This is a genomic window from Mycobacterium szulgai (assembly GCF_002116635.1).
GTDB classification, from domain to species: Bacteria; Actinomycetota; Actinomycetes; order Mycobacteriales; family Mycobacteriaceae; genus Mycobacterium; species Mycobacterium szulgai.
Map to the genome: position 1 here is coordinate 1 of NZ_LQPW01000039.1, position 56,352 is coordinate 56,352.

The following is a 56,352-nucleotide window of genomic DNA, read 5'->3' on the forward strand; positions in this document are numbered from 1 at the left end:
GCCGGTGCCTGCGCCACCTGCGCCGCCGCTACCACCCGCCTCGCCAGGTGCGATGCCGGCGGCGCCATTCCCCCCGCCACCCCCCTGGGCGGTGTCGCCGCCAGGAGCCAGCGTCGCAGCCCCGCCGGCGCCGCCCGCGCCGCCGTTGGCTCCGCCGTCACCGCCGGTGCCGCCGACGGCCCGGGTGAAGCCCGAACCACTCGTGGCGGTACCCCCGGCGCCGCCGGTACCGCCGATCGCGCCGGCTCCGCCATCCGCGCCTGTACCGCCATCACCTGCAATGACAGTGCCACTCGCCGCGGACGCCGGGGCACCGGCGGTGCCGGTGGCGGCGGCGCCCATCGGTGTGATGTTGACACCATTTGCCCCGACAAGGCCGCTGCCGCCTTGCCCGCCCGCACCGCCGTCACCGAACAGCACCGCGTTGCCGCCATTACCCCCGGGGCCGGGAGCGCCGCCGTTCACACCCCCCATCGCGGAACCACCCGTCCCACCGGCACCACCGTTGCCGAACAGCATCCCGCCGGCGCCGCCGTTACCGCCAGGCTGACCAGGCCCGCCTAGCCCGCCTAGTCCGCCGTTGCCGAACAGTCCCGCGGCCCCGCCGCTACCACCGGGCTGGCCGGCCCCGCCGGACCCGCCGGACCCGCCGTTGCCCCACAACAACCCCCCCGGACCGCCGGATGCGCCGGTGCCCGGTGCCCCGTTGGTGCCGTTGCCGATCAGCGGGCGACCAAACAGCGCCAGGGTGGGTGCATTCACCAGGCCGGACACATCCTGCTGCAAGGTCTGTAAAAGTGCTAGCGGCAAAGCATTGGCGGCATCGGCAGCCGCATACGCGCCCCCGCTCGCGTTCAATGCGTTGGCGAACTGGTCGTGAAACGTTGCCAGTTGAGCGCTCATCGCCTGGTAGCTCTGCCCGTGCCCGGCGAACAGGGCCGCGATCTGCGTCGACACATCGTCGGCAGCCGCAGGCAGCACTCCGGTCGTCTGGGCGAGCGCGGTCAGATTAGCCGCGTTGATCGCCGAACCAATACCCGCTAAGTCCGTTGCGGCTGCTGCAAATGCCTGCGGTACAGCTATCACAAACGACATGGCAGGCTCCTACCGGTCGTTATCAACTAACCAGGAAGACGAGCGTAGAGCAGCGCTGTCGGACACCTCCGGGCCTTGGCGCTAACTGACAGCAAACTGTCAGCAACGGCAGCGGGGCAGCGCTACCTCGATGATGGCGTGACTCCGGTTGGAGGCGAGTGTGATCGACGACGCCGTGATCGAGCCGGGTTTTACGGGCCAACCGTCTGCTCTGCAGGGGCGCCGGCCGTCCGTGCGCTGGTGGCACTCGCCACCTCTTCGGGGTCAGCCAGATTCAGCGGGCGGGCCAGCTGGGTGGGGGCGGCCCGGCCACGCAGTTCGACGACCTCGCCGACATCCCAGCACAGCGCTTCGGCGTCCAGTGCTCCGCTGACCGCGATAGCCGAGGCCAAAACGTGGCCTTCTTCCAGCTTGGCCAGCTCGGTGAGCCGGGCGGCTTCGTTGACCGGGTCGCCGATCACGGTGTACTCGAAACGGGCCTGGGCGCCGATGTGCCCGGCGATAGCCCGTCCGGCCGAGACTCCGATGCCGAACTCCGCGGAACCCAGCACCGGCAGGAGTTCGTCGTGCAGCTCACGCGCGGCAGACAGCGCCGCACCGGCGCCGTCCGGGTGTTCGATCGGGGCGCCGAAGATGGCCAGCGCGGCGTCGCCCTGAAACTTGTTGACGAACCCGCCGTGCCTGCCGACGGTATCCACGACCACCCGGAAGAACTCGTTGAGCAGGCTGACCACCTCAGCCGGCGGTCGGGTAGCGGCCAGTTGAGTGGAGCCGATCAGATCCACGAACAGCACCGCGACGTCGCGTTCTTGGCCGCCCAGCTCGGTGCCGCGCTCGATGGCGCGCCGCGCCACGTCTTCACCCACGTAGCGGCCGAACAGGTCGCGCAGTCGCTGCCGCTCGGACAGATCGCGCACCATGTCGTTGAAGCCGGCCTGCAGCATGCCCAGTTCGCTGGCGTCATAGATCTGCATGTGGGCGTTGTAGTTACCACGCTGCACCTCTGACAGCGCCCAGCGCAGCTGGCGCAGCGGGTCGGCGATAGACATGGCCACCAGCAGGGTGCTGGCCGAACCGATGCCCAACGCGGCCAGCGCCAGCAACAGGATTGGGTTGAACAGCTTTTCCGCCGACGCGTGCAGCAGCGATATCTTGTCCGACACCACTGCCAGCACGATCGCCAGCAGCGGCACCGCGGTGGACAGTACCCAGGCCAGCATCAGCCGCAGGATCACGCCGGGCGCCTTGACGTTTTCCGGCACACCGCTGCGCAGCGCGGCCACCGCCACAGGGCGCAGCACCCGTTCTGACTGCAGATAGCCGATGATCGCGGTCGCGGTGGCGCCCAGTGCGGTGGCCACCGCCACGACGGGCGCAGCGTAGCGAGCCACCGACCAGCTGGCGATGATGAACACGACGCTGCCGACGGCCCAGGACACCAGGCTGGTCACCGTTCGGTAGAACGGCATTCGCAAGGCGCGGCTGCGGGCCAGCTCGGTGGCGGCCGGATCGGTTTCACCCAGCAGATTGTCACGACGCTGCCAGCGGAAGACCGGCACCAGCAGCTTGAGGTTCCACACGAAGCCGGCCAAGAACAGCAGCATTACCGAGCTGATGAAGATCACCAAGTTCAGCTGCGGCAGATCCTGCAGCTGAATGCGGTCGTGAGGTGGCAGGCCGTAGCGCAGGAAGCCCAGCACGAAGAGGCCCCCGATGATGTCTGCCTGCAGCATGCTCAGCGAGAACACCGGCCACGGGGTGCGCACCACCCATCGGACGAATGCGCTGATTCGTCCGGGTAGTGCCGTCGCCGTGGCCATTAGCCCACCGTATCGGGCAGCGGTGACTCGTCGGAAACTTCGAACTACCTCGGCAAGTCGGCCGAAGTGGACGAAAGACGGCGAAAGATTACGGAATTGTCGCGAAACGGTGGCTGATAGGTATCTGTCGGCGGGGGTCGCTAGTGTGCCCGAATATGTCCGGGGTGTTTACGCGGCTGGTAGGCCAGGAAGCGGTGACGGCCGAGCTGCTCACGGCCGCCAAAGCCGCCCGCGGTGACTCAGATCACAGCGCGCTGGGCGACGGGACTATGACACATGCCTGGCTCATCACCGGACCGCCGGGCTCGGGGCGCTCGGTTGCCGCGTTGTGCTTCGCGGCCGCCCTGCAGTGCACCGGGGAGGGCGAGCCTGGCTGCGGGAGCTGTCGGGCCTGTACAACGACCATGGCGGGCACCCATGCCGACGTGCGGCGCGTTATTCCCGAGGGCCTGTCGATCGGTGTCGGCGAGATGCGCGCGATCGTGCAGATCGCGTCTCGTCGCCCGACCACGGGCCGGCGCCAGATCGTGGTCATCGAGGACGCCGACCGGCTGACCGAGGGCGCAGCCAACGCCTTGCTGAAGGTGGTCGAGGAGCCGCCGCCATCGACGGTGTTCCTGCTGTGCGCCCCGTCGGTGGATCCCGAGGACATCGCGATAACGCTGCGCTCCAGGTGCCGCCATGTGGCGCTGGTGACTCCGTCGACCGGAGCGATCGCGCAGGTGCTGGTCGACAGCGACGGGCTGAGCGCCGAGACGGCTAACTGGGCAGCGTCCGTCAGCGGTGGCCATGTGGGCAGGGCGCGCCGGCTGGCCACCGATTCCGAGGCCCGGCAGCGACGTGAGCAGGCGCTGGGCCTGGTGCGCGACGCCGCGACGCCGGCGCGGGCGTTTGCCGCCGCAGAGGAGTTGGTGGCGGCCGCCGAAGCCGAAGCGGTGGTGCTGACCGCCGACCGGGCCGAGGCCGAGACCGAAGAGCTGCGCACGGCGCTGGGGGCCGGCGGCACCGGTAAAGGCACGGCCGGCGCGATGCGCGGAGCCGCGGGTGCCATCAAAGACCTTGAGCGCCGCCAGAAGTCCCGTCAGACCCGCGCCTCGCGCGACGCGCTGGACCGGGCGCTGATCGACTTGGCCACCTACTTCCGCGACGCGCTGTTGGTCTCGGCAAACGCGAGTGAAGTGCAGGGCAACCACCCTGATATGTCCGACCGGGTCGCTGCCCTGGCCGCGCATGCGACGCCCGAGCGGCTGCTGCGCTGCATCGAGGCCGTGCTGGAGTGCCGCGAAGCGCTGGCCGTCAACGTCAAACCCAAGTTCGCCGTGGACGCCATGGTCGCGACTATCGGGCAGGAACTGCGCTAGCGATCCGCGGGTGGTCACACCAGTCACATCGGTACCGCCGGCTTGGGCGGGTGCACCGACCTGCCGTAGACTCGTGCCGCCCAGCGAGGGCACCGCCGCCTTAGCTCAGTCGGTAGAGCGATTCACTCGTAATGAATAGGTCAGGAGTTCGATTCTCCTAGGCGGCTCCAACGAGTTTTCTCAGTCGTCGATATGTACCGGCGGGTCGGCGAAGTTGAAATCCAACGGGTGCTGGTCAGGTCCCATCAAATCGCAGTGCTTGTCGGGCACTAGGTAGGAACTGGCGCCGTGGGCCACCCAGTTGGCAAATGTGACGCAACGTTGCCAGGTTCCGTCAGGCTGAATGGGTCCATCGCACTTGTTGATAACGCCGACTCCGCCGTACTGGCAGCCGGCGTTGGCCGGCGGTGCTGCGGCGATCAGCCCTGTGGCCAATACAGCGGCCCCCACGCCGGCGATGAAGGCGGCCATCGGCCGCGACGACGTGATCATGAATGCAGTCATTGCGAATCCCCTTTGGACAACCGCACCTCGATCATTGCACCGCGTCGAGCGTGACGACAGCGTCACGTTGGGACGCCAGCGTGACGACAGCGTCACGCTGGGCGGCGGTTCCCGGCAATCACAGTGGAGCCAGAAAGCCAACCGGTCCCGACGCGATGCACAACGCCAGCGCGGTGGTGTTGGCACGCACCGCGATCGCGTCTCCGGCACCCGGTAGCCGGACAAAGACGCGGTTGAGGCCGGGGTGCACCGGAACTTTCACCTCGGGGCCCTCGGGCAGCGACAGCGTCATCGAGCCGTCGGTGTTGGCCAGATAGTTGAGTTCGGCGGTCCAGTCCGACGGCAGTAGCGGCCCGTCCAGAATCAGCCGGGTGGGTTGGTCGGGCTGGGCAAAGTAGCCGCAGTGCGGCATGGGGCCGGGCACAATCGTGCGTACCCACGTCACCCGCGCATCCACCAGTCGGCCGGTGCTGGTGAACATGCGTAATTGCGTTGTCGTCGAGCCAAATTCGGGCCTATCGCGCAGTAGGGCGAACATGTGACTGGCCAGGTTCTCCGGCCAGGCCACCCGCTGCAGCACCAGCGGATCGACTTCCTGATCCAATAGCGGAGCGGCCGAATCCGTATGTGCGGCAGCCAAACTGGCGCGCGCGTTCTTCAGATAGGGCTCGGCGGGATTGTCGCGCCAGGAGGTCAGAAACGTCGATGTCGAATACAGGCTGCTGGCCAAAAACAACAGTGCCACACCAACTGTCGCCGCAGTACGAACCCGGGATGCATCGAGCCACGCCGCCGACGGCCGGTTTGGGGCGCTGAACGCCACCGCGGCCAACAGCGCCAGTACGACCGCCAAGTCGGGAAAATACCGCAGGGTCTGGGCCAGCTCGAGTGCGGTGAACCGCGATGAGCGCATCAGATAGATCGGCACCTGGCAGGCCACCGCATAACCCGCCGCCGTGACCCAGACCGGCCCGATGCGTTGCTTGCGGACCAGGGACAGCGCAACCAACGCGACCAGCACGGCCCAGCCGAGCGCCATCACCAGCACAGGGGGAGTGGCCCATGGCGACGACGGCGCCCAGCGTTCCCACTCCCACGGGCCGCCGGCCAGACCGGGCACGATGCCGTGGGTGATCGACCGGCGCAGTAGCGCCCATGTCATCGACAAATCCGAACTCCACCGCCGCTGGTTCACCACGGCCAGATACAGCCCCACCCAGCCCGCGGTCAGCGCCAGTGAAGGAACCCACAACCGAATGCCGCTTCGCCATACGCGACGCCAGGGCTCGGCGTTCACGTGGCCTACCAAAGCGGCCACGGCGAACGCCACGAACGGAATCACCGCAGCCTTCTCAAAGAACAGCAGGCCGACGAAGTACACCAACACCCCTGACAGGGCGTAGCGCTGACGGCCGGTGCGCACCAACAGGACAGCATCGCCGCACACCCAGGCCAGCGCCGCCAGCATCGGTAGCGAATTCAGCGCCGCCGCCCACCACGCGAAACCCGGCACACCCAGCGGCGTGAAAAGCGCGAACGTCAGCGGAACGAGCAGCACGGGCCGCCAGCCGAGGATCACCTGCAGTGCACGCAGCAGCGCCAAAGACGCCAGCAGCTGCAGCACCACCAGGCTGATCGCCGGGCCGGTCCACGCCAGCGGCGCCAGCCGGATGATCGCCCCGGCCATCAGGAACGCACCCGGCATCACGTGCCCGTCGTGGTCGTCGAACAGGTACGACGGCGATAGCAGACCTTGCGTTCCGGCGCGCCCGATCAAGATCAGATCGTCCCAGTAGAAGTAGCCATCGAAAGCCAGCACCGCACGAACCGCCAGCTGAACGGTGATCAAAGCGGCTGCCACGAGCACCACTCGGTATGGTGGGCCGGTGCGCGCACTGGTCACCGGGGCAGCCGGATTCATCGGGTCGACGCTAGTCGACCGACTCTTGGCCGACGGCCACACGGTCGTGGGGCTGGACAACTTCGCGACCGGTCGCGCGACTAACCTAGAGCATCTGGCCGACACCTCCGCCCATGTCTTCGTCGAGGCCGACATCGTCACCGCGGACCTGGAAACCATCTTCAAAGAGCACCGACCCGAGGTGGTGTTTCACCTGGCGGCCCAGATCGACGTGCGGAATTCGGTGGCTGACCCGAAATTCGACGCCGAGGTCAATGTCGTGGGCACCATCCGGCTGGCCGAGGCGGCGCGACGCGCAGAGGTCCGCAAGGTGGTGCACACCTCCTCAGGCGGATCCATCTACGGCATCCCGCCGGTCTATCCGACGTCCGAGACGGTGCCCACCAACCCCGCTTCGCCCTACGCCGCGGGCAAGGTTGCCGGCGAGATCTACCTGAACACCTTCCGCAACCTCTACGGCCTGGACTGCTCACACATCGCACCGGCCAACGTGTATGGCCCGCGCCAGGATCCGCACGGCGAGGCCGGCGTGGTCGCGATCTTCGCCCAGGCGCTGCTTTCGGGTAAGCCCACCAAGGTATTCGGTGACGGCAGCAACACTCGCGACTATGTGTTCGTCGACGACGTGGTGGACGCCTTCATCAAAGCGTCCGGCAAGGAGGGTGGCGGCCAGCGCTTCAACATCGGCACCGGCCTGGAAACCTCAGATCGCCAGCTGCATTCGGCGGTGGCAGCAGCCGTCGGCGGCCCCGACGACCCCGAGTTTCATCCACCGCGGCTTGGCGATCTGAAGCGCTCCTGCCTCGACATCGGCCTTGCCGAGGAAGTTTTGGGCTGGCGCCCGCAGGTCGAACTGGCCGATGGCGTGCGTCGCACCGTCGACTACTTCCGGCACCAGCACGCCGGCTGATCAGACCGGGACGGGAACCAGCCGGTCGGCAACGGCCTCCAGGAACGGGTGTTCGTCCCCGGTGTCGAGATAGTCCGCCGCCGGCCGCCAGTCGATGCGGCCCATCTTGCCGGCGAACAACCCGTAGCCGATCAGCTCCTGCAGCCGAGGCTCGAAGCGGCGCACCAACTCTCGCGGAATGCTGAGCTGCTGGTTGACCTGCTGGCGCACGAATCCCACGCAGAAGTTCACGGTCAACGCCGGGCGCGGCGCATCGGTGCGATTGGCCGCGGCCGTGTGCCACAGGCTGCCGTTCCAGACCAAAGCATCACCCGCTTTGATCTCGATCGGCTTGCCCTCCGGGTACGGCGGCGACGGCTGCTCTGCCCAGCGGTGCGAGCGGGGCACCACCTGGGTGGCCCCGTTGTCGGCGGTGAAGTCACACAACGCGATCAGCGCGTTGCACAGCAGCGGCTGATGCGGCCGCGGCAGCGGATACATCTCGTCGTCGCAGTGCAGGCGCTGGGCGACCGCCCCCGGCAGCTGGTTGCTGGTCATGCACCACGACAGCAGGCAATCGTGGCCCAATACGCCCTCGATCACCGGAAGCAGCTTCGGGTGCACCGGCAATGCCTCGTAGCGAGTGCCGTGCAGCAGCAAATTGTCGATGCGCACCCAGTCGTGGTCGGCCTTGGTGACCGGGCGGTGCCCCGGCCACGCCAGGCCCTTCACGACGGTGTTGGAGTTGGCGACGACAGTCGGCAATTCCCGTTCCAGTCGCTGAGTATCTGCAAGATACTCAGCGACCGAATCAGCGTCGAGGACGTCCTCGACGACGGTGTAGCCGAACTCGTCGATCTCGCCGACGTGGCGCTCGACCGATGAGTCCTGAGTCATCAGGCTGGCAGCAGGTCCTTTTCCGGCTCACCCTCGTCGCGGTCGTCGTCGGAAATGGTGACTTCGTCAGGGTCGAACATGGCGCCTCCTGCGGTCGGTTAAGGGATGCATAACTGTAAGCCGCATCACACTTGAGGCGCTAGTGCGACTCGGCCGGCTGTGCGTCCTCGGGTGCCCGCGCGCCCTCCAGCGCCACAGCGCGCGCCAGTCGCGCATACCGCAATTCCAGGTCCTTGAACCGCATGTAGGTGCTCAGGGTCGTGAAACTGAACGCCATGATCAGCGCGTAGAGCATCAGGTCGGTGCCGCGGCGTACGCCGAACCAGTGCGCGACCACCGTCGTGTCGTCGGGCCGCAGCACCGCATACACACCGCCGAACACGAACAGCACGTAGCCCACCTTCACCCACGCTTTGGACCGCGCACTGCGGCGCGAGCCCAGCAGGTAGGCCAGCAGCACCATGATCGACCCGATCAACAGCACCTGGATCCAGTTCATCTACGCATCCTCCCTCGCAGGAACCCGTCGAAGATGATGTTGACGCCGTTGAGCAGCGGCTGCCCCTTCGACTTGGAGTACTCGGTGTAGAGCACCTTGACGGGATATTCGGCTACGCGCCAATGGTTTTCGGTAATCAGCACAATGAATTCGCTGGCGTGGCTCATGCCGCTCATGGTGATGTTCAGCGCGTCGGCCACTTTTTTGTTGAACACCCGCAGGCCGTTGTTGGTGTCGGTGAGGCCAAGCCGGCGTCCGCGCCGGCTCAACCGCGCGGCGGTCTGCAGCACGATCCGCTTGAGCAGCGGCGGCCGGTTGGCAGCAGCGTCATCCAAGGAGTGCGCGAACCGCGTTCCGATAACGACGTCGACGTCATCGGTGCGCAGCCGCTCGATCATCGCGGCTACGTCTTTGACGCGATGCTGGCCGTCGGCGTCGAACGTGGCGAAGATCTGGGCGCCGGGCTGCTTGCGCGCGTACTCGACGCCGGTCTGGATGGCCGCGCCCTGGCCCAGGTTGATCGGATGGCGTACCAGGTGAGCTCCGGCTGCCAAGGCGATCTCGCCGGTGCCGTCGCTGCCGCCGTCGTCCACGCAGACGACGTTGTCGAAGACCGACCGCACGTCGGCGATGACCTCACCGATGACGGCGGCTTCGTTGTAGGCGGGGATGACGATCCAGACTTCCGGATAAGGCATTTCAAGCCCACAAGTTACACGCTGGTGGGCGACCGATCAGCCGCCAGCTGCGGTGGCGCGCGATAAAGCGGCCAGATGAACTCCGATTCCCACCAGCGGACCGCAGAGCAGGGCGATCACCGTGCGCGTCTCCAGCGCCAGCGGCAGCAACAGCAACAATCCCGCGGCCACGGTCGCGCCGACCCAGCCCAGTGAGTACGCCCGGTGCAGCGCGGCGGCCACCGCGCCGGCGCCGGTGAGGGTCAGCATCGCGATCGCGACCGCCGCCGCGGTCAGCCAGGCCAGCAGGGAGCTGCTGGCCTGGTATTGCGCCCCGAACCCGACGCGTAGCACCCAGGGGCCCAACGCGGCGGCCAGCACCACACCGATTGCGCCGATGAGCGCAATGATCAGTGCCGGCGTGATCAGCGCCCGAACCCGATGGGTGCGTTCGTCGACGAAGTGTGCGATCAGGTTGCCCTGCATGGCGGTCAGCGGTACCAGCAGCGGTGCGCGGGTCAATGTCACCGCCAGGATGACCACACCACCTTGGGCGCCCAGCTGAGTAGACGTCAGCTTCAGCAGCACCGGAAAACCCATCACCAGAATCGCGCTGGCACCTGCCGCGGTGATCGAATGGGCAGCGCCCCGCAGAAATGTCGTGGTGCTGGCGGGCGTCAGCAGCCGGGCCGCCGCACGGGCGGCCGGCGAGGTCAGCAGCATGATCAGCCAGGCCATCGACCCGGCGACGGTTGCCCACAGGAAGCCGACCAGCCCCCAGCCGAGGACGAACGTCGCCGTCGCGACCGCCACCCGGATAACGGCATCGGTCACCATCAGTGCGCCGTACTGCGTCCACCGGCTGGTGCCGGCCAACATCCCCAGCAGGGTGGCGTGCAGACAGAAACCCGCCAGCCCGATGCTGAGCAGGGCGACCGAGAGCCAGCGGCCCTCGACGAACACCCGCCCGCTCCACACCGGCGAACTGGCCGCGATCACGGCAGCCGACGCGAGCCCGACCAGCCCGGCGATGCGCAGCGGATGCGATCGGGGGGCTTGAGACCCATGGGACAACGCGTCGATATAGCCCATCGAGCGGACCTCGCGGGTGGTTTCTTGCAGCAGGCCATTGGCCGCGCCTGTCACCAGCCCGAACGCACCCCAGAACACACCGAAGACGGAGAAGCCGGCCGGCGCCAGGTTGCGAGCTGCCAGGTAGATCACCGCGTAGCCGCACAGGGCGGTCACCGCCGTTGCGCTGCCGACCCGGGCGACGCTACTGCGTGCGACCGGTCCAGCTGGAGCTGCCGCCGAGCCGCCGACTTCCGTCACCGTCGAAATACTAAGCGGGCAATGCCCGCCGCTAACGCCTGGACGAGGTTAAGCCCAGCTGGAACCCACGGCCGAGTCGGTCTGTGCCATGTTGCTGCCCGCAGCCTGGACCTTCTGACCGTGGCTGTTGGCCTGCTCGTAGATCACCTGGAAGTTGCGGCCCAACTGCGTGATGAAGTCCTGGCAGGCCACCGAACCGGCGCCACCCCAGAAGTCACCGGCCACCAGTACGTCGCGCACGATCGCCTGGTGCTCTGCCTCCAGCGAAGCCGCCTGAGCGCGAATCGTGGCGCCGTGGGCATCCACGTCACCGAATTGGTAATTAATCGTCATGATCGAATTCCTTTCAAAAGTCTTTGGCTATTTCTAGCTGCTGAGGGTCTGCTGCGCGGCTTGCTCTTGCTGCTCGTAGTTATTGGCGTCGCGTACAAGTCCGTCGCGCACCCCGTGCAGCATGTTCACGATGTTGCGGAATGCGGTGTTCATCTGGCCCATGGTGTCAAGTGAGGTCGCCTCGGCAAGCCCGCTCCAGCCAGCGCCGGAGATGTTCTGCGAGGACGCCCACATGCGACGGGCCTCGTCCTCGACGGTCTGGGCGTGCACCTCGAAGCGGCCCGCCATGTCCCGCATCGCATGCGGGTCGGTCATAAAGCGTGTAGTCATTCCATTGCTCCTTTCCAGAACAAAAAACAATCAAATTGCGTGTAGCCGAAAAACGAAGAAAACTAACCCATCACCCCCGCCCTATCCGACCCCGGTCCGCGGTATCACGCTGGGCCGAGACTGCACCACATTCGAACCGGCGCCGCCGCGGCCCATCATCGGGCCGGGCATACCCGCGCCGGCGCCCGCGCCCATCGGCATAGGCATCATCGGCATGCCGCTACCGGTCGGTGCCGCGGCCGCCAACTCCGGAGCCGAGGGAATCACGCTGCCCAGCCCGCGCACCGCCGAACTGGCCATACCGGCCGGCGTCGAGCCCGCCCAGGTCGGCGGTACGGACATGGCACCGACCATGCGGCCCTGTCCCAGGGCGGCCGACATTCCCGCACCCAGTCCACCGCCCCCGAGACCCTTCGCAGCGGGAGCGATGTCCCCGACGAACTTCGGTACGTCGGCCAGCCCTGCGGCCGCCGAACCGGCCAACCCGGCCGTGCTCGAATTCGCCGACGTCGCGAGCTGCATCATCGGCGACATCATCATGCTGGCCGGATACATCGCGATCTGCGCCACCGACATCAACGACTGCACGGGCAGCGCGGAGGCCGCCGACTGCACGGCCGTCACTGCGCCCGACACCGCAGCCGTCGCCGTCGAGGCCAACCCGGACAAATTCAGCCCCGCCAAATCAAGCGGGATGGTGAACGGCGTCAGCGCGGAAGCCACCGATGCCGCTCCGGCGTTGTAGCCCAGCATCGCGGCAACGTCTTGAGCCCACATCTCCGCGTAGTCGAATTCGGTACCGGCAATGGCCGGCGTGTTCTGCCCCAGGAAGTTCGTCGCGATCAGCGACAGCAAGGACACACGATTGGCCGCCACCGCCGCCGGATGCACCGTCGCCGTCAGCGCCGCCTCGAAGGCCGATGCCGCCGCACGGGCCTGGCCGGCCGCCTGCTCGGCCTGCGCCGACGCCGCGCTCAGCCAGCCCACATACGGCGTGGCCGCTGCGGCCATGGTCAACGAGGTGGGACCAGACCATGGTCCGCTGACCAAGCCGCTGATCACCGACTGGAACGACGACATCGCCGCCTGCAATTCCGCGGCCAGCGCCTCCCAGCCTGCGGCCGCGACGAACAGCGGCCCTGATCCGGCACCGGCGAAGATCCGCGCCGAATTGATTTCCGGCGGCAGCCAGGAAAACTCTGGTATCAGCACGCGGTCGCTCCTAGGGGCTGTGTTTGAGTCTCAGGTGAAGACGAGGTTCGCAGGCGTTCGTTGAGTAGGTATTGGGAAAAGATTGAACTAGCTGGCCAGCCACCCGATTCCGCTGGTAGAAGGACTTCGTGAGAGTTCATTGACAACGTTGCGCGTTTTCGCCTTCTCGCTGGCAGTGACCGTCGTGGCGCTGGTGCTCGGCTACCTGCACGGCGGGCCGAGCGCCCTATTTCTGCTGGCGGTGCTGGGTGTCCTCGAGGTATCGCTATCGTTCGACAACGCCATCATCAACGCCACGGTGCTCAAGCAGATGAGCCAGTTCTGGCAGCGGATGTTTCTGACGATCGGGATTCTCATCGCGGTATTCGGAATGCGCTTGGTGTTCCCGCTGGCCATCGTGTGGCTCAGCGCCGGCCTGGATCCCGTGCGCGCCATGAGGCTGGCGCTGCGTCCACCGCCGGGCGGGGCGCTGGAATATCCCGACGGCTCACCGAGCTACGAAAAACTCATTCATGCCGCACACCCGCAGATCGCGGCCTTCGGCGGCATGTTCCTACTGATGTTGTTCTTGGACTTCGTCTTCCACGATCGGGATATCAAGTGGCTCAAGTGGATTGAGGGCCCGTTCGCGCGTATCGGCCGGCTCGGTCAGGTGCCGACGGTGGTGGCCGGCGTGACCCTGATCCTGGTGGGCATGGGGTTGACGCATACCGGGGACGGTCGCTCGACGGTAATGACCGCCGGTGTGCTGGGTCTGGTGACCTATCTCATCGTCAACGGTTTGAGCACAGCGTTTCGGCCCTCCGACGCACAGGAGGGCGCTCCGGGGGCGGTGGGCAGAGCCGGCTTCACGCTGTTCCTCTATCTCGAAGTGCTCGACGCGACCTTCTCTTTCGACGGCGTCACGGGCGCCTTCGCGATCACCACCGACCCGATCATCATCGCGCTGGGCCTTGGCCTGGTGGGCGCGATGTTCGTCCGTTCGATCACCATCTATCTGGTCCGCCAGGACACCTTGGACCGATACATCTACCTCGAACACGGCGCGCACTGGGCGATCGGCGCACTGGCTGTGATCATGCTGGTATCGGTTGACCACCGATTTCAGGTACCGGAGTGGATCACCGCTTCAGTGGGCGTGGTCTTCATCGCGGCGGCCTTCAGCGAAAGCGTATGGCGCAACCGGCGCGTGTCGCGCGAGCGCGCGGTCAGTGCCCCTCGGTCTTGAACCGCTCGATGGAACGGTTCACCTCGGCTTCGGCCTCGTCGCGGCCGACCCAGTCGGCGGCCTTGACGAATTTGCCCGGCTCTAGGTCCTTGTAGTGCACGAAGAAGTGCTTGATCGCGTCCAGCTCGTATTCCGGTACGTCACCGATGTCCTGAATGTGGTCCCAGCGGTGGTCGCCGGCCGGAACGCACAGCACCTTGTCGTCGCCGCCCTTTTCGTCGACCATTCGGAACATTCCCACCGGCCGCGCCTCCACCAGCACACCCGGGAACAGCGGCTGCGGCAGCAGCACCAGCGCGTCCAGCGGGTCGCCGTCCTCGCCGAGTGTGTCCTCGATGAAGCCGTAGTCGGTCGGGTAGCCCATCGGGGTATAGAGGTAGCGATCCAGACGCACCCGTCCGGTCTCGTGGTCGATCTCGTACTTGTTGCGCTCACCCTTCGGAATTTCGATGGTCACGTCGAATTGCACGGGTCGGCTCCTTAACTCGAAATGCGTCGAAGACACCCTAGTCGAGGCGGTGCCTGCACACTGCGTCGCGGCTGGTTCGGCAGAATGGGCCGAGAAAGGCAGGAGTGTCATGGGACCCAAACGTTGGCGAAGGACCACCCAGGTGTTCATCGGGGTGGCTGTGCTGGCGTTTGTCGCCGCCCTGGTGGCGGCCGCGGCATTCTTCACCACGGGCGGCCACGGCACCGGGGGTGCGCGGTCACCCGTTCCGCCGCCGCGGCCGCCCACGGTGAAGCCGGGCGTGACCCCGGTAGCCGACACGGCGACGGCGCCTAGTCCGACGGGTGTGCTGGCCGCGCTGGCGCCTGCTGTGGCCGATCCCAACCTGGGCCGGCTAGGCGGCCGGATCACCGATGCTCTGACCGGCAAGGAACTCTGGCGCCAGCTCGATGACGTGCCGCTGGTGCCGGCGTCGACGAACAAGGTGCTGACCGCCGCGGCGGCACTGCTGACGCTGGATCGGCAGACCCGGATCAGCACCCGTGTGGTGGCCGGCGGAACGGCTGCGCAGGCCCCGGTCGTGCTCGTGGGCGCCGGGGATCCGACGCTCTCGGCCGCGCCGCCGGGGCAGGACACCTGGTACCGGGGCGCGGCGCGCATTGCTGACCTGGTCGAACAGATCCACCGCAGCGGCGTGACGCCGACCGGGGTGCAGGTCGACATCTCGGCGTTCAGCGGTCCCACCATGGCGCCAGGCTGGGACCCGGCCGACGTCGACAACGGCGATATCGCGCCCATCGAGGCCGCGATGATCGATGCCGGGCGGATCCAGCCGACGACCGTCAACTCGAGACGGTCGCGCACCCCGGCGCTGGATGCGGGGCGCGAGCTGGCCAAGGCCCTGGGCCTCGATCCCACGACGGTGACCATCGCATCGGCGCCGGGTGGGGCGCGGCAGCTGGCGGTGGTGCAGTCGGCGCCGTTGATCCAGCGGCTGTCCCAGATGATGAACGCCTCCGACAACGTGATGGCCGAGTGCATCGCCCGCGAAGTTGCCGCGGCGATCAACCGGCCGCAGAGCTTCACCGGCGCGGTCGACGCGGTGACCAACCGGCTGAACACCGCGCACGTGGACACCACCGGCGCTGCGCTGGTGGATTCCAGTGGACTGTCGATATTGGACCGGCTGACCGCCAAAACACTGGACGGGGCCATGCAGGCCGCGGCCGGACCCGATCAGCTGGTGTTGCGCCCGCTGCTGGATTTGCTGCCCATTGCCGGCGGCAGCGGCACGCTGGGCGAACGTTTCCTGGACCGATCCACCGAACAGGGCCCGGCAGGCTGGTTGCGGGCCAAGACCGGCTCCCTGACCGCCATCAACTCGCTCGTCGGGGTGCTCACCGACAGCAGCGGACGCGTGCTCACCTTCGCGTTCATCTCCAACGAGGCGGGCCCCAACGGCCGCAACGCGATAGATGCCCTGGCGACCAAGCTGTGGTTCTGCGGGTGCGCGACGTGACCCCTACCGACCTAACTCTGGGCAATACGGTCGATTGGCGATTTGCCGCAACGGTCGGGTCCAAGCTGGCCCGCCCCGGTCCGCCGACCACGGAATACACCCGTCGGCGGGCGATCGAAGAGTTGCTCAACGCGGCGGCTCAGGCCGAACCGCCGGTGCGCGAAGTGACCGGTCTGGTCACCGGCGATGTGGTCCCGCCGGCCCGCGTCGTGGACCGGCCGGCGTGGATCGCGGCCGCCGCCGAATCGATGCGAGCCATGACCAAAGGCAGCGAACAGCCGCGCGGTTTCCTCACCGGGCGGCTTACCGGCGCGCAGACGGGTGCGGTGCTGGCGTTCGTCGCGTCGGGCATTCTCGGCCAGTACGACCCGTTCGGTGTGGCTGAAGGGGGGGAATTGCTGCTGGTGTATCCCAACGTCATCGCCGTGGAACGGCAACTGAAGGTCGACCCGTCCGATTTCCGGCTGTGGGTGTGTCTGCATGAGGTCACCCACCGGGTGCAGTTCACCGCCAACCCCTGGATCGCCGGCTACATGTCGGAGTCGCTGGGGCTGTTGACCCAGGAACCCGCCGACGACATCGGGCAGGTGGTGGGCCGGCTCGCGGACTTCGTCCGCAATCGCGGCTCCGATCCCGATGGTGCCCATCCAGGCGGGATCCTGGGCCTGGTGCGCGCCGTACAGTCCGAACCGCAACGCGAAGCCCTCGACCGGCTGCTGGTGCTCGGCACCCTGCTGGAAGGCCACGCGGAGCACGTGATGGATGCGGTGGGGCCGGTGGTGGTGCCGTCGGTGGCCACCATCCGGCGCCGGTTCGACGAACGCCGGCAACGCAGGCAGCCGCCGCTGCAGCGGCTGCTGCGCGCCTTGCTGGGGCTGGATGCCAAGCTCAGCCAGTACACCCGTGGCAAGGCATTCGTCGACGACGTGGTGAACCGGGTCGGGATGAAGCGGTTCAACACGATCTGGACCGGCCCGGAAACCCTGCCCCTGCCTGCCGAGATCGAACACCCGCAACTATGGATCGACCGGGTGCTGTAGGGCAGCTGCGTACGGCTGTCGAGAAGTTTGCGACGGCCTATCTCGGCCGCCCCGACCGGTGGTGCGTAGGGCTGTCCGGTGGTCCCGATTCGCTGGCACTCACCGCGGTGGCGGCCGGTTTGTTGCCCACCCGGGCGCTCATCGTGGACCACGGCCTGCAGCCCGATTCAGCCGCGGTCGCCGAAACCGCGCGGGTGCAGGCTTTGTCCCTGGGATGTGTTGAGGCTCAAGTGTTTTGCGTGACTGTCGGTACCGACGGCGGCCCGGAGGCCGCAGCGCGCACCGCCCGCTACGCCGCGCTGGACTCGGGTCGTGACGGGCCGGTGTTGCTGGCCCACACGTTGGATGACCAAGCCGAGACGGTCTTGCTGGGGCTGGGCCGCGGCTCGGGAGCGCGGTCGATCGCCGGCATGCGAGCGCACGACCCGCCGTGGTGCCGGCCATTACTGGGGGTGCGCCGCCACGTGACTCATGCGGCGTGCGCCGAGCTGGGCCTGGTGCCTTGGCAGGATCCGCACAACACCGATCGCCGCTTCACCCGGACCCGGCTGCGCACCGAAGTGCTGCCGCTGCTGGAAGACGTGCTGGGCGGTGGCGTCGCCGAAGCGCTGGCCCGCACCGCGACAGCGTTGCGCGAGGACACCGAGTTCATTGACGCGATCGCCGCGCAGGCGCTGTCGGACGTTTCGGCCGGCGCGGGTCTGAGCACCGGTGCGCTGGCGGACCTGGCGGGTCCGGTGCGGCGCAGGGTGATTCGCGGCTGGCTGCTGGCCGGCGGAGCTATTGGCGTCACCGACAAGCAGATCCGCGGCGTGGACACCTTGGTGACCGCTTGGCGGGGCCAGGGCGGGGTGGCGGTGGGGTCGACGTTGCGTGGTCAGCGGTTGATCGCCGGGCGCCACGACGGCTTCCTGACGCTGCGCACCGAACCGATTTGACGCCTGCGTTGGTTGTTGGGCGGGCGACGTGGCTACGCTGTGGTCGTGACGGCTGAGCTGTACCCGGGCGACATCAAGTCGGTGTTGCTCACCCAGGAGCAGATTCAGGCGCGCATCGCCGAACTCGGCGAGCAGATCGGTGGCGACTACCGCGACTTATCCGCTGACAGCGGCCAGGACCTGCTGTTGATCACTGTGCTGAAGGGTGCGGTGCTGTTCGTCACCGACCTGGCCCGGGCCATTCCGCTGCCCACTCAGTTCGAGTTCATGGCCGTCAGCTCCTACGGGTCCTCGACCTCCTCGTCGGGGGTGGTGCGCATCCTCAAGGATCTCGACCGCGACATCCACGATCGCGATGTGCTGATCGTCGAGGACGTCGTCGACTCCGGGCTCACGCTGTCCTGGCTGTTGCGCAACCTGACCAGCCGCCATCCGCGTTCGTTGCGGGTGTGCACGCTGCTGCGCAAGCCCGAAGCGGTGGGCGCGAACGTCGAAATCGCCTACGTGGGCTTCGACATTCCCAATGACTTCGTCGTGGGCTACGGCCTGGACTATGACGAGCGCTACCGCGACCTGTCCTACATCGGAACCCTGGACCCCAGGGTCTACCAGTAGCGAGCTACGTCAGCTCCCAGATCGCCGTCACCGAGAAACTCACCGTCTGCTGGCCGGGTTCCAGCGGCACCATCGAAGCGCGCGGCGCCGGTGCCGGCTGGGTGCCCGTCGCCGGCGTGGAGCCGGCGGCTTCGGAAATGGAAAGCACCTTGCCCAGGTGCAGGCCCGAGAGCTGCGCGTACTGCTGGGCGCGGTTCTTGGCGTCCTCGAACGCGCGAGCCCGCGCGTCCTTCACCAGCTGCGAGTCGTCGGCGATCGAATAGCTGACCGAACTTATCCGGGTGGCGTCACCGCCGGTGTCGACGATGAGGGACAGCAGACGCGATGCGGCGTCCGGTGGGTGGATCTTGACCTCGATGGCATTGTCGGCGCGGTAGGCGGTAATGGAGGCGGTACCGGTGGCCTCCGGAGTGCTGTACTGCGGTTGCAGGGTGACCTCGGTGGTGCGGATGTCCTTGCGGTCCACTCCGGCACCGGCCAATGCGTTGACGACGGCTTGCTGGCGATCGTTCGTCTGATTCATCGCGGTGGTCACGTCGGCGGCGGTGAACGAGATACCGACGTCGGCGGTCAAGGTGTCCGGGACGCCCTGCACCTGCCCCGACCCGAACACCGTCACCTGCCGCGGATTCGCCCCCGGCGGCGGCGGATTATGCGAATCGCAACTCGACAGCGCCGCCGCTGCGATTCCCATGAACAGGGCCAAAGCCATTGGTTTACAAACAGATCCCCGGCGACTCCATCGAATCGGCATGACTGGAACCTTAGCGTCTCAGGGCGACATCGTTTGTTCACCTGGCGTTCAACCGGCGTGTGCATTCGCGCGGATCCTTGTCGGCACCAGGGCCTTAGCAAAGGGTCGACGGTCACTTGCGCTCAATATTTTTCACCGGTTGCGCAGGTCTATCTCACCAATTCAGCATCTGTTCAGCATTGTTGCTTTTGTGGATTGCAAGCGTACCGGTCCGCGCCATTAGCGCCGTCCGATTCACCGGCCTCGCGGCACGCCACACTTTAGCGCGCCCGACTGAATCCGTTTATGCCACAGCGTGATTAGAAGGGTGCTGTGTTATTCCCTGTCGCGCAACGGGTTTCCGCAGGTCAGCTGCTCCCGCGCTTACCACGCACACTAGCGTCCCCCGCTGCGATTACCCACTACTTCATATCGAACTCTAATCATATTTGATTCCAATATGTTTCATAAAAATATTCACAGCGTCCTGGACTTATGCGGCAGCAAATGAATAGTTACTGACTCGGCAGTGAACAGCATGTATGGGACCTGGGGTGTTGCTTGTTGGCTGCTCTAGCCTGGCGTTTGATCGGCTTTGGCCGCGTTATTTCGCGCTGAAAGCTATTGACGCAAACTCAATTTGAGGGAGGAAACCAAATGTCGCTTGTGATCGCAGAGCCAGACGTGTTGGCGGGTTCCGCCGCGGAGCTGCTGTCCATCAACGCAGCGATGCGGGCCGGAAATGCCGCCGCCGCCGGGCCGACGACCGCGGTAGTGCCCGCCGCCTCTGACTTGGTATCGCTGCTGACGGCCGCGCAATTCGCCCAGCACGCAAGGCTTTACCAGGAAGTCAGCGCCCAGGCCGCCGCGGTCCAAGAGCAGTTGGCGACCACACTCGGTATCAGTGCCGGTTCATACGCCGCCACGGAGGCCGTTAACCAGGCCACGTTCGGTTAGCGGGACGAATCATGTTCGATTTTGGAGGTCTACCGCCGGAGATCAACTCCGGATTGATGTATGCCGGACCCGGCTCGGGGCCGATGCTGGCCGCCGCAACGGCGTGGGAAGGGCTAGCCGCCGAGCTGCAGACCATTGCGTCTGCATACGGAACGGTGGTCACCAGCCTGATCGACGGACCATGGCAGGGGCCTTCGTCGGTATCGATGGCGGCCGCGGCCGCACCTCAAATCGCGTGGCTCAGCAACACAGCCGAGCAGGCTCAGGATTCTGCGGCGCAGGCGGTGGCGGCCGCGAGCGCCTACGAGGCGGCATTTATCTCGACCGTTCCACCGGCTGAGGTCGCGGCCAACCGAGCACTGCTGATGACGCTCTTGGCGACGAACTTCCTTGGCCAGAACACCGCGGCCATCGCGGCAACCGAGGCGCAGTACGCGGAGATGTGGGCCCAGGATGCGGCAGCGATGTACGGCTACTCGGGTGCATCGGCGGCGGCGACGACGTTGCCGCCGTTCGACCTGAACTCGGTTAGTAGCGGCTTGAACGGGGTGAGCGGTCAGCTGAGCGCGGTGTTCAACGCGGCCAACGGAGCCGCCAGCGGCCAAGGGCTGTACGAGGTCCCCAAAATGCTGTCGAAACTAGCCGGCATGACCAATGAACCGCCGTGGGCGTCCAACCCGCTGAATGTGCTCGGTTTGACCGGGCACACCTGGAACTCGAACGGCGACGGGATCATCTTCAACGGATTGGTTGGCGATGTGGTCGAGGGCTTGACCGGGTCGTCAACCGTGGACGGTAGCTTGGCCGCGGACGTGTTCAACAGATGGGTTTCTCCTGCTCGTCTCGTAATTACCCAGATGAAGGATTACTTCGGACTTGCGCACGACCTGCCGAAGTGGGCCAGTGAGGGCGCCGAGGCTGCCGCGAAGGCTGCCAAGGACTTGCCGGCCGTTCTGCCGGCTGCTATTCCGAATGCAGGTTTGGGTGGGATTGCTGCAGCCGTTGGAAACGCGGCAAAGGTCGGGGCTTTCTCCGCGCCGGCATCCTGGGCAAGCACCCCTGCGGCCACGCCCATCAACGTGGCTCTCAACGGCCTTGCGTCCGGCGCGGCCGCTGAACCCGCCGCCAGCGCATTCGGCGGGCTCCCGCTTATGCCGGGGGCAGGGGCCGGCCGCAGCGTAGCCAACTTCGCCGCTCCCCGATACGGATTCAAGCCAACCGTCATGGCGCAACCACCGCTCGGCGGATAACGCCCAAACGGCCTGTCCCTATCGCAGCTGCGGGCAATAGGCGGTGATCGCCGCGTTGATGCCGGCGGTGGCCTGCTCGGGGGAGATGCCCTGGTTGCCGTTCACCGTCGCGGCGGCGGCATCGTTGGGGCTTGCGCCGTTTTGAATTCCTACGCACACGGCACGGCCGGTTGCGGCGGCAGTTGCGGGGTCGGTGATGGTGACACCGGGAATCTCCGACACGAGATTGAGGAAAGTCTGGTCGGGTGTCAGTTGCTGGGGAGCCGGTTGCACGGGAGCCGGCGTGGCCTGAGCGCGCCTCGGTGTGGAGGGCACTGGAGGTGGAGCGTTCTGCGCCGCCGGCTCCACTTTTGGCGCGGGCGGTGTTGACGCTGGTGGCGGGGCCGCTGGTGGCGGTTCTGGGAGTGCTGGCGCCGGCTGGGCCAACGTTGGGGGAGCGGCGGGTTGTTCAGCAGGGGCGGCGTCGTTATCGATCGGGTAGCCACTGGCGCCGGCAGCCGCGAGCGCAATCACCGTCGATGCCGCCGCGAAGATTCGCCAGGGTTTGTGTTGTCGTTGTTTGTCGTTGTCCGTCAACACCGTTGGTGCAACTGTCGGCTTGTCGGGTCTGATCGCCAGCGGTCTCGGCATTGTCGAAGCCGAAGCTGTCGGGTGTCTGCCGGAGCGGGCTGCCCGTGCGAACTCGTCGGCGAAATCTATGCACCGGGGGAATCGATCGGCGGGATCCTTGGCCAGGGCTACCGCAAGCACCGGGTCGAAAACCCTGAGCTTGGGTCGGGTTTCGGCCAATGGGGGAGGCGGGGTGGTCAGGTGGCGGCCGATGACGACGGCCGGGTTGCTGTGCGGGAAGAGTGTTGACCCGGTCAGCAGATGGTAGGCGGTGGCCGCTAGCGCGTACTGGTCGGCGCGGCCGTCCATTGGTTCGTCGGTCAGTTGTTCTGGCGCCGCGTAGGGAAACGTGCCGATGGTCATATTGGTCGCGGTCAGACCGCTGGCGTCAAAGATATTGCGCGCTATGCCGAAGTCGCCCAACAGGATTCGTTGGTCGCCTTCCTCCGGTTGGCTGAGCAGGATGTTCGCGGGGCCGACGTCGCGATGCAGAAGATCATGGTGCTGATGCGCATAGTCGAGTGCGCTGGCGATCGCCGCGATTATCGTGGCCACCGCGCCTGCCGGCATACCGACCGGATAGTGGTTGCGCAACAAACTCGCCGCATCGGTTCCGTCGACGAAGTCCATCGAGATCCATAGCTGTCCGTTGAATTCGCCACGGTCGTTGACGCGCACGATGTTCGGATGCCACAGCGCGGCAGCCAGGTCCGCCTCTCTGATGAATCTGCGGCGATAGTCGTCGTCGGCAGACACGGCATTGCCCAACACCTTGAGCGCTTCGCGGCGGGGCAACCGTGGGTGCTCGGCGAGATAGACCTCGCCCATACCGCCGGATCCCAGGAACCGAACGATGGTGTACCCGGCAAACACGTCGCCGACGTTCAATCCGACGTCGTGGCCTCGATCAACTATCCCAGTCATTGCAAAGTCCGTCATCGCGATGCCTAGCACTGCCTCAACGCATGCTGCAATTACTGTATACCAGCAGTTAATTAACAGGCCATTTTTCGTTCACCTGAAATTCACCTGAATTCGCCGCTGGCGACCCCTATCAGAAGGGTGGTTCGTCGGGTAGGGGAGCTGGCATGGGTTCGTTGGGTGTCCAGTCCGGTGGGAGTTCTTCGGGCTCGCGTGGATCGTTGACCCAGCGGCAGAATGGGCTGGTGCTCGGTGTGTGCTTGAACACAAAGAGCATGTCGCGCATGTGGTTTCGGAAGCGCCGGTCGGCGATTTCGCGGTCGCGGGCGCGGGCCAGCCACCGCTCGTACTCGTTGACCGGGCGCTGCTCGCGGTTGTGCTTGCGCGCGCGAGTGATTCGGCTGGCGCGCTGGGCCGAGCGGCTGCGCCGGTTAGGTATCGGTGGCGCGCACGGCGGTTGTCGCATCGGCCCGAACAAATCCACTCCAGCCGGAGCGGTGCGATAGGTATGCCCGCTCGGCGAGGTCCACACCACGGTGCCATCGGCAAGTTGTTCGTCACGCCAGCCACCAAAGGTTTTCAGCCGATGATGCTGACGGCACAGGCATTTGAGGTTTTCAAACACCGTCAAGCCACCGGCGGCGGGATCGGTGTGGTTGAACGCGATGCTGTGGTCGAGGTCGCAGATTGCCGCGGGCCGGGCACAGCCGGGGAAGCGACACGTCAAATCCCGACACCGCACCGCGCGTTCCAGCGCCGCCGACGGTTGATAACGCAACGCCTCCAGCGGGCTGGTGGCCGGATTGATCACCTGCAGCGCCGCGCTGGCCACCAGATCCCGCACCTGTTCGGCATCGATGACCCCGTAGCCCTGTAGGTAGCCGGGCTGGCTGCTGGTGCCGTACACGGTGTCGGCGCTGGCGACCACATTGATCACCACCCGGTGCCCAGCGCCCTCGGTGTCGCTACGGCGCGGGCACTGCGGCTGCCCACAGGCACAGCCCAGCACTCGGCTGTCGGTGAGACAGCCCAGCGCATCGGCGCGACGCTGATCCATCGTCCGCCCATCACCGCGGCACACCTGCTTCGCCAACTGCGCCAACCGCCGATCAAACGCGGTGGCCACACCGGCCTCCACCGTGCCGTACACCTCGGCCATCCCGTTCTCCAGCGCACGGATCCCGAGATGGCGGTCGGCGTGGGCGGCGCCCTGGCGCTCGCGGGCGGCATCGGGATCCAGCATGCGCACCGCGGCATCCACGGCGTTGATGATGCGCTGCCGCGACCACCCCTGCCAGGCGCCGATGCTTTCGGCCAGCGACGCGTCCAGGCGCGCGATCAACTCCGCAGTGACCACGGTGCGCCCGATGATCAATCGCACCGTGCGCCAATCGGTACGCCCCTGCGCCAACAACGCCGCCATCGCGGGCAACCGCACGTCCAACGCCTCAGCGTGTGACACCAGATAGCTGGCCGCCAGCGGCGACAGATTCATCGCCGCAGCCACCTCGGCCTTGGCTTGGTCAAACCCATCGATCTCGGCATGCTCCACCCGGCCCGCAACCCGCTCGGCCGCGGCCACCCGACCCCGCAGCAACGCCGCCACCGCCGCCATCCGCCGCGCCACCAACATCGACTCCTGCCGATACGTTGCCTCGACCTCGGCCACCAACGCGGCGGGGCTCAGCCCCCCCAAGGATTCGAACATACATTCGACTATAAATCAGAGGTCTGACAACACTGCTCTACGGCGTCACCAGAATCTTGCAATGCCGCTCAGGGTCGGCGAGGTCATCGAACGCGGCGCCTACCTCCTCGAGGCCAATCTCGCCGGTAATCATTGGGGTGACGTCGATCTCGCCCTCGGCCAGCGCACGCAACGACGCGGCGAACTCATCGGGCTCATAGGCGTTGACGAACTGCAGGCTGATCTCTTTGCCTATCGCGAAGAACGGATGCAGGGTGTCGGCCTGCATGCATACCCCGGCCACGACCAACCGGGTACCGCGCCGGGCCCGCCTGATTACGTCGCCGATGATGCCCGGCACGCCGACCGCCTCGAACACCACGCGGGCCTTGACCGAATCGAACGGGGAACCCTGCGCCGGGTCAATCGTCTGGTGCGCACCCATCAACGCTGCAAGCTCGCGTCGCTTCGGTGAAAAGTCCGATGCCACAATGGTTTCCACGCCACGAACTCGCAGCGCGGCTACCACCGCGATGCCGATCGGTCCGCAGCCGATCACCAGCGCCGTCTCACCGGGGTCAATGCCGGATTTGTTCACTGCGTGCAACCCCACCGCCATAGGCTCGGCCAGCGCGGCATGCTTGAGGTCCAGTCCGTCGGGAATCGGTAACAGTAGCGGCGCGGACAGCAGCATCCGTTCCGCGTAGGCCCCCAGCGTGCTGTTGCTGAAAACAATTGGCTCGACGCCTTTTTCGGAAAGTAATACCGGAATCGACGTCACCAGAGTTCCGGGTGGGTAAGTGTCGGTGTCAGGTCCGGCTTCGAGCACCTCGGCGCTGAACTCGTGGCCCATGAACACGTCGCGTCCCACGTCGAGATCCATGCCACGGCCGCCGGCCAGCTCGCCGCTCAGCTCCACCACTTCGGCACCGTGTGCGGCGAAATGCAGGTCGGAACCGCAGATTCCGCACGCGCGTACCTGGACCAGCACCTGCCCTGGCCCCGGCACCGGGTCGGGCACGTCATCTCGGTAGACCATGCGGCCGCCGCGCAAAACCGACGCGCGCATCAGCTGCTCTCCCGTTCGTGTTCGGAGACGTGCTCGGTGATTGCCTGCACGACGGCCTGACCGGCGCGCCCGATCAGTTCGTCGCGTTTGGCCCTCGCCCAGCCGTGCGACGCTCGTGAGGCTTCGAGCTGTCCCTTGAAGTACGGAATCACCTTACGGGCGAACAGATCATAGGAATGAAAAGTGTTTTGGGGCGACGCCCAGTCATGGCCGAGCAGCAGCAGAGTCCCGAAGCCACCCGAGCGCTCCAATAGGTCTTCGATGTGAGCGATCGCGTCGTCGGGAGTACCGATACAACAATTGCCTGCGGCCGCATACGCTTCGACGAACTCGTAGGGAGACTGCCCGCCTTCAACGCTGTTTGCCAACGGCACAAAGCCGGCCGCGCCAAAGTATTCCGAGAATTCGGGCAAGCCGTAAGTGCAGTCGGCAATCGCCTGCTCGCGACTGTCGGCTAAATGCATGATCGAAAGAACCCGCCAGTCAGCCCGATTCGGCTCATCCCGGCCTACCTTGGCGGCTTGCTCACGCACCACGTCCCAGGTGGTCTCCAGCGCCGCGTAGCCGCCCGGAACCGACATGGACAGCGACAACAGCGACGTGCCCAGCGTACCGGCCAGTCGCGGCCCGGATGGGGAAATCATTGCCGCTGTAAATATTTCGGGATACGGCCAGGTGTACGGCCGAATGTGCAATTGCGCCTCGCGCAGCGTGAACCAGTCGGAGTGGCGGTCGATGCGCTCGTCGGGTGCGGCCCGGAACAGCGCCAGGATCGCCTCCAGGGATTCCTGCATCATCCGCCGCTGATCGATCGGGTCGATCCCCATCATGTAGGCGTCCGACGGCAGTGCACCGGGCCCAGTGCCGAACATGACGCGTCCGCGAGTCAGATGGTCCAACAGCACCCAGCGGTCGGCGACCATCAGCGGATGGTGGTAAGGCAGCGAGACCACTCCGGTGCCGAGCCGGATGTGCTTGGTGCGCTCCGCCGCCGCCGCGATGAAGACTTCCGGGCAGGCGATCAGCTCGTAGCCACCGGAGTGGTGCTCGCCGAACCAGGCCTCGTCGTATCCGAGACGATCCAGTGCGACGACACGATCCATGTCATATTCCAGTGCCACCGTGGGGGATTGGCCCGTCGGGTGAAATGGTGTGATGAAAACGCCGAAACGCATCGGTGCGCCCGTCACCAGTTCATCTCCTTGAGGAACTCGAGGAGTCTCGCGTTGACTTCGTCGGGCCGCTCCTGCTGCAACCAATGTCCGGCGCCGTCGAGCATCACTTCGCGGTACGGGCCGGTGATCACTTGCGAAGCGCGATCGCGTCGGGTGAATGTCAGCACTGGGTCCGCCGTCCCCCCGATGAACAGACACGGCACACCGATTGTGGCGCCGTCGATTTCGGCCGTCGTCTCCCAGTTGCGGTCGAAGTTGCGATACCAATTCAGGCCGCCGGTGAAACCGGTGCGAGTGAACTCGCTGATGTAATGGTCGAGTTCGTCCTGACTGAGCCAGGTCGGCAGCGCCTCGGGTTCGGGCAGCCGATCGATGAAACCTTCGGGCCCCGGCGCGACCATCCGCAGAGCCGACCTCTCGTCCCCGGGCAGCTGCAAACCGCCCAGCATCCTGCGCATCGTGCGGGCCGGGTCGCCGTTGAGTTCGGCGTCAGCGACACCGGGCTCCTGGAAATAGAGAATGTAGAAGAAGTTCTCGCCGAACCGGTCGCGAAGCGCTTTCGTCGGGGCCGTCCGTGGCCGCGGCACCACGGGCACGCTCAGTGCGGCCACCCCGGCGACCCGGTCCGGGTGTAGCAGCGGGGCATTCCACACCACTATTGCGCCCCAGTCGTGACCAACCCATACCGCGCGTTCGGCGCCGACGTCGTCGAGCAGACCGACCATGTCGGCGGTCAATTCGTGAATGTTGTAGGCCTCGATGGCATCCGGGCGCGACGAGCCGCCGTAACCGCGCTGATCCGGCGCCAGCACGTGGTAGCCGGCCTCGGCAAGGGCGGGAATCTGGTGTCGCCATGAGTAGGCGAGTTCGGGAAAGCCGTGGGCCAGTAGGACCACGGGCGCGCCCCGGTCGCCGGCCTCAATGACGCGCAGCTGCACACCGTTGGTCTCCACTAACCGTTCGGTTGATAAACGCATCGTCTCACCAAATCACAACGGCGTTGGGCAGAGAAGGCCTCGGCGGGCATCATATTGATCCATGCGGCTGGACCACGTTGTGCTGTGGACGAAGGACGTGCGGGCCTCGATGGAGTTCTACACGAAAGTGGTCGGGCTGACGCCGGTGCGGTTCGACGAGTTCGAAGCCGGCGAAGCCCCGTTTCCCAGCGTGCGGGTGAGCGAGGACTCCATCATCGACCTGATGTCATCCGAAGGTGCGGCCGTCACCGAGTCGATGACGAAGGTCGACGGGAGTGCCGGCCACCGGGTCAACCATGTCTGCCTGGCGATGTCGAAGGCCGAATACGACGCGCTGGATCAACGTCTTCAGGCAGAGGGAATCGACACCAGCGCCCGGTTGAACCACTCCTTCGGGGCGCAAGGGTGGGCGCCGCAGGGGTACTACTTCGCTGATCCGGACGGCAATGTGGTCGAGGCGCGCTACTACCGGTGACTACCGCGGTTAGGCGATTCTGGTCTCGACGATTGGATTCGGCCTCGACGGCTTTGATCTCCTGATCATCAGCTTTGTGCTGTCTCGCGGGGCCGTTCTGACCTGACCTGCCGTGTTGTTTGCCGTCTCGGGAACGGCAGTGGGAACCACCGGTCGTTGGACGCTCGTTGGAGGGGCGGGATGCTGGCGGCCCGCTGCGCCCGGGATTCCCCGGGCTGGCGATCGCCAGGAGCGGTAGCCTTGATTTTTCCAGCTGCGTATATACGGAAGGACCTGGCCGGCACGGCCGATGATTAATGAACCGGAAAAACGTGATCCGCACCATCACGGCGATTGCTGTCGTAGTGCTGCTCGGCTGGTCGTTCTTCTACTTCAGCGACGACACCCGCGGTTATAAGCCCGTCGACACCTCGGTGGCGATGTCCCAGATCAACAGCGACAACGTCAAGAGCGCGCAGATCGACGACCGGGAACAGCAGCTGCGATTGACCCTGAAAAAGGGCAATAACGACACCGACAATTCCGACAAGATCATCACCAAGTACCCCAGCGGGTACGCCGTCGACCTGTTCAACGCCCTGAACGCCAAGAACGCCAAGGTCAGCACCGTCGTCAACGAGGGCAGCATCCTGGGCGAGCTGCTCGTCTACGTACTGCCGCTGCTGTTGCTGGTGGGACTTTTCGTGATGTTCTCCCGCATGCAGGGCGGCGCCCGAATGGGCTTCGGCTTCGGCAAATCGCGTGCCAAACAGCTCTCCAAAGACATGCCGAAAACCACCTTCGCCGATGTCGCCGGCGTCGACGAGGCGGTCGAGGAGCTCTACGAAATCAAGGACTTCCTACAGAACCCCAGCAGGTACCAGGCCCTTGGCGCCAAGATTCCCAAGGGCGTGCTGCTCTATGGGCCGCCGGGAACCGGCAAGACGCTGCTGGCCCGCGCCGTCGCCGGCGAAGCTGGAGTGCCGTTCTTCACCATCTCCGGCTCCGACTTCGTCGAGATGTTCGTCGGCGTCGGCGCCTCCCGGGTGCGAGACCTGTTCGAGCAGGCCAAGCAGAACAGCCCGTGCATCATCTTCGTCGACGAGATCGACGCGGTCGGCCGCCAACGAGGCGCCGGCCTGGGCGGTGGCCATGACGAACGCGAGCAGACGCTGAACCAGCTGCTGGTCGAGATGGATGGTTTCGGCGATCGCGCCGGTGTCATCCTTATCGCCGCGACCAACCGGCCCGACATCCTCGACCCCGCACTGCTGCGGCCCGGCCGCTTCGACCGGCAGATCCCGGTGTCCAACCCCGACCTGGCCGGGCGCCGGGCGGTCCTGAGAGTGCACTCCAAGGGCAAGCCGATCGCCGACGACGCCGACCTCGACGGGCTGGCCAAGCGGACCGTCGGCATGACCGGCGCCGACCTAGCCAACGTCATCAACGAAGCGGCGCTGCTGACCGCCCGGGAGAACGGCACCGTCATCACCGGCCCCGCGTTGGAAGAAGCCGTCGACCGGGTCATCGGCGGCCCCCGCCGCAAGGGCCGCATCATCAGCGAGCACGAAAAGAAGATCACCGCCTATCACGAGGGTGGCCACACCCTGGCGGCCTGGGCGATGCCCGACATCGACCCGGTCTACAAGGTCACGATCCTGGCCAGGGGCCGAACCGGCGGGCACGCCGTCGCGGTGCCCGAAGAAGACAAGGGCCTGAGAACTCGTTCGGAGATGATCGCCCAGCTGGTGTTCGCGATGGGTGGTCGCGCCGCGGAGGAGTTGGTGTTCCGCGAGCCGACGACGGGCGCGGTGTCCGACATCGAGCAGGCCACCAAGGTTGCCCGGGCGATGGTCACCGAGTACGGCATGAGCGCCAGGCTCGGCGCCGTCAAGTACGGCACCGATCACGGTGACCCGTTCCTCGGCCGTACCATGGGCACCCAGCCGGACTACTCGCACGAAGTGGCCCGCGAGATCGACGAAGAGGTGCGCAAGCTCATCGAGGCCGCGCACACCGAAGCGTGGGAAATCCTCACCGAATACCGCGACGTGCTCGACACCCTGGCCGGCGAGCTGCTGGAAAAAGAAACGCTGCACCGGCCTGAGTTGGAGGGCATCTTCGCCGACGTCGAAAAGCGGCCCCGGCTCACCATGTTCGACGACTTCGGTGGCCGGATCCCGTCGGACAAGCCCCCGATCAAGACGCCCGGGGAGCTGGCGATCGAGCGCGGCGAGCCCTGGCCCCAGCCGCTTCCGGAGCCGGCGTTCAAGGCGGCTATCGCACGGGCCACCAAGGCTGCGGAGGCCGCGGAGAGCGAAGCGGGCCAAACCAACCACGGCGCCAACGGTTCGCACGGTTCCGGTCAGACGCCGACCCAGCCCGATTACGGTGCCCCGGCCGGCTGGCATGCGCCGGGATGGCCGCCGCAATCGCCCAATCGCACGCAACCGGCCTCCTACCCGGCTTATCCTCCTGACCATGATCGGTCAGTTCCGGCGCCGGACGACGATGAATCCGCCGACCAGTCAGGCAAGGATGTAAGTCGGTCCAACCCGCCGGCGCACGGCTAAGGAATGGAGCTTCAATGACGCAGCTAGATTCCCGAGACGCAGCTCACCAGGTCCGCGTGTTCGACCAGCCGCGTGCCGAAGCCGCCATCCGCGAGTTGCTGGTTGCGGTCGGCGAGGATCCGGACCGCAGCGGACTGCGTGACACTCCAGCGCGCGTCGCGCGGGCGTATCGGGAGATCTTCGCCGGGCTCTACACCGATCCGGCCACAGTGCTGAGCACCATGTTCGACGAAGACCACAACGAACTGGTGATCGTCAAAGAAATACCGATGTACTCCACCTGCGAGCACCACCTGGTGTCCTTTCACGGTGTGGCCCATGTCGGCTACATCCCGAACGAAGACGGCCGGGTGACCGGACTGTCCAAAATCGCACGGCTGGTAGACCTTTACGCCAAGCGGCCGCAGGTACAGGAGCGGCTCACCAGCCAGATCGCCGACGCGCTGGTGGAACGGCTGGACCCGCGCGGCGTAATCGTCGTGGTCGAAGCCGAGCACTTGTGCATGGCGATGCGCGGTGTCCGCAAGCCCGGTGCGATCACGACGACGTCGGCGGTGCGCGGCCAGTTCAAGCACGACGCCGCCTCTCGAGCCGAAGCGCTTGATCTCATCTTGCGAAAATGAACCCGGCGCCCATGCAGGTTATGGGGGTGCTGAATATCACCGACGACTCGTTCTCGGATGGCGGACGATTTCTCAGTCCTGAAGGTGCGGTCGAACATGGTCGGACGATGGCCGCCGAGGGCGCGGCCATCATCGACGTCGGGGGCGAGTCGACCCGGCCCGGTGCCGCTCGGGTGGATCCGCGCGTCGAGGCCGCACGGGTGGTTCCCGTCGTCAAAGAGCTTGCCGCGCAAGGCCTTACCGTCAGCATCGACACCATGCGCGCCGATGTCGCGCGGGCTGCCCTGGAAAACGGTGCCCAGATAGTCAACGACGTGTCCGGCGGCCAGGCCGATGCGGCTATGGCGCCGTTAGTGGCTGAAGCCGGCGTGCCGTGGGTGTTGATGCACTGGCGGCGGGTCTCGGCACAGCGCCCGCACGAGGTTCCGGCCTACCGCGATGTGGTCGCCGAAGTGCGCGCCGACCTGCTCGCCGGGATCGACGCCGCGGTGTCGGCCGGTGTCGATCCGGAAAAGCTGATGATCGATCCCGGGCTCGGATTCGCCAAGACGGGACAACACAATTGGGCTCTGCTGCACGGGTTGCCTGAGCTGGTTGCCACGGGTGTCCCGGTGTTGTTGGGCGCCTCGCGCAAACGCTTCCTGGGTAGCTTGTTGGCCACGCCCGACGGTGTGGTGCGCCCGCCGCACGGCCGGGAGACCGCGACGGCGGTGATTACCGCACTGGCCGCCCTGCACGGCGCGTGGGGCGTGCGCGTCCACGAAGTGCGGGCCTCGGTCGACGCGCTTAAGGTCGTGCAAGCTTGGGAAAGCCCCGAAAGGACTGCGATTAATGGCTGATCGAATCGAGCTGCGCGGCTTGACCGTTCACGGCTATCACGGCGTTTACGACCACGAGCGGGTGAGCGGTCAGCGATTCATCGTCGACATCACGATATGGATCGACCTGGCCGGGGCCGCTACCAGCGACGATCTGACCGACACCTATGACTATGTCGAGCTGGCCGCCCACGCGGCCGAGATCGTCGCCGGACCGCCGCGGAACCTGATCGAAACGGTAGGGGCTGAGATCGCCGAGCACGTGATGGACGACCAGCGGGTGCACGCCGTCGAAGTGGTGGTGCACAAGCCGCAGGCGCCGATCCGCCAGACGTTCACCGATGTGTCGGTGACGACCCGGCGCTCGCGGCGCGGCGGGCGCGGTTCGGTGATCCCCGCGAGCGAGGTGTGATGGTCCCGGAGCGGCGCGGATGACCCGCGCCGGCGACGATGCAGAGCTCAGCGATGAGGAGGAGCGGCGCAGATGACTCGCGTTGTACTGTCCATCGGCTCCAACCTGGGTGACCGCCTGGGCTGGCTACAGTCAGCTGTCGACAGACTCGGCGAGGTCATTGCCGTTTCCCCGGTGTACGAGACGGATCCCTGGGGTGGCGTCGAGCAGGGCCCGTTCCTCAACGCGGTGCTGATCGCCGAGGATCCGGCTTGCGACGAGCACGACTGGTTGCGTCGTGCCCAAGCGGCCGAAGAGGCCGCGGGCCGGGTGCGCGGCGAACGCTGGGGTCCGCGCACTCTCGACGTTGATCTGATCACCTGCCACCGGACGGAACCGGGCGGGGCCGCGGAAATCATCGCCAGCGACAGCGACCTGACCCTGCCGCATCCCAGGGCCGAGCAGCGAGCGTTCGTCATGCTTCCGTGGCTGGCCGTCGAGCCCGACGCCGAACTGACGCTCGCAGGCGGGCCGCGGCCGGTGGCCGAGCTCCTCGCCGAGCTGGACCCGGCCGAACGGGAGGGCGTCCGGTTGTACCCGCAGGTGCTGGCTAGCTGATGGGACCGACTCGAAGACGTGACCTGACGGCCGCGATGATCGGCGCTGCGGTGATCGGCTACCTGCTGGTCGGGCAGCTGTACCGGTGGTTTCCCCCGATCACGGTGTGGACGGGGATATCACTGCTGGCGGTCGCCATCGCCGAGGCGCTGTGGGGTCGCTACATACGGACCAAGATCAACGAGGGCGAGATCGGAGACGCGCCGGATTGGCTGCACCCCCTGGCAGTGGCGCGCAGCCTGATCATTGCCAAGGCGTCGGCGTGGGTGGGCGCGCTGGTGCTGGGCTGGTGGGTCGGGGTGCTCGTGTACTTCTTGCCGCGGCGGTCGTGGCAGCGCGCGGTGGCCGAGGACACGGCCGGCGCGGTGGTAGCGGCCGTCAGCGCGCTGGCATTGGTGGTTGCCGCGCTTTGGCTGCAACATTGCTGCAAGTCCCCGCCGGATCCCACCGAGCGCGGCGAGGGCGCCGAAACCTAGCGAACTCAGCGGGTCTCCAAACTGGGCAGCAGAATCGCCGGACTAGCGCGACACGCGGAGTGACCTCGCCCGGTACAGTCAGGCCATGACCGTTCTGTCCCGCGGCGCCCGGGTCCGGCGCGGCGGCCGCAGGCCGGGTTGGGTGCTCTTGACGACGTTGCTGGTCCTCGCAATCGGGGCCAGTTCCGCGCTGGTTTTCACCAACCGCGTGGAACTGCTCAAGCTCGCTGTGATCCTGGCCCTGTGGGCCGCGGTAGCCGGCGCGTTCGTGTCGGTGCTCTACCGCCGGCAAGCTGAAGCCGACCAGGCCAAGGTGCGCGATCTGAAGCTGGTCTACGACCTTCAGCTGGACCGGGAGATCTCGGCGCGGCGCGAGTACGAACTGACCGTGGAATCTCAGCTGCGCCGCGAGTTGGCCACCGAGCTGCGCGGTGCGGCCGCCGACGAGGTTGCGGCGCTGCGGGCTGAGCTGTCGTCGCTGCGCACCAGCCTGGAGATCTTGTTCGATGCCGATCTGCAACACCGCCCGGCCCTCGAGACGGTGGAGAGAGACGGCGCACGTGTCCTGACGGACCGCGGCGCAACCCACACCCAAAACGGGGCCCAGCCTCCGAGTCGGGAGAACCCGCCGGCGGACTGGGTGTCCAGCGACCGGGTCAACGCGGTCCGACCGGACGACACCGCCGGCCGCCCCGACGAAACCACGATCATCGATGTGCCGGAGGAGCCCCTGTTGCCGCCCCGGCAGCCCGCACCGCCGCCCGAGCCGGTCCGGATGGCATATGCGCCGCCACCCCAGCAAGATCCGTTCTACGAGCCGCGCCACCGGCCCCCAGCGCCACCGCCGCCGCCCCCTCCGGTGGCGGCATCCCAGCCGTCGGGTTGGCAGCCAGTAGCCGCTGAAGGGCAGTGGTTGCCGCCTGGTACGCCAGGCAGCCACTGGATATCGGCCGACGCCGGGTCGCCCCCACCGCCCCAACCGACCGCCCCGCCGTCGGGCCGGCGGCGGCGCTACCGGGATGCCGATCCCGACGACGAGGTGGAACCGCAGTTGGGCGACGTCGACCTAAGACCGGAAGGCGCGCCGCAATACGGCGGCCGTCGGTCCCGGTCTCGCCATTCGTCGGACTACCGCGACTACGGGGTGGCCGGTCTGGGCGGTGTCAGCCCGGCAGCGCCGCGACTGGCGCCACCGCCGCCTCCCGAACCCGCGCCCCGGCATCGCAGCCCCGAGGAGGCTCCTCAGGTCCCAGACGAGCCAGAGGGACGAACATCACAAACCGGTGGACAATCGGTCGCCGACCTGATGGCGCGGCTGCAGGTGCAGCCTTCCGGGGGTGGGCGGCGTCGTCGCCGCGATGGGTGAGGCTGGGTCCAGCCGCCCAAATCGACTACAGTCTTAGTGACCGTCCGGTACCCGCGACACGGGACTGGAACGAACGAATAAACATGTGAGGTCGTCTGCGATGGTGCAGTTCGACGGTTTGCGCCCGGCCAGGCTCAAGGTGGGCATCGTCTCCGCCGGCCGGGTGGGCACCGCGCTGGGAGTTCTACTGGAGCGCGCCGACCACGTCGTGGTGGCGTGCAGCGCCATTTCGCACGCGTCCGTGCAGCGGGCGCAGCGCCGCCTGCCCGACACGCCGGTACTACCGCCGCAGGACGTCGCCAGCGGCGCCGAGCTGCTGCTGCTGGCGGTTCCCGACAGCGAGCTGGCCGGCTTGGTGTCGGGATTGGCGGCGACCTCGGCGGTACGGCCCGGCACGATCGTGGCGCACACGTCCGGCGCCAACGGAATCGGCATACTCGCGCCGCTGACGCAGCAGGGCTGCATACCGCTGGCCATCCACCCGGCGATGACGTTCACCGGCTCCGACGAGGACATCAGCCGGTTGCCCGACACCTGCTTCGGCATCACCGCGGCCGACGAGGTCGGGTATGCGATCGCGCAGTCACTGGTACTGGAGATGGGCGGGGAGCCGTTCAGTGTGCGTGAACAGACCCGCATGCTCTACCACGCAGCCCTGGCCCATGCGAGTAACCACCTGGTGACGGTGCTGGCCGACGCTGTCGAGGCATTACGCGCCGCACTGCGCGGTACCGAACTGCTCGGCCAACAACTCATCGACGACCAGCCCGGCGGCATCGCCGAACGCATTGTGGGACCGCTGGCCCGGGCGGCCCTGGAAAACACGCTGCAGCGCGGCCAGGCTGCGCTCACCGGGCCGATCGCCCGGGGCGATGCGGCCGCGGTAGCCGGGCACCTGGCCGCACTGGCGAAGGTGGATCCGCAACTGGCACAGGCATACCGGATGAACGCGTTGCGGACGGCGCAGCGCGCGCACGCTCCCCAGGACGTCGTCGAGGTATTGGCGCCATGAACGCGGGGAAGAAGCCGGTATTCAAGCCCGGCGAGCTCAATGTGTATTCGGCGCCGCGTGACGTCAGTCACGTCACCCGTGCACTGCGCCACACCGGCCGACGGGTGATGTTGGTGCCCACGATGGGCGCTCTGCACGAGGGTCACATCTCCCTGGTGCGGGCGGCCAAGCGGATCCCCGGCTCGGTGGTCGTGGTTTCGATCTTCGTGAATCCGTTGCAGTTCGGCGCCGGGGAAGATCTCGACGCCTACCCGCGCACCCTGGACGACGACGTGGCGATGCTGCGAGCCGAAGGGGTCGAGATCGTCTTCGCGCCCAGTGCGGCGGCCATGTATCCCGATGGCCTGCGCACCACCGTGCAGCCCGGCCCGTTGGCTGTTGAGCTCGAAGGTGGCTCGCGCCCAACGCATTTCGCCGGGGTACTAACCGTCGTGCTGAAGCTGTTCCAGATCGTGCGCCCGGATGCGGCGTTCTTCGGCGAGAAGGACTACCAGCAGCTGGTGCTGATCCGGCAGATGGTTGCGGACTTGAACGTCGACGTCCAGGTGGTCGGCGTGCCGACCGTCCGGGAAGCTGACGGGCTGGCGTTGTCGTCGCGCAACCGCTACCTCGACCCCACGCAGCGGGAAGTGGCCGTGGCGCTGTCCGCGGCGCTGACGGCCGGTGCGCATGCCGCGGCGGCCGGTGCCCAGGCCGCGCTGGACGCGGCCCGCGCGGTGCTCGACGCTGCGCCCGGCGTCTCGGTCGACTACCTGGAGCTGCGCGATCCCGGACTTGGCCCGTTGCAGCCCAACGAATCTGGCCGGCTGCTGGTTGCGGCGAAGGTGGGGACCACCAGATTGCTCGACAACGTCGAAATCCAGATCGGAAATATCGCCGGCACCGCTGGGCCGGACGAATCTCGGGCCGAATACGCCCAAACACATTGGAGGAACTGATGTTACGGACGATGCTCAAGTCGAAGATACACCGCGCCACCGTCACCCACGCCGACCTGCACTACGTAGGCTCGGTAACGATCGACGCTGACTTGATGGAGGCTGCCGACCTGCTCGAGGGAGAGCAGGTGACGATCGTCGACATCGACAACGGTGCCCGCCTGGTCACCTACGCCATCACCGGCGAACGGGGCAGCGGTGTGATCGGAATCAATGGTGCCGCAGCACATCTCGTCCACCCCGGTGACCTGGTCATCCTCATCGCCTACGGGACCATGGAGGACGCCGAAGCCCGCGCCTACCGCCCACGCGTCGTGTTCGTCGACGCCGACAACAAGCAGATCGACCTGGGCCACGATCCGGCCTTCGTGCCCGATGGCGTCCCAGCCAGTATGGGGGAGCTGCTAGACCCCCGGATCGGTGTGCGGTAACCGTGCTGCTGGCGATCGACGTCCGCAACACCCACACCGTCGTCGGCCTGATATCCGGAGCTAAAGACTACGCAAAAGTAGTGCAGCAGTGGCGGATTCGCACCGAATCCGAAGTCACCGCCGACGAACTGGCCCTGACCATTGACGGATTGATCGGCGAGGATTCCGAGCGGCTTACCGGTGCCGTCGGACTGTCCACCGTTCCATCGGTGCTGCACGAGGTGCGGATCATGCTCGACCAGTACTGGCCTTCGGTGCCGCATGTGCTGATCGAGCCCGGTGTACGCACCGGGATTCCACTGCTGGTGGACAATCCCAAAGAAGTGGGTGCCGACCGGATCGTGAACTGCCTGGCGGCCTTTCACAAGTACCAAAAGGCCGCCGTGGTGGTCGATTTCGGCTCGTCGATCTGCGTGGATGTGGTGTCGGCCAAGGGTGAATTTCTCGGCGGCGCCATCGCGCCCGGTGTCCAAGTTTCGTCGGACGCGGCGGCCGCCCGCTCGGCCGCGCTGCGCCGCGTCGAATTGTCCCGCCCCCGTTCGGTGGTCGGCAAGAACACCGTGGAATGCATGCAAGCCGGCGCGGTGTTCGGATTCGCCGGGCTGGTCGACGGTTTGGTCGGCCGGATCCGCGAGGACGTCAAGGGATTCTCCGGTGGCGACGACGTGGCCGTCGTGGCGACCGGCCACACCGCGCCGCTGTTGTTGCCCGAACTGCACACCGTCGACCACTTCGACCAGCACCTGACCCTGCACGGTCTGCGGCTGGTCTTCGAACGTAATCAGGAAGCACAGCGCGGACGGCTGAAGTCCGCGCGCTAACGCTGTCATTTAAGCTGGCACGTCGTGAGTGCCGCTGACCCAGCCCGATCCGAGGAGCTTCCTGAGCAGTTCCGGATTCGCCGGGACAAGCGCGCTCGGCTGTTGGCCGACGGGCACGAGGCTTATCCGGTCGAGGTGCAGCGCACCCATACCCTGGCCGAGGTCCGCGCCGCCCACCCCGATCTGGCGATCGACGAGGCGACCGATGACATCGTCGGGGTGGCCGGCCGGGTGGTGTTCGCCCGCAACACCGGAAAGCTGTGCTTTGCGACGCTGCAGGACGGCGACGGGACCCAGCTGCAGGCGATGATCAGCCTGGACAAGGTGGGCCAGCAGGCCCTGGACGCATGGAAGGCCGACGTCGATATCGGCGACATCGTCTACGTGCACGGTGCGGTGATCAATTCTCGCCGCGGGGAGCTATCTGTGCTGGCTGATTCCTGGCGGATGACAGCCAAGTCGCTGCGGCCGCTGCCCGTCGCACACAAGGACATGAGCGAGGAAGCGCGGGTTCGGCAACGCTACGTCGACCTGATCGTGCGCCCGCAGGCGCGCAATGTGGCCCGGCAACGGATCGCGGTTATTCGCGCGATCCGCAATGGCCTGGAAAGGCGCGGGTTCCTCGAAGTCGAGACGCCGATCTTGCAGACGCTGGCCGGTGGCGCCGCGGCCCGGCCGTTCGTCACCCATTCGAATGCGCTCGACATCGATCTCTACCTGCGCATCGCGCCGGAACTGTTCCTGAAGCGATGCATCGTCGGTGGATTCGACAAGGTCTTCGAACTAAATCGCGTGTTCCGAAACGAAGGCGCCGATTCAACGCATTCTCCAGAATTTTCCATGCTGGAGACCTACCAGACCTACGGAACGTATGAAGATTCTGCAGTCGTCACGCGCGAACTTATTCAAGAGGTAGCCGACGAGGCGATCGGGACCAGACAACTGCCGATGCCCGATGGCAGTGTCTACGACATCGACGGAGAATGGGCGACTATACAAATGTACCCGTCACTGTCATCGGCGCTTGGTGAAGAGATCACACCGGACACATCGTTCCAGCGCTTAAGTGCCATAGCAGATCGACTGGGTGTAGAGATTCCGGACAACCGTGGTGTTGGTCACGGCAAACTCGTTGAGGAACTCTGGGAGCACTCAGTGGGCAAGAGCTTGACCGTGCCGACATTTGTCAAGGATTTTCCGGTTGAGACAACTCCATTGACCCGGCAGCACCGCAGTATCGCCGGTGTGACCGAGAAGTGGGACCTCTACCTGCACGGAGTCGAACTGGCAACCGGATACTCGGAATTAAACGATCCCGTCGTGCAACGGGATAGATTCGCAGATCAGGCTCTCGCGGCAGCCGCTGGGGATGACGAGGCGATGTTACTTGACGAAGATTTTCTCGCCGCTCTCGAGTACGGGATGCCGCCATGCACGGGAACTGGAATGGGTATCGATCGGTTGTTGATGTCTTTGACTGGTCTGTCAATTAGGGAGACAGTTTTGTTCCCGATTGTTCGGCCACACTCGAACTGAACTCTCCCGTGTTGTGTCGGATTGTGCATTTTGCGTTCCTATGGCAGATTAGTCACCGGGGAGTCATCCAAACTGGACAGTAACTGCACAGGAAGAAACGCGAGGGTAAGCCACATGGCGAAGAAAGTAACCGTCACCTTGGTCGATGATTTCGACGGTGCCGGCGCCGCTGACGAAACGGTCGAATTCGGGCTTGACGGGGTGACCTATGAGATTGACCTTTCTTCCAAGAATGCCGCGAAACTGCGCGGCGACTTGAAGCAATGGGTGGCTGCGGGCCGCCGTGTTGGCGGTCGCCGGCGCGGGCGTTCCGGCTCGGGCCGCGGCCGCGGTGCAATCGACCGCGAGCAGAGTGCCGCGATCCGGGAATGGGCCCGCCGCAACGGGCACAACGTGTCGACTCGCGGCCGCATCCCGGCAGACGTGATCGACGCATTCCACGCGGCAACCTAGCCGCACCACACTCTATGGTCGCGACCCGCTTCGCCGCATTGCGATCTGGTCTTTTATCCGGCGCCCAGGCATTCAGCCTGGGCGCCGGATTTATGTTTTCGCTCCAGGCGAACTGAACGCCCGTCATTGCGGGAAACGCGCCGGTGTTTTTCCTCGTTAACCTGTTGCGTCGGTAAGCGGGCTGAGACCGCAAGGTTATGAACCCTGGCAGGCCGACCATTACAGTGGACTGCAGGTACGCAGTTCCGGCCCCTAGGGACCGGCGAGGCTGCTTAAAGGCCGCTAGAAAGGTACGTACCGATGTTGAGGGAGAGCAGGTAGCGACCGATGTTCGAACGATTTACCGACCGTGCCCGCCGGGTCGTGGTGCTGGCGCAAGAAGAAGCCCGGATGCTCAACCACAACTACATCGGCACCGAGCACATCCTGCTGGGTCTGATTCACGAGGGTGAAGGTGTAGCAGCCAAGTCGCTGGAATCGCTGGGCATCTCGCTGGAAGGCGTGCGCAGCCAGGTCGAGGAGATCATCGGCCAGGGTCAGCAGGCGCCGTCCGGGCACATCCCGTTCACCCCGCGCGCGAAGAAGGTTCTCGAGCTGAGCCTGCGTGAGGCGCTGCAGCTCGGCCACAACTACATCGGTACCGAGCACATCCTGCTGGGCCTGATCCGTGAGGGTGAGGGCGTTGCGGCCCAGGTGCTGGTGAAACTGGGCGCCGAGCTGACCCGGGTGCGCCAGCAGGTGATCCAGCTGCTGAGCGGCTATCAGGGCAAGGAGGCCGCCGAAGCGGGTACCGGTGGCCGCGGCGGCGAGTCCGGCTCTCCGTCCACGTCATTGGTGCTCGACCAGTTCGGCCGCAACCTGACCGCCGCCGCGATGGAAGGCAAGCTGGACCCGGTCATCGGCCGCGAGAAGGAAATCGAGCGGGTGATGCAGGTGCTGAGCCGCCGCACCAAGAACAACCCGGTGCTGATCGGCGAGCCTGGCGTCGGCAAGACCGCCGTCGTCGAAGGCCTGGCGCAGGCGATCGTGCACGGCGAGGTTCCCGAGACACTCAAGGACAAGCAGCTTTACACCCTCGACCTGGGCTCGCTGGTCGCCGGATCCCGGTACCGCGGTGACTTCGAGGAACGCCTGAAGAAGGTGCTCAAGGAGATCAACACCCGCGGCGACATCATCCTGTTCATCGACGAGCTGCACACCCTGGTCGGCGCCGGTGCCGCCGAGGGTGCCATCGACGCGGCCAGCATCCTCAAGCCCAAGCTGGCTCGCGGCGAGCTGCAGACCATCGGTGCCACCACCCTCGACGAGTACCGCAAGTACATCGAGAAGGACGCCGCCCTCGAGCGCCGCTTCCAGCCGGTGCAGGTCGGTGAGCCCACGGTGGAGCACACCATCGAGATCCTCAAGGGCCTGCGCGACCGCTACGAGGCCCACCACCGGGTTTCGATCAGCGACTCCGCGATCGTCGCCGCAGCCACTTTGGCCGACCGCTACATCAACGACCGCTTCCTGCCCGACAAGGCAATCGACCTGATCGACGAGGCCGGCGCCCGGATGCGGATTCGCCGGATGACCGCGCCGCCAGACCTCCGTGAGTTCGACGAGAAGATCGCCGAGGCGCGCCGGGAGAAGGAATCGGCGATCGACGCCCAGGACTTCGAGAAGGCGGCCAGCCTGCGCGACCGGGAGAAGCAACTCGTCGCACAACGTGCCGAGCGTGAAAAGCAGTGGCGCTCAGGCGATCTCGACGTGGTCGCGGAAGTCGACGACGAGCAGATCGCCGAGGTGCTGGGCAACTGGACCGGTATCCCGGTGTTCAAGCTCACCGAGGCCGAGACCACTCGCCTGCTGCGCATGGAAGACGAGCTGCACAAGCGGATCATCGGCCAGGTGGATGCCGTCAAGGCGGTGTCCAAGGCCATCCGTCGTACCCGCGCCGGGCTGAAAGACCCCAAGCGGCCGTCGGGTTCGTTCATCTTCGCCGGTCCGTCCGGTGTCGGTAAGACCGAACTGTCCAAGGCGCTGGCCAACTTCCTGTTCGGCGACGACGACGCCCTCATCCAGATCGACATGGGCGAGTTCCACGACCGGTTCACCGCGTCACGGCTGTTCGGTGCTCCGCCTGGATACGTCGGCTACGAGGAGGGCGGCCAGCTCACCGAAAAGGTCCGGCGCAAGCCATTTTCCGTGGTGCTGTTCGACGAAATCGAAAAGGCACACCAGGAGATCTACAACAGCCTGTTGCAGGTGCTCGAAGATGGCCGGCTCACCGACGGGCAGGGCCGCACTGTCGACTTCAAGAACACCGTGCTGATCTTCACGTCGAACCTGGGCACGTCCGACATCTCCAAGCCGGTCGGTCTCGGCTTCACCAAGGGTGGCGGCGAGAACGACTACGAGCGGATGAAGCAGAAGGTCAACGACGAGCTGAAGAAGCACTTCCGGCCGGAGTTCCTCAACCGCATCGACGACATCATCGTCTTCCACCAGCTGACTCGCGAAGAGATCATCCAGATGGTCGACCTGATGATCGGCCGGGTGGCCAACCAGCTCAAGAGCAAGGACATGGCTTTGGAGCTGACCGACAAGGCCAAGTCACTGCTGGCCAAGCGCGGCTTCGACCCGGTGCTGGGTGCACGTCCGTTGCGGCGCACCATCCAGCGCGAGATCGAGGACCAGCTTTCGGAGAAGATCCTCTTCGAGGAGGTCGGTCCGGGACAGGTCGTCACCGTCGACGTGGACAACTGGGACGGCGAAGGCGCCGGCGAGGAGGCGGTCTTCACCTTCACCGGTACCCGCAAGCCGCCGGCGGAGACGGATCTGGCCAAGGCCGGCGCCCACAGCCAGGGGTCGGATCCGCAATAGCCGTTCGAGCTGCATATTCATGAATTAGGCAATATGCGCTGGGCAACATCTTTCGCGACAGTCCTGACGTCGCGAAAGGTGCCCAATGTCGTACGTGGTGGCGGCTCCAGAGTTCCTTTCGGCTGCAGCCACGGACCTCGCCAACATCGGTTCGAGCATCAGCGCCGCCAACGCGGCGGCCCTCGCTCCGACCAGTGGGGTCCTGGCCGCCGGCGCCGACGAGGTGTCGGCCGCCCTGGCGGCATTGTTCGGCTCGCACGCGCACGCATACCAAGCGCTGAGCGCGCAAGTAGCTGAGTTCCACGCTCAGTTCGTGCAGACGATGACCGCGGGTGCCGGCGCCTACGCCACCGCCGAGGCCACGAATGTCCAGCAGGCGCTGCTGGGTGCGATCAATGCCCCTACCGAGCTGCTGTTGGGCCGGCCCTTGATCGGTGACGGCGCCAATGGCACCATGCCCGGCCAGAACGGCGGCGCCGGCGGGATCCTCTACGGCAACGGCGGTAACGGCGCCCCCGGCATCAATAGCGGTCAGGCGGGCGGAAGCGGTGGAGCCGCCGGGTTGTGGGGCAACGGTGGCAACGGCGCGGCCGGTGGCGCCGGCGGCAACGGTGGTGGTGGCGGCGCGGGCGGCTTCCTGCGTGGCAATGGCGGCATCGGCGGCAACGGCGGCACCGCGATCACGCCGGGCACCAACGGCGGTAGCGGCGGGGCGGGCGGCAACGCCTGGCTGTGGGGCAACGGCGGGGCAGGCGGACTGGGCGCTAACGCTGCTGCCGGTGCGCCGGGAGTCAATCCGACGTCGGCTACCACCTTCACTCAGGCGCCCAGTGGTGGCACCGACGGGACCACCGGTGCTGGAATCCCGGGGCAAGACGGTAACCAATTCGGCCAGATCGGTGGCAACGGCGGCAACGCCGGTGGTATCGGAAGCCCCGGCAATCTGTCCTTTTCGCCTGCCACCGGGGGCACCGGCGGAACCGGTGGTACCGGTGGCCCCGGTGCCCCGGGAGCACCGGCGGCGCGGTTTATTCCTATAGCCCGAGTACCGGCGGAGCCGGTGGGACCGGCGGAGCCGGTGGCCCGGGCGGTGCGGGCGGCACCGGCGGCGCCGGTGGCATCGCGGAGGCTAACGCCGGCCAGGGTGGTCACGGTGGTACCGGTGGGGTCGGTGGGATCGGTGCGACAGGCGGCACGGGCGGTGTCGGCGGCCAGGGCATTCACCTTGCGGGCAGCACCGCCGGCGGCAACGGCGGTGACGGCGGTGCCGGCGGGGTCGGCGCCGCGGGTGGTGCCGGCGGATCGGGCGGCAACGGCGGTGCGGGTGGCCGGGGTGGCTTCCTGTTCGGCGACGGCGGGGCGGGCGGCGGCGCAGGCAACGGCGCGATCGGTGGCGACGGTGCCATGGGCGGCATGGGCGGCCTGGGCGGTGCTGGCGGCTCCGCAAATGGGAGCAGTGCTGACGGCGGCGGGGGTGGTGGCAATGGCGGAAACGGCGGCGCCGGTGGCGACGGAGGCCAGGGTGGTGCCGGCGGTAATGGCGGTATCGGCGGAGCCGGCGGTGCTAGCGGCCTGCTGGGCGGTCACGCGGGCAGTTTCGGCAGCGGTGGCATAGGCGCACTCGGCGGCGCAGGTGGCGGGTACGGCGACGGCGGGACCGGCGGCGACGGTGGCAACGGATCGGGTGGACCGGGTGCCGTCAACGGCAATAGCGGCGGCCAGGGCAGCCACGGTAATCTAGGCGCCCCGGGCGCGGCAGGAGTCGACGGCCGTGGAGCCTGATCCGGTTGACCGCCACATCGACCTCCGCTAAACCGGCGTCTACACTGACGGTCGTTGTCGACTAGCGGCGGAAACACCCCAGAAGGAGTGGACTGTGGCGAATTCCCAGACGGCCCGGGCCGGAACTGTTGACCTGTCGGCAGCGGGTGCGGCGCTGTGGCTGGCGGCCACCGCCTTCTTCGCGCTGCTCGCGCTGTACTTCGTCGGCATCGACCAGGGCGCGGTGTCGCTGTTCGGCAGCGACTCGCATGTGCACGAATTCTTCCACGACGCAAGGCATCTGCTCGGCTTCCCCTGCCACTGATCCGTGGAGAAGCGTCTGATAGCACGCGGACTCCTGGCGGGTGCGATAGCCGCGGTGCTCGCGTTTGTCCTCGCCCGCCTGTTCGCCGAACCCGTCATCGGCCGCGCAATCGAATACGAGGACGGCCGCACCGAAGTCGCGCACGCCCAGGGCGTACACGAGCACGGCGTCGAACTGTTCAGCCGCGGCGTGCAGGGCAATGCCGGATTGGGTTTCGGGGTACTGATTTTCGGCATCGCGATGGGCGCCCTGTTCGCGGTCGCCTTCTGTGTCGGGTACGGCCGCATGGGAAGCGCTGGGCCACGGGCGTTTTCACTGCGTCTTGCGGCCGCGGCCTTCACCGTGGTGTACCTGGTGCCGTTCCTGAAGTACCCGCCCAATCCGCCGGCGGTCGGTCAAGCCGACACCATCGGCGCCCGCACCATGTGGTACTTGGTGATGGTCGTCGCGTCGGTGGCATTCGCGATCGCCGCGGTATGGCTGTCCCGCAAGCTGGCGGCGCGACTTGGCGCATGGAACGCCGGGCTGACCGCCGCCGGCTGTTATATCGTGGCCACCGCGCTGGCGATGCTGGTGTTGCCGACGGTGGCCGAGACGCCCGCACCCCTGCGCGATCCCTCCGGAACCATCATCTATCCCGGCTTCTCCGCCGACGTCCTCTACGACTTCAGGCTTGTTTCACTGGGTACCCAATTGGTGTTGTGGGCAACGCTCGGGCTGGTGTTCGCCAGCCTCGCGGCCCGGCTGCTGGGCGAGTCCGCCGAAAGGGTCGAGTCATCCGGTTGACTTTGGTGTCGCATGCGATGACCGAGGCAATGGCGGGCGCGCGTTTCCCGGCCGACGAGCCGCTCAGCGAGCTCGGCCTACGGCAGGCACGCGCAGCGCGCCTGGCTATCCGCGACAACGTTGTCCAGCTCGCCGGGCCGGAGCGACGCACCTGCCAGACCGCAAAGCTATTAGGGCTCAATACGATAACTGAACCGCTGCTGGCTGATCTCGATTGCCGGAGGTGGCGCGGCGAAAGGCTCGACGGCATCGACCCCGAAGAGTTGCAGGAGTGGCTTACCGACCCGGTGGCCGCGCCGCATGGCGGTGAGTCGATCGTCGCACTCGTCGACCGGGTGGCGGGCTGGCTGGATTCCCTGGCCGGCAACACCGTTGCGGTGACGCATCCCGCGGTGATCCGGGCCGCGATTCTGATAACGCTCGGCGCGCCGCCGAAATCGTTCTGGCGCATAGACATTGCGCCGGTCAGCCCAACGGTCATGCATCACCGCGCGGGCGGCTGGACGCTGCGGCTCTAGCCCGGGGGCGCCACCAGCGCAAAGGCTTGCTTGGCCACCTGCAACATCCAGCTGGTCACCGTGGGGCCGTGATCGCGGGGCCAGTTCAGCTGGAAGCTCACCACCCACGGCTGACCGGTCTTGTCCACGGCGTACCAGCTGAACGTCAAATCTCCGGGCAGGCCACCGGCTTTTGCGCCGATATACGGCCATACCTCGCGATCCAGCTGGATGCCGGCGACGGCGGACAGGATCTGCTTGACCGGTGCCGCCTTGCCGACGGCGTCGGCCTGCAGCGCGGCGTGCACCCGGCAGATGTCCTCGGCGTTGCCATACCACTCCGCGCCGAAGGTGGAAGCCGGGGTGTGGGCGCGGGTCGGATCCGGTTGGTAGGGCGTGGAATTGGCCTGCGCCAGCAGCTGTGCCCGCACTTGTGGCGGAGCCTGCTTCCATTGGGCGCGCAGATCCGGCTGACCCCAACCGACGGAGAACAGCTCGTACATGGTGGGGAAGGGGGTCATGCTGGCCGGATCGTGATGGCCTGCGGTGGCCAGCGCTTCCTCGATGGCGTGCGTGCCCATCCGTCCGATAAGCAAGTCGGTAGCCATGTTGTCGCTGGTGGCGATCATCTTTTCGGCGGCCGTGCGCACCGAAACCTGTGCTCCGGGGGGCAGTTCCAGGCCGGAGGAGCCCACCGCCTTGCTCTTGGCGGTGACGGTCAGCAGATCGTCCCAGGACACGGTGCCGCTGCGGACCGCACCCGCCAGTGCGTGCAAGACATACAACTTGAAAATCGATGCCAGCGGCAAAGATTCGCCGGTGTTGGTACCCGCCACTGGGTCGCAGTGACCGTTGTTGACCTTGGCGACTTGATACGAGTAGCGGGCGCCGGTCTTGCTCAGCACGGCGTCGATGTCGTGCCACGAAGCGATCTTCGGCGGTGGTTGTGTGTCCAGGTCGAACCGGTCAACTAGGCCGGTGTCGTCGGTATGGATACGAATGTCCTGTTGCGCGCCGTAGGACGAGATCAGGTGCAGCGTGGCGACGCTGGCGCCGATGTCCACACCGGCGAGGGTGAAGGGTCGGTCCCACCACAGCGCCTCCATGGTGGTCTTGACCGAGTCGACCTGGTCGGCCGTGGTCAGGGTGCGAACTCCTACCGGGCCGATCGGCCAGTCCGAGTTCAGCATGTCCAGCGTCTGCTGGGCGCGCACACCGGGCGGGGTTCGAGTGTCGATTTGGCGACTCGGATTCGCCGCGTTCGCCGACGGTGTCGGAGAGGAGGCGCAACCTGGGGCCAGGGTCGCGACTAATGCAGCTGTGGCACCCAGCGCCAGCAGGCGCCGTGCGCTGTTACTCAGCCTTGCCGGTCCCGGCAACGTCCATCACGACCTCGAATTCCAGCAGCGACGCCCCAGTCGCCACCGGGTTGGCCCGGTGTCCGGCATGCGCTTCGATCGCTGGCCCAGTGGCCCATGCCTGGAAGGCTTCTTCAGATTCCCACTGCGTCACCACGAAGTAGCGGTCCTCACCCTTGACCGGACGCAGCAGCTGGAAGCCGAGGAAACCCGGAGAGTTCTCCACCGCGTGAGCGCGGTGAGCGAACCGCTTCTCCAGTTCGGGGCCAGCGTCCGCGGGTACTTCGATTGCGTTGATCTTCACCACTGGCATGTCGCTAGGTTACCGTGCCCGGCATGGCCGCCGATCTGTTGACCCATCGCGGTGGACAGGGCAGGCCGCTGGTCCTGGTGCACGGCCTGATGGGCCGGGGTACCACCTGGTCGCGTCAGCTACCGTGGCTGACCCGGATAGGTGCGGTCTACACCTACGACGCTCCGTGGCATCGGGGTCGTGACGTCGACGATCTATACCCGATAAGCACCGAGCGTTTTGTAGCGGACCTCGGTGCCGCCGTGGCCGCGCTGCGCGGGCCCGTGACGCTGATCGGTCACTCGATGGGCGCCCTGCATTCGTGGTGTCTGGCCGCGCAGCAGCCGGAGCTGGTCAGGGCGCTGGTGGTCGAGGACATGGCGCCGGACTTCGTCGGCCGCACCACCGGCCCCTGGGAGCCCTGGCTGCACGCCCTTCCGGTTGAATTCGCCTCCGCCGAACAGGTATTCGCCGAGTTTGGGCCGGTGGCCGGGCAGTACTTCCTGGAATCATTCGACCGCACCGCCACCGGTTGGCGCCTGCACGGCCACACTTCCCGATGGATAGAGATCGCCGCCGAATGGGGTACCCGTGACTACTGGTCGCAGTGGGCCGCCGTGCGATCGCCGGCGTTGCTCATCGAGGCCGGCAATTCGGTGACGCCGCCGGGGCAGATGCAGAAAATGGCTCAAACGGACCGCCGGACAACGTATCTACGCGTACCCGGCGCGGGCCACCTGATACACGACGAAGCGCCGCAGGTATATCGCGGTGCCGTCGAAGCCTTCCTGGCATAAAGCCTGCGACCAGCCCATTCCTGCAGTCCTCAAGATTTGTCCATTCGTCGCCAAGGATGCTGACTGCACACCGCCGCTGTGAGGAGGATGCAGATGCCGCGTGTATTGGCGATGCCGGAAACTGCCGGCGCGACTACCTGCGTGACGGGCCCGGCCACCGATGAGTTCTCGGCGCACCTGGCTGAGATCTTGAACGGGCAGTGGCTGGGTTATCAAACCTTCAGCGCCCAAACGGCTGTGCTGCATGACGGGTTCATGACCGCACTCAACGCCAGCTCGCCGGTCATCAACGCGGCGATCCGGACACTGCTGGACTGCTGACTCCGCTACTCCTGGCCCGCCAGCCCGAACCGGCCGTCGGGTGTCTGGGTGATCAAGCCGTCGACGAGCAGCGAATCCAGTGCCCGGTCGCGTTGTGCGGTATCGGTCAGCCACGCCACGTCGAGCTCGGCGCGAGTGACGGGAAAACTATTGGCGCGCAACACATCCAGCAAGCGGCCCCGGACTTGGCGGTCGGTCCCGGCGTAACGCTGCACCCGCCGTGGCGGACCGGCGGCCGGCGGATAACCCGCTTGTCGCCAGGAGCACTCGCCAATCGGGCATAGGCCGCACCGTGGCGTCCGGGCGGTGCACACCGTTGCGCCCAGTTCCATCAGCGCCACTGAAAACTGTGGTGCCACTTCATCTTTCGGCAACAACGCGGCGACGTCGGCGTGATCGCGGGTGGCTGAGGGGTTCCCGGCGTCGGCGCGGCCATGCACGGCGCGGGCGACCACCCGACGCACATTGGTGTCCACCACCGGCACCCGCTTGCCATAGGCGAAGCACGCCACCGCCCGCGCGGTGTAGCTTCCAACGCCCGGCAGGCTCAGCAGGACATCGACGTCGTCGGGAACCACATCGTCATGGTCGCGCGCGATAACGGTGGCGCACTCGTGCAGCCGCATGGCGCGCCTCGGATAACCGAGCTTTCCCCAGGCGCGTACCACGTCGGCCGTGCTGGCCGACGCGGTGGCAGACGGCGTGGGCCAGCGCCGTACCCAGTCCTGCCAGATCGGCTGCACCCGGGCCACCGGGGTCTGCTGCAGCATGAACTCGCTGACCAGGATTTGCCATGCGCTGACACCGGGTTCGCGCCACGGCAGCTCGCGGCGCGATCGGTCGTACCAGTCGACAAGCTCGGTCGCAGCGATGTTCATGTCAGCTTCATTCGGATTCGCGGCACAAGTTTGCGGCACAATGAGTGCCATGCCCACCACCAATCCAGCAACCGCATGGAAAGCACTCAACGAGGGTAACGAGCGATTCGTCGCCGGTAAGCCCGCCCATCCCAGTCAAAGCGTCGACCATCGAGCAAGCCTGGCCGCCGGACAAAAGCCGACGGCGGTGATCTTCGGCTGCGCGGACAGCCGGGTCGCGGCCGAGATCATCTTCGATCAGGGGCTGGGCGACATGTTCGTGGTGCGCACCGCCGGCCATGTCATCGACGCCGCGGTGCTGGGCTCCATCGAATACGCGGTAGTAGTGCTCAATGTTCCGCTGGTGGTGGTGCTGGGTCACGACAGCTGCGGCGCGGTCAATGCCGCGCTGACCGCACTCGACCAGGGCAACCTGCCGGGCGGCTACGTTCGCGATGTGGTCGAGCGGGTTGCCCCGTCGATTCTGCTGGGCAGGCGCGACGGGCTGACCCGTACTGACGAGTTCGAGGAACGCCACATCCACGAAACGGTCGCGCAGCTCATGGCCCGTTCGACGGCCATCGCCGAACGCGTCGCAGCGGGCAGCCTGGCGATCGTCGGCGTCACGTATCACCTGGCTGATGGCCGGGCGGTGCTGCGCGATCACGTCGGCCAAATCAGCGAACACGTCTGAGTTTCGCCCCGCTCCTACACGACTCGGGTCCCAGCTAACCTTGCGACACGCCGAGGCGGGTCAAACACGTCGACGTGACCTGGGCCTACGGTGTGAACGTGCTGGATCTGGAACCGCGTGGCCCGCTACCGACTGAGATCTACTGGCGGCGCAGGGGGCTAGCCCTGGGCATCGCGGTCGTCGTGGTCGGTATCGCCGTCGCCACCATCATCGCCTTCGTCAGCAGCAGTGCCGGGGCCAAGCCGGCCAACGCCGAGAAACCGGGTAGCGCTCAGGCGCATGCGCCCACGCCTGCGGCGCCGCCGCCGGCCGGGCAGCCCGAGGGCAACACCCCGGCAGCGCCGGCGCCGCAGGGCCAGAACCCCGAATCCCCGACGCCGACCGCCGCAGTACAGCCGCCGCCGGTGCTCAAAGAAGGCGACGATTGCCCGGATTCGACGCTGGCCGTCAAGGGATTGACCAATTCACCGCAGTACTACATCGGTGACCAGCCCAAATTCACCATGGTCGTAACCAACATCGGGCTGGTGTCCTGCAAACGCGATGTCGGTGCCGCGGTGCTGGCCGCCTACGTTTACTCGCTGGACAACAAGCGGCTGTGGTCGAACCTGGACTGCGCGCCGTCCAATGAGACGCTGGTCAAGACGTTCACGCCCGGGGAGCAGGTGACCACTGCGGTGACCTGGACCGGGATGGGATCGGCTCCGCATTGCCCGTTGCCGCGTCCGGCCATCGGACCGGGGACCTACAACCTGGTGGTCCAGCTGGGCAATCTGCGTTCGCAGCCGGTTCCGTTCGTGCTCAACCAGCCGCCGCCACCGCCTGGGCCGGTACCGGCCCCGGGGCCGGCGCTCGCGCCGCCGCCCGAGGCGCCGCCTGCGGGCTCACCCGCCAACGGGGGCTAGTTCTAGTGATCGGCGATAGTCGACTCGGCGAGTTGGGATAGCCCCTCTCGCACGTGCCGGGCCCACATGGCACCGATCCCGTCGACTGACTGCAGATCTCCGGCGCTAGCGGCCAATAGGCCCTGCAGAGTTCCGAACGATCGAACCAGCAGGTCGACGTGGGCGAACTGCAGCCTGGGGATACCGGCCATCGCGCGATAGCCCCGGGGACTCAGCGCCGAGTCCTGTGCGTCGGCCGTCGTCGGGTATCCGAAGACTTTTGCCAGCGCGGTGAGCTCTAGCAGGTCGCTGTCCGACAGCGAGTCCAGTTCGTCCAGTGTCGCATCGATTTGCGCCTTGGTCAGTGGGCCGGGGTTTGCGTGGTAGTCGCGCACAATCAGCTCGCGGGCGGTGTCGTTACCGCCGAGCAACTCCTCGAGCTGCAGCCGCAGCTGACGGCCGTCGGTGCCCAGTTCGACGGCGTCGTAGTCGATCGATTGACCGATGCGGCGGACCAATTCGAGGCGCTGCACCACCGTCATCACGTCGCGCAGCGCGACGAAGTCTTCGATCTCGGCTCTGGACAGTTGCCGGCTGACCTCATCGAGCCTGGTCTTGTAGCGCTCCAGAGTTGCGATGGCCTGATTGGCGCGCGACAGGATGGTCGCCGAGTCGGTCAGCACGTGCCGCTCGCCGCCGACGTAGACCGTCACGATGTTCATTGAGTGGCTGACCGAGATCACCGGGTAACCGGTCTGGATTGCGGCGCGTTCCGCCGAGCGGTGCCGGGTCCCGGATTCGTCGGTCGGGATGGATGGATCCGGGACCAGTTGCACGTTGGCGCGCACGATCCGGCTGCAGTCCGTGGACAGCACCACGGCGCCGTCCATCTTGCACAGCTCGCGCAGCCGGGTGGGGGCATACCGGACGTCGAGGGAGAATCCGCCGTCGCAGATCGCCTCGACGTTCTCGTCGTGGCCGAGCACGATCAGGGCGCCAGTACGGCCGCGCAGAATGCGCTCCAGGCCGTCGCGCAGCCCGGTTCCCGGTGCCAGGCGGGCGACAGCCTCTCGCAGGGTCGGACGAGTCACAGCGTGCATTCTGCTACGTCCGCTGGGCGGGCGATGGCGGGGTGTCTAGCCGGTGCACCTTTGCCGGGCCGGCGCTGCGGTGGTCGGCGATGTCGATCATGTGTTCCAGCGCCGCGACGATGGTGGGGGCGCACAGGGCACGCAGCCCCGCCGGCACCGCGTCGCACCCGGGTGGGATCAGCGCGATGCTGAACCCCTGGCGGGCGGCCTCGGCCAGCCGCCGGTCCATGCCGCTGACCCGGCGCAGGTCGCCCGCCAAGCCGACCTCGCCGATCATCACCGCGGTGGTGGGCAACGGCAGGTTCGCATACGCAGAGGCCAGCGCGATAGCCACGGCCAGATCCGAGGATGGATCGGTCAACCGCATGCCGCCCACGGTGGACAGGTAGATGTCGTTGACGGCGAGGTTCAGCCGGGCGTGCTTTTCCAGGACCGCGGTGATCATCGCGGCCCGGGCGTGGTCGATGCCGCTGACCGCTCGTCGCGGCGAGCCGCCGGGCGGTGTCGCCAGCAACGCCTGCACCTCTCCGATCAGCGGACGCTTTCCGTCCAATTTCACCGTGATCGCAGTGCCGGGCACCGGCGCCGGCCGCTGATCCAGAAACAGGTTCGACGGGTCGGCGACGCCCTCGATCCCGTTGTCGTGCAACAGGAAACACCCGACTTCGTCGGCGGCGCCGAAGCGGTTCTTGACGCCGCGGACCATCCGCAGTGCACCGTTGCGATCGCCCTCGAAATGCAGCACCACATCAACGAGGTGTTCCAGCGAGCGCGGCCCGGCGATGGCCCCGTCCTTGGTGACGTGACCGACCAGGATCAGCGCGACGCCGTTGGCCTTGGCAGCCGCAGTCAGCGCGGCCGTTACCGCACGCACCTGGGTGACACCACCGGCGACCCCGTCCGCCTCGGTGCTGGACATCGTCTGCACCGAGTCCACGATGACCAGCTCCGGCCGCACGATGTCGATGTGACCCAGTACCACGTGCAGATCGGATTCGGCGGCAAGGAACACCTCTCCGCCGCCGCAACCGATCCGGTCGGCACGCAGACGGATCTGCCCGGCCGACTCCTCACCGGAGATGTACAGCGCGCGTTGCCCCGACTGCGCCCAGCGGTGGGCGACATCAAGCAGCAGCGTCGACTTGCCCACCCCCGGATCGCCGGCGAGCAGCGTCACCGAGCCGGGAACCACACCCCCACCGAGCACCCGGTCCAGTTCCTCGACGCCGGTGGGGCGATGCCTGCTCAGATTCGGTTGCACCGAACGGATCGGGACCGCCTGCGATGTGGGTGTGCTACTGCGATGGCCGCCGGCCAAACCGAGGGCGGCCAGCTCTTCGACCGTGCCCCAACTGCCGCACTCCAGGCAGCGTCCCACCCACTTCGCGGATAGGTGGCGGCATTCCGAGCACCGGTATTGCGAGCGTGTGTTGGCCACGCCGCGACCGTATCTGGCGGGTGTGACAGCTACGAATGCTTGCCCGGCGCGGGGGAGCCTTCCTGCGGCGGCGTCAGGCCGGCCGAAATCGGGACCAGCACGCTGCCCTGACCCGCCTTCTCGAAGGTGAAGGTGAAGTTGTACGTGAGGCCGTTGCTGATCGGCTTGGTCAACATGACGCTGGCCTTGGCGGCCTGGCTGGATCCCAGCGGGCCGGGTGCGACGGCCTGGCCTTCGGGCTCGCCGACGAACAGCATCCCGCCTGCGGGCAGTCGCGCATCACCGGTCATGGTCACGGTGCCGATGTCGGTGGTGATGCTCGTCAGCCGGTCGGGCACATCCGGCGACTGATTGACCGCTACCAGCACCAGATCCACCGGTTTGCCCGGCTGGATGAAGTCGCCGGTCTGGGTCGCTTGAATCCGGATGTCGCGCAGCGCCACGTTCTTGATGGTGACCTTGTTGCCGTTGACGGCCGGCTCCTGCATCGCGGTCTGGGACACCTGACCGGCTCCGCAACCACTGAGCACTAGAGCGGCGGCCAGCCCGAGCAATGGGAGGCGGGTCTTCAAGCGGTTCACTCAATGCCTCCTGCTGGACTTGGAGCACTGTAGGTCGGATGACGCGGTACGGGCCCGTCGGTCAACGGGCCAACTATGCACAGTAGTAGCTAGGTCATGCCGACGGTAGCGCGGCCCGCGATCGATCGCCGTGCGGCCCGGTGTTTGGTGCAGCTGTGGCCGGGTGATCGGCGTTATAGAAGCCGGCTCCTTGCACGTCTTAGCCGCCCTGTCAACCCCCAATGTTCACCGACGATGCCCCTGACCTGCACCGTTGTTCGGCGTGTGTTGAGGGTCCGTGTTAGCATGGAGTAACGAAAGGGGCTCTAATCTGATGATTTTCAAGGTCGGCGACACCGTTGTCTATCCACACCACGGTGCTGCGCTAGTCGAGGCGATCGAAACCCGAACCATCAAAGGGGAACAAAAAGAGTATCTCGTCTTGAAAGTGGCGCAGGGCGACCTGACAGTCCGAGTACCTGCCGAGAACGCCGAGTATGTCGGCGTCCGCGACGTCGTCGGCCAGGAAGGTCTGGACAAGGTTTTCCAGGTCCTGCGCGCGCCCCACACCGAGGAACCGACCAACTGGTCACGCCGGTACAAGGCCAACCTGGAAAAGCTCGCTTCCGGGGATGTGAACAAGGTGGCTGAGGTTGTGCGCGATCTGTGGCGTCGCGACCAGGAGCGTGGCTTGTCCGCCGGCGAGAAGCGGATGCTGGCCAAGGCCCGCCAGATTCTGGTTGGTGAGTTGGCGCTGGCTGAGAGCACCGATGACGCGAAAGCGGAAACCATCCTCGACGAGGTTCTGGCCGCCGCTTCCTGAATACCCCGAGGCTCTAACAGGTGGGCGGGGGCACCGTAGCTGCGATCGTGCCTGCTGCAGGTTCGGGTCAGCGGCTCGCTGCCGGGTTACCCAAGGCGTTTCGTCAACTCGAGGGGCAGAGCCTTGTTGAACGGGCCGTACAGGGCCTGCTGGATTCCGGGGTCGTCGACACAGTCGTGGTAGCGGTACCCGCGGACCGCACCGACGAGGCAAAGCTCATTCTGGGCCACAAGGCGACCGTGGTTGCCGGCGGCGCGGACCGCACGGAATCCGTCAGCTTGGCGTTGGCGGCGCTTTCGGAATCAGTGGCACCGCAGTTCGTGTTGGTGCACGACGCGGCCCGGCCGCTGACCCCCCCGGCGCTGATCGCGCGGGTGGTGGATGCATTGCGCGCCGGCCACGCCGCGGTGGTGCCCGGGCTGCCGGTCTCTGACACGATCAAAGCCGTGGACGCCAA

The 56,352-nt window shown here is 66.5% G+C and carries 57 protein-coding genes, 1 tRNA gene and 1 pseudogene (1 of these 59 only partly in view); 35 read left to right on the forward strand and 24 right to left on the reverse strand.

Features of this window, described 5'->3' with window-relative positions:
* On the reverse strand, positions 1-1,095 hold a 1,095-nt coding region (locus AWC27_RS08735), incomplete at its 3' end, for a PE family protein (protein ID WP_139836855.1).
* A gap of 191 nt (positions 1,096-1,286) precedes the next feature.
* Positions 1,287-2,915, reverse strand: coding sequence for an adenylate/guanylate cyclase domain-containing protein (locus AWC27_RS08740; RefSeq protein WP_085670116.1), 1,629 nt, complete (start codon positions 2,913-2,915; stop codon positions 1,287-1,289).
* Between the two features lie 155 nt (positions 2,916-3,070).
* Here AWC27_RS08740 and AWC27_RS08745 point away from each other — a divergent pair, with 155 nt between their 5' ends.
* Complete coding sequence (locus AWC27_RS08745) at positions 3,071-4,276, forward strand: DNA polymerase III subunit delta' (RefSeq protein WP_085670117.1); 1,206 nt, start codon at positions 3,071-3,073, stop codon at positions 4,274-4,276.
* 94 nt (positions 4,277-4,370) lie between these two features.
* A tRNA-Thr gene (locus AWC27_RS08750) sits at positions 4,371-4,446 on the forward strand.
* Between the two features lie 10 nt (positions 4,447-4,456).
* On the opposite strand, the gene AWC27_RS08755 is transcribed toward AWC27_RS08750, so the two are convergent.
* Entirely contained in the window at positions 4,457-4,747 is a 291-nt protein-coding gene (locus AWC27_RS08755; RefSeq protein WP_085670248.1) for a CDGP domain-containing protein, read from the reverse strand.
* 151 nt (positions 4,748-4,898) lie between these two features.
* On the reverse strand, positions 4,899-6,701 hold the full coding sequence (locus tag AWC27_RS08760) for a hypothetical protein (RefSeq protein ID WP_085670118.1): 1,803 nt from the start codon (positions 6,699-6,701) through the stop codon (positions 4,899-4,901).
* Here AWC27_RS08760 and AWC27_RS08765 point away from each other — a divergent pair.
* On the forward strand, positions 6,667-7,611 hold the full coding sequence (locus AWC27_RS08765) for an NAD-dependent epimerase/dehydratase family protein (protein ID WP_085670249.1): 945 nt from the start codon (positions 6,667-6,669) through the stop codon (positions 7,609-7,611). The two genes, AWC27_RS08760 and AWC27_RS08765, sit on opposite strands and share 35 nt — an antisense overlap.
* Here the strand turns inward: AWC27_RS08765 and AWC27_RS08770 are convergent, their stop codons facing one another.
* From AWC27_RS08770 to AWC27_RS08800, 7 genes are all read right to left on the reverse strand, one after another.
* A complete protein-coding gene (locus tag AWC27_RS08770; RefSeq protein ID WP_085670119.1) occupies positions 7,612-8,487 on the reverse strand; it encodes a phytanoyl-CoA dioxygenase family protein in 876 nt (291 codons plus the stop codon).
* Positions 8,488-8,626: 139 nt separating this feature from the next.
* Complete coding sequence (locus tag AWC27_RS08775) at positions 8,627-8,986, reverse strand: DUF2304 domain-containing protein (RefSeq protein ID WP_085670120.1); 360 nt, start codon at positions 8,984-8,986, stop codon at positions 8,627-8,629.
* Positions 8,983-9,684, reverse strand: a complete 702-nt coding sequence (locus AWC27_RS08780) for a glycosyltransferase family 2 protein (protein WP_085670121.1) — start codon at positions 9,682-9,684, stop codon at positions 8,983-8,985. Before AWC27_RS08780 ends, AWC27_RS08775 begins: the two co-directional genes overlap by 4 nt.
* A 36-nt stretch (positions 9,685-9,720) precedes the next feature.
* A complete protein-coding gene (locus AWC27_RS08785) occupies positions 9,721-11,004 on the reverse strand; it encodes a polysaccharide biosynthesis protein (RefSeq protein ID WP_372516881.1) in 1,284 nt (427 codons plus the stop codon).
* Between the two features lie 39 nt (positions 11,005-11,043).
* A complete protein-coding gene (locus AWC27_RS08790) occupies positions 11,044-11,328 on the reverse strand; it encodes a WXG100 family type VII secretion target (RefSeq protein WP_085670123.1) in 285 nt (94 codons plus the stop codon).
* Between the two features lie 33 nt (positions 11,329-11,361).
* Positions 11,362-11,658 (reverse strand): WXG100 family type VII secretion target, encoded by a 297-nt coding sequence (locus AWC27_RS08795; protein ID WP_083115805.1) that lies wholly within the window; start codon positions 11,656-11,658, stop codon positions 11,362-11,364.
* Positions 11,659-11,739: 81 nt separating this feature from the next.
* The gene (locus tag AWC27_RS08800) at positions 11,740-12,867 is read right to left on the reverse strand and encodes a PPE family protein (RefSeq protein ID WP_085670250.1); all 1,128 of its coding nucleotides are present in this window, start codon (positions 12,865-12,867) and stop codon (positions 11,740-11,742) included.
* 142 nt (positions 12,868-13,009) lie between these two features.
* On the opposite strand from AWC27_RS08800, the gene AWC27_RS08805 reads away from it, so the two are divergent.
* On the forward strand, positions 13,010-14,098 hold the full coding sequence (locus AWC27_RS08805; RefSeq protein WP_085670124.1) for a DUF475 domain-containing protein: 1,089 nt from the start codon (positions 13,010-13,012) through the stop codon (positions 14,096-14,098).
* Here the strand turns inward: AWC27_RS08805 and AWC27_RS08810 are convergent.
* Positions 14,079-14,567 (reverse strand): inorganic diphosphatase, encoded by a 489-nt coding sequence (locus AWC27_RS08810; RefSeq protein WP_085670125.1) that lies wholly within the window; start codon positions 14,565-14,567, stop codon positions 14,079-14,081. The genes AWC27_RS08805 and AWC27_RS08810 overlap by 20 nt on opposite strands.
* A gap of 109 nt (positions 14,568-14,676) precedes the next feature.
* Between AWC27_RS08810 and dacB the strand changes: the two genes are divergently transcribed.
* The 4 genes and pseudogenes from dacB to hpt all read left to right on the forward strand — a co-directional run bounded on the left by dacB (position 14,677) and on the right by hpt (position 18,658).
* A complete protein-coding gene (gene dacB, locus AWC27_RS08815; protein ID WP_139836856.1) occupies positions 14,677-16,065 on the forward strand; it encodes a D-alanyl-D-alanine carboxypeptidase/D-alanyl-D-alanine endopeptidase in 1,389 nt (462 codons plus the stop codon).
* Positions 16,062-17,105 carry a zinc-dependent metalloprotease gene (locus tag AWC27_RS08820; protein WP_085670251.1) on the forward strand — a complete coding sequence of 348 codons (1,044 nt, stop codon included), beginning with the start codon at positions 16,062-16,064 and terminating at the stop codon, positions 17,103-17,105. Before dacB ends, AWC27_RS08820 begins: the two co-directional genes overlap by 4 nt.
* Entirely contained in the window at positions 17,084-18,043 is a 960-nt protein-coding gene (gene tilS, locus AWC27_RS08825) for a tRNA lysidine(34) synthetase TilS (RefSeq protein ID WP_085670127.1), read from the forward strand. Before AWC27_RS08820 ends, tilS begins: the two co-directional genes overlap by 22 nt.
* A pseudogene (hpt, locus tag AWC27_RS08830) lies at positions 18,040-18,658 on the forward strand (hypoxanthine phosphoribosyltransferase). The gene tilS and the pseudogene hpt overlap by 4 nt, the downstream one beginning before the upstream one ends.
* A 4-nt stretch (positions 18,659-18,662) precedes the next feature.
* Here hpt and AWC27_RS08835 read toward each other — a convergent pair.
* On the reverse strand, positions 18,663-19,370 hold the full coding sequence (locus AWC27_RS08835; protein WP_245846945.1) for an SIMPL domain-containing protein: 708 nt from the start codon (positions 19,368-19,370) through the stop codon (positions 18,663-18,665).
* Between the two features lie 678 nt (positions 19,371-20,048).
* Between AWC27_RS08835 and AWC27_RS08840 the strand changes: the two genes are divergently transcribed.
* Together AWC27_RS08840 and AWC27_RS08845 are read left to right on the forward strand one after the other, a co-directional pair.
* The gene (locus AWC27_RS08840) at positions 20,049-20,348 is read left to right on the forward strand and encodes a PE family protein (protein WP_083115798.1); all 300 of its coding nucleotides are present in this window, start codon (positions 20,049-20,051) and stop codon (positions 20,346-20,348) included.
* A gap of 11 nt (positions 20,349-20,359) precedes the next feature.
* Positions 20,360-21,598, forward strand: a complete 1,239-nt coding sequence (locus AWC27_RS08845; RefSeq protein ID WP_085670130.1) for a PPE family protein — start codon at positions 20,360-20,362, stop codon at positions 21,596-21,598.
* Between the two features lie 18 nt (positions 21,599-21,616).
* Here AWC27_RS08845 and AWC27_RS08850 read toward each other — a convergent pair whose 3' ends face one another.
* The 5 genes from AWC27_RS08850 to AWC27_RS08870 form a co-directional block, all read right to left on the reverse strand.
* A complete protein-coding gene (locus AWC27_RS08850) occupies positions 21,617-23,131 on the reverse strand; it encodes a serine/threonine-protein kinase (protein WP_085670131.1) in 1,515 nt (504 codons plus the stop codon).
* 130 nt (positions 23,132-23,261) lie between these two features.
* Positions 23,262-24,836 carry an HNH endonuclease signature motif containing protein gene (locus AWC27_RS08855; RefSeq protein ID WP_085670132.1) on the reverse strand — a complete coding sequence of 525 codons (1,575 nt, stop codon included), beginning with the start codon at positions 24,834-24,836 and terminating at the stop codon, positions 23,262-23,264.
* A 37-nt stretch (positions 24,837-24,873) separates the two neighbouring features.
* Positions 24,874-25,884 (reverse strand): zinc-binding dehydrogenase, encoded by a 1,011-nt coding sequence (locus AWC27_RS08860; RefSeq protein WP_085670133.1) that lies wholly within the window; start codon positions 25,882-25,884, stop codon positions 24,874-24,876.
* Entirely contained in the window at positions 25,884-27,059 is a 1,176-nt protein-coding gene (locus AWC27_RS08865; RefSeq protein WP_085670252.1) for an LLM class flavin-dependent oxidoreductase, read from the reverse strand. Before AWC27_RS08865 ends, AWC27_RS08860 begins: the two co-directional genes overlap by 1 nt.
* Before the next feature lie 11 nt (positions 27,060-27,070).
* Positions 27,071-28,036, reverse strand: coding sequence for an alpha/beta fold hydrolase (locus tag AWC27_RS08870; RefSeq protein ID WP_085670134.1), 966 nt, complete (start codon positions 28,034-28,036; stop codon positions 27,071-27,073).
* A gap of 61 nt (positions 28,037-28,097) precedes the next feature.
* On the opposite strand from AWC27_RS08870, the gene AWC27_RS08875 reads away from it, so the two are divergent.
* From AWC27_RS08875 to AWC27_RS08965, 19 genes are all read left to right on the forward strand, one after another.
* A complete protein-coding gene (locus AWC27_RS08875; RefSeq protein ID WP_085670135.1) occupies positions 28,098-28,511 on the forward strand; it encodes a VOC family protein in 414 nt (137 codons plus the stop codon).
* Positions 28,512-28,807: 296 nt separating this feature from the next.
* Positions 28,808-31,063: an ATP-dependent zinc metalloprotease FtsH gene (ftsH, locus tag AWC27_RS08880; protein WP_085670136.1), complete on the forward strand. Its 2,256-nt coding sequence runs from the start codon at positions 28,808-28,810 to the stop codon at positions 31,061-31,063.
* Between the two features lie 14 nt (positions 31,064-31,077).
* The gene (gene folE / locus AWC27_RS08885; RefSeq protein WP_083116339.1) at positions 31,078-31,686 is read left to right on the forward strand and encodes a GTP cyclohydrolase I FolE; all 609 of its coding nucleotides are present in this window, start codon (positions 31,078-31,080) and stop codon (positions 31,684-31,686) included.
* Entirely contained in the window at positions 31,683-32,525 is an 843-nt protein-coding gene (folP, locus tag AWC27_RS08890; RefSeq protein ID WP_085670137.1) for a dihydropteroate synthase, read from the forward strand. Before folE ends, folP begins: the two co-directional genes overlap by 4 nt.
* Positions 32,518-32,916, forward strand: a complete 399-nt coding sequence (gene folB / locus AWC27_RS08895; RefSeq protein ID WP_085670138.1) for a dihydroneopterin aldolase — start codon at positions 32,518-32,520, stop codon at positions 32,914-32,916. The genes folP and folB overlap by 8 nt, the downstream gene beginning before the upstream one ends.
* A 72-nt stretch (positions 32,917-32,988) precedes the next feature.
* The gene (gene folK, locus AWC27_RS08900) at positions 32,989-33,513 is read left to right on the forward strand and encodes a 2-amino-4-hydroxy-6-hydroxymethyldihydropteridine diphosphokinase (RefSeq protein ID WP_085670139.1); all 525 of its coding nucleotides are present in this window, start codon (positions 32,989-32,991) and stop codon (positions 33,511-33,513) included.
* The gene (locus AWC27_RS08905) at positions 33,513-33,989 is read left to right on the forward strand and encodes a DUF3180 domain-containing protein (protein ID WP_085670140.1); all 477 of its coding nucleotides are present in this window, start codon (positions 33,513-33,515) and stop codon (positions 33,987-33,989) included. The genes folK and AWC27_RS08905 overlap by 1 nt, the downstream gene beginning before the upstream one ends.
* Before the next feature lie 85 nt (positions 33,990-34,074).
* Positions 34,075-35,355: a DUF6779 domain-containing protein gene (locus AWC27_RS08910; protein WP_085670141.1), complete on the forward strand. Its 1,281-nt coding sequence runs from the start codon at positions 34,075-34,077 to the stop codon at positions 35,353-35,355.
* 100 nt (positions 35,356-35,455) lie between these two features.
* The gene (locus tag AWC27_RS08915) at positions 35,456-36,367 is read left to right on the forward strand and encodes a Rossmann-like and DUF2520 domain-containing protein (RefSeq protein WP_085670142.1); all 912 of its coding nucleotides are present in this window, start codon (positions 35,456-35,458) and stop codon (positions 36,365-36,367) included.
* Positions 36,364-37,305: a pantoate--beta-alanine ligase gene (panC, locus tag AWC27_RS08920; protein ID WP_085670143.1), complete on the forward strand. Its 942-nt coding sequence runs from the start codon at positions 36,364-36,366 to the stop codon at positions 37,303-37,305. The genes AWC27_RS08915 and panC overlap by 4 nt, the downstream gene beginning before the upstream one ends.
* Positions 37,305-37,736, forward strand: a complete 432-nt coding sequence (panD, locus tag AWC27_RS08925) for an aspartate 1-decarboxylase (RefSeq protein WP_085670144.1) — start codon at positions 37,305-37,307, stop codon at positions 37,734-37,736. Before panC ends, panD begins: the two co-directional genes overlap by 1 nt.
* Before the next feature lie 2 nt (positions 37,737-37,738).
* The gene (locus AWC27_RS08930; protein ID WP_085670145.1) at positions 37,739-38,557 is read left to right on the forward strand and encodes a type III pantothenate kinase; all 819 of its coding nucleotides are present in this window, start codon (positions 37,739-37,741) and stop codon (positions 38,555-38,557) included.
* A 24-nt stretch (positions 38,558-38,581) separates the two neighbouring features.
* Positions 38,582-40,093: a lysine--tRNA ligase gene (lysS, locus tag AWC27_RS08935; protein ID WP_085670146.1), complete on the forward strand. Its 1,512-nt coding sequence runs from the start codon at positions 38,582-38,584 to the stop codon at positions 40,091-40,093.
* A 114-nt stretch (positions 40,094-40,207) separates the two neighbouring features.
* Entirely contained in the window at positions 40,208-40,546 is a 339-nt protein-coding gene (gene lsr2, locus AWC27_RS08940) for a histone-like nucleoid-structuring protein Lsr2 (RefSeq protein WP_083116388.1), read from the forward strand.
* A gap of 327 nt (positions 40,547-40,873) precedes the next feature.
* Entirely contained in the window at positions 40,874-43,411 is a 2,538-nt protein-coding gene (gene clpC1 / locus AWC27_RS08945; RefSeq protein ID WP_085670147.1) for an ATP-dependent protease ATP-binding subunit ClpC, read from the forward strand.
* Between the two features lie 85 nt (positions 43,412-43,496).
* Positions 43,497-45,026 carry a PE domain-containing protein gene (locus AWC27_RS32970; RefSeq protein ID WP_169726742.1) on the forward strand — a complete coding sequence of 510 codons (1,530 nt, stop codon included), beginning with the start codon at positions 43,497-43,499 and terminating at the stop codon, positions 45,024-45,026.
* 261 nt (positions 45,027-45,287) lie between these two features.
* Positions 45,288-45,497 carry a CbtB domain-containing protein gene (locus tag AWC27_RS08955; RefSeq protein WP_085670148.1) on the forward strand — a complete coding sequence of 70 codons (210 nt, stop codon included), beginning with the start codon at positions 45,288-45,290 and terminating at the stop codon, positions 45,495-45,497.
* A 3-nt stretch (positions 45,498-45,500) separates the two neighbouring features.
* Complete coding sequence (locus tag AWC27_RS08960; RefSeq protein ID WP_085670149.1) at positions 45,501-46,283, forward strand: CbtA family protein; 783 nt, start codon at positions 45,501-45,503, stop codon at positions 46,281-46,283.
* Between the two features lie 17 nt (positions 46,284-46,300).
* Positions 46,301-46,801 carry a histidine phosphatase family protein gene (locus tag AWC27_RS08965; protein ID WP_085670150.1) on the forward strand — a complete coding sequence of 167 codons (501 nt, stop codon included), beginning with the start codon at positions 46,301-46,303 and terminating at the stop codon, positions 46,799-46,801.
* Here the strand turns inward: AWC27_RS08965 and AWC27_RS08970 are convergent.
* The gene (locus AWC27_RS08970) at positions 46,798-48,159 is read right to left on the reverse strand and encodes a Cpe/LpqF family protein (RefSeq protein ID WP_085670151.1); all 1,362 of its coding nucleotides are present in this window, start codon (positions 48,157-48,159) and stop codon (positions 46,798-46,800) included. The genes AWC27_RS08965 and AWC27_RS08970 overlap by 4 nt on opposite strands.
* Complete coding sequence (gene mhuD / locus AWC27_RS08975; protein WP_083115963.1) at positions 48,134-48,451, reverse strand: mycobilin-forming heme oxygenase MhuD; 318 nt, start codon at positions 48,449-48,451, stop codon at positions 48,134-48,136. The genes AWC27_RS08970 and mhuD overlap by 26 nt, the downstream gene beginning before the upstream one ends.
* 14 nt (positions 48,452-48,465) lie before the next feature.
* Here mhuD and AWC27_RS08980 point away from each other — a divergent pair, with 14 nt between their 5' ends.
* Together AWC27_RS08980 and AWC27_RS08985 are read left to right on the forward strand one after the other, a co-directional pair.
* Positions 48,466-49,227, forward strand: a complete 762-nt coding sequence (locus AWC27_RS08980) for an alpha/beta fold hydrolase (RefSeq protein ID WP_139836858.1) — start codon at positions 48,466-48,468, stop codon at positions 49,225-49,227.
* Positions 49,228-49,320: 93 nt separating this feature from the next.
* Positions 49,321-49,548 (forward strand): PE family protein, encoded by a 228-nt coding sequence (locus AWC27_RS08985; RefSeq protein WP_169726743.1) that lies wholly within the window; start codon positions 49,321-49,323, stop codon positions 49,546-49,548.
* 5 nt (positions 49,549-49,553) lie between these two features.
* On the opposite strand, the gene AWC27_RS08990 is transcribed toward AWC27_RS08985, so the two are convergent.
* On the reverse strand, positions 49,554-50,477 hold the full coding sequence (locus tag AWC27_RS08990) for an HhH-GPD family protein (protein WP_085670153.1): 924 nt from the start codon (positions 50,475-50,477) through the stop codon (positions 49,554-49,556).
* On the opposite strand from AWC27_RS08990, the gene AWC27_RS08995 reads away from it, so the two are divergent.
* Entirely contained in the window at positions 50,476-51,099 is a 624-nt protein-coding gene (locus AWC27_RS08995) for a carbonic anhydrase (RefSeq protein ID WP_085670154.1), read from the forward strand. The genes AWC27_RS08990 and AWC27_RS08995 overlap by 2 nt on opposite strands.
* Before the next feature lie 98 nt (positions 51,100-51,197).
* A complete protein-coding gene (locus AWC27_RS09000; RefSeq protein ID WP_139836863.1) occupies positions 51,198-52,004 on the forward strand; it encodes a hypothetical protein in 807 nt (268 codons plus the stop codon).
* 2 nt (positions 52,005-52,006) lie between these two features.
* Here the strand turns inward: AWC27_RS09000 and disA are convergent, their stop codons facing one another.
* The 3 genes from disA to AWC27_RS09015 are packed head-to-tail and all read right to left on the reverse strand — an operon-like array spanning position 52,007 to position 55,093.
* Entirely contained in the window at positions 52,007-53,083 is a 1,077-nt protein-coding gene (disA, locus tag AWC27_RS09005; RefSeq protein ID WP_085670156.1) for a DNA integrity scanning diadenylate cyclase DisA, read from the reverse strand.
* A gap of 4 nt (positions 53,084-53,087) precedes the next feature.
* A complete protein-coding gene (radA, locus tag AWC27_RS09010; protein ID WP_085670157.1) occupies positions 53,088-54,512 on the reverse strand; it encodes a DNA repair protein RadA in 1,425 nt (474 codons plus the stop codon).
* A gap of 29 nt (positions 54,513-54,541) precedes the next feature.
* Positions 54,542-55,093 (reverse strand): copper chaperone PCu(A)C domain-containing protein, encoded by a 552-nt coding sequence (locus tag AWC27_RS09015; protein ID WP_085670158.1) that lies wholly within the window; start codon positions 55,091-55,093, stop codon positions 54,542-54,544.
* Positions 55,094-55,406: 313 nt separating this feature from the next.
* Here AWC27_RS09015 and carD point away from each other — a divergent pair, with 313 nt between their 5' ends.
* Positions 55,407-55,895, forward strand: coding sequence for an RNA polymerase-binding transcription factor CarD (gene carD / locus AWC27_RS09020; protein WP_003419482.1), 489 nt, complete (start codon positions 55,407-55,409; stop codon positions 55,893-55,895).
* A 20-nt stretch (positions 55,896-55,915) separates the two neighbouring features.
* Positions 55,916-56,352, forward strand: the 5' portion of a protein-coding gene (gene ispD, locus AWC27_RS09025) for a 2-C-methyl-D-erythritol 4-phosphate cytidylyltransferase (RefSeq protein WP_085670159.1). Its footprint extends 241 nt past the window's final position; only the first 437 of its 678 coding nucleotides appear in the window; its start codon is at positions 55,916-55,918; its stop codon lies beyond the right edge, outside the window.

Bases quoted from the DNA above. Each gene is read 5' to 3' on its own strand.
- AWC27_RS08740 (WP_085670116.1), bottom strand. From the start codon at position 2,915: ATGGCCACGGCGACGGCACTACCCGGACGAATCAGCGCATTCGTCCGA.
- AWC27_RS08745 (WP_085670117.1), top strand. From the start codon at position 3,071: ATGTCCGGGGTGTTTACGCGGCTGGTAGGCCAGGAAGCGGTGACGGCC.
- AWC27_RS08755 (WP_085670248.1), bottom strand. From the start codon at position 4,747: ATGGCCGCCTTCATCGCCGGCGTGGGGGCCGCTGTATTGGCCACAGGG.
- AWC27_RS08760 (WP_085670118.1), bottom strand. From the start codon at position 6,701: ATGAATCCGGCTGCCCCGGTGACCAGTGCGCGCACCGGCCCACCATAC.
- AWC27_RS08770 (WP_085670119.1), bottom strand. From the start codon at position 8,487: ATGACTCAGGACTCATCGGTCGAGCGCCACGTCGGCGAGATCGACGAG.
- AWC27_RS08775 (WP_085670120.1), bottom strand. From the start codon at position 8,986: ATGAACTGGATCCAGGTGCTGTTGATCGGGTCGATCATGGTGCTGCTG.
- AWC27_RS08780 (WP_085670121.1), bottom strand. From the start codon at position 9,684: ATGCCTTATCCGGAAGTCTGGATCGTCATCCCCGCCTACAACGAAGCC.
- AWC27_RS08790 (WP_085670123.1), bottom strand. From the start codon at position 11,328: ATGACGATTAATTACCAATTCGGTGACGTGGATGCCCACGGCGCCACG.
- AWC27_RS08795 (WP_083115805.1), bottom strand. From the start codon at position 11,658: ATGACTACACGCTTTATGACCGACCCGCATGCGATGCGGGACATGGCG.
- dacB (WP_139836856.1), top strand. From the start codon at position 14,677: ATGGGACCCAAACGTTGGCGAAGGACCACCCAGGTGTTCATCGGGGTG.
- tilS (WP_085670127.1), top strand. From the start codon at position 17,084: ATGGATCGACCGGGTGCTGTAGGGCAGCTGCGTACGGCTGTCGAGAAG.
- AWC27_RS08835 (WP_245846945.1), bottom strand. From the start codon at position 19,370: ATGGCTTTGGCCCTGTTCATGGGAATCGCAGCGGCGGCGCTGTCGAGT.
- AWC27_RS08840 (WP_083115798.1), top strand. From the start codon at position 20,049: ATGTCGCTTGTGATCGCAGAGCCAGACGTGTTGGCGGGTTCCGCCGCG.
- AWC27_RS08845 (WP_085670130.1), top strand. From the start codon at position 20,360: ATGTTCGATTTTGGAGGTCTACCGCCGGAGATCAACTCCGGATTGATG.
- AWC27_RS08850 (WP_085670131.1), bottom strand. From the start codon at position 23,131: ATGACTGGGATAGTTGATCGAGGCCACGACGTCGGATTGAACGTCGGC.
- AWC27_RS08855 (WP_085670132.1), bottom strand. From the start codon at position 24,836: ATGTTCGAATCCTTGGGGGGGCTGAGCCCCGCCGCGTTGGTGGCCGAG.
- AWC27_RS08860 (WP_085670133.1), bottom strand. From the start codon at position 25,884: ATGCGCGCGTCGGTTTTGCGCGGCGGCCGCATGGTCTACCGAGATGAC.
- AWC27_RS08865 (WP_085670252.1), bottom strand. From the start codon at position 27,059: ATGCGTTTCGGCGTTTTCATCACACCATTTCACCCGACGGGCCAATCC.
- AWC27_RS08870 (WP_085670134.1), bottom strand. From the start codon at position 28,036: ATGCGTTTATCAACCGAACGGTTAGTGGAGACCAACGGTGTGCAGCTG.
- AWC27_RS08875 (WP_085670135.1), top strand. From the start codon at position 28,098: ATGCGGCTGGACCACGTTGTGCTGTGGACGAAGGACGTGCGGGCCTCG.
- ftsH (WP_085670136.1), top strand. From the start codon at position 28,808: ATGAACCGGAAAAACGTGATCCGCACCATCACGGCGATTGCTGTCGTA.
- folE (WP_083116339.1), top strand. From the start codon at position 31,078: ATGACGCAGCTAGATTCCCGAGACGCAGCTCACCAGGTCCGCGTGTTC.
- folP (WP_085670137.1), top strand. From the start codon at position 31,683: ATGAACCCGGCGCCCATGCAGGTTATGGGGGTGCTGAATATCACCGAC.
- folB (WP_085670138.1), top strand. From the start codon at position 32,518: ATGGCTGATCGAATCGAGCTGCGCGGCTTGACCGTTCACGGCTATCAC.
- folK (WP_085670139.1), top strand. From the start codon at position 32,989: ATGACTCGCGTTGTACTGTCCATCGGCTCCAACCTGGGTGACCGCCTG.
- AWC27_RS08905 (WP_085670140.1), top strand. From the start codon at position 33,513: ATGGGACCGACTCGAAGACGTGACCTGACGGCCGCGATGATCGGCGCT.
- AWC27_RS08910 (WP_085670141.1), top strand. From the start codon at position 34,075: ATGACCGTTCTGTCCCGCGGCGCCCGGGTCCGGCGCGGCGGCCGCAGG.
- AWC27_RS08915 (WP_085670142.1), top strand. From the start codon at position 35,456: ATGGTGCAGTTCGACGGTTTGCGCCCGGCCAGGCTCAAGGTGGGCATC.
- panC (WP_085670143.1), top strand. From the start codon at position 36,364: ATGAACGCGGGGAAGAAGCCGGTATTCAAGCCCGGCGAGCTCAATGTG.
- panD (WP_085670144.1), top strand. From the start codon at position 37,305: ATGTTACGGACGATGCTCAAGTCGAAGATACACCGCGCCACCGTCACC.
- lsr2 (WP_083116388.1), top strand. From the start codon at position 40,208: ATGGCGAAGAAAGTAACCGTCACCTTGGTCGATGATTTCGACGGTGCC.
- clpC1 (WP_085670147.1), top strand. From the start codon at position 40,874: ATGTTCGAACGATTTACCGACCGTGCCCGCCGGGTCGTGGTGCTGGCG.
- AWC27_RS32970 (WP_169726742.1), top strand. From the start codon at position 43,497: ATGTCGTACGTGGTGGCGGCTCCAGAGTTCCTTTCGGCTGCAGCCACG.
- AWC27_RS08965 (WP_085670150.1), top strand. From the start codon at position 46,301: ATGACCGAGGCAATGGCGGGCGCGCGTTTCCCGGCCGACGAGCCGCTC.
- mhuD (WP_083115963.1), bottom strand. From the start codon at position 48,451: ATGCCAGTGGTGAAGATCAACGCAATCGAAGTACCCGCGGACGCTGGC.
- AWC27_RS08985 (WP_169726743.1), top strand. From the start codon at position 49,321: ATGCCGCGTGTATTGGCGATGCCGGAAACTGCCGGCGCGACTACCTGC.
- AWC27_RS08995 (WP_085670154.1), top strand. From the start codon at position 50,476: ATGCCCACCACCAATCCAGCAACCGCATGGAAAGCACTCAACGAGGGT.
- AWC27_RS08990 (WP_085670153.1), bottom strand. From the start codon at position 50,477: ATGGCACTCATTGTGCCGCAAACTTGTGCCGCGAATCCGAATGAAGCT.
- disA (WP_085670156.1), bottom strand. From the start codon at position 53,083: ATGCACGCTGTGACTCGTCCGACCCTGCGAGAGGCTGTCGCCCGCCTG.
- carD (WP_003419482.1), top strand. From the start codon at position 55,407: ATGATTTTCAAGGTCGGCGACACCGTTGTCTATCCACACCACGGTGCT.